This is a genomic window from Streptomyces sp. 3N207 (genome assembly GCF_052246355.1).
Taxonomy (GTDB): Bacteria; Actinomycetota; Actinomycetes; order Streptomycetales; family Streptomycetaceae; genus Streptomyces.
In genome coordinates this window covers 1-57,671 of sequence record NZ_JBQQBV010000025.1, presented here as the reverse complement: position 1 = coordinate 57,671, position 57,671 = coordinate 1, and the positions used below count along the sequence as shown (strand labels likewise).

Sequence of the window (57,671 nt, the reverse complement as noted above, 5' to 3'; positions counted from 1 at the left end):
CCAAGCGGAGCGGGGCACCTTCGCCGGCTGTTGATCGTTTCAGCGGTGACGGCTCCTGCTCGTCCGCTGCTACGGGCCGCCCTCCGGCTCGCGCATCGCCCGCCCGGGCCCGGGTGGTTCCTCGCCACGGTCGGTGTCGACCCGGCTGCGCAGGGCGGCGGCCCTCGACGGGCCGTTGGCCTCTCCCTCACGTATTGGCCGATCCCTCACGTGTTGGCCGACGCTGCGCTGATCCCGCTCAGGGTCGAGTCCGGGGCACGCTCGACCGCCAGGTCGCCCAGCGCCACGACGCCCACCGCCTCCGCGCCGTCCACCACCGGCAGCCGACGCAGGGCGTGGCGGCGCATGAGGTCGGCGGCGTGGCCGGTCTCCTCGTCGGGTGAGACCGTCACCAGACGAGGGCTGCACACTTCGCGCACCGTCGTATGGAGCGGGTCCCGCCCCTCGGCCAGTACCCGGATTGTCAGATCGCGGTCGGTGACCAGGCCGCGTAGCTCGTCGCGCTCCGTCACCAGTACGGCGCCGATGTCCTCGTCGCGCATCCGCTGCGCGACCTCGCAGACGCCGGTGAGGGTGCCGACCGCCACCGGTGCCGGAGTCATGATTTCGCGCACCCGCTGGGTCATCGCCGTCCTCCTTCCGCGCGGGCGGCGGCTTGGGTCGCCGCCGTGGGAAGCGTCGAGTACCCGGCGTCGCGGTGCGTCACACAGGGCACCCACGGGGCGCGCGGCCGGGTACTAGGGTCGCGGGCATGACGCAGGTGTCCCCCTCGCGGCGAGATGAACCGGACGGTTCGGACGGCACGGAGCCCTGGGCGCTGCGGGACTACGCCTTCCTGGGCGACGGTGAACGCGGCGCGCTCGTCTCGCCGCGCGGCGAGCTGGTGTGGCTGTGCGCACCCCGCTGGGACAGCGACGCGGTCTTCTCGCAACTGATCGGCGGCGCCGGGCAGTACGACGTACGGCCTGCCGACAACTGGCAGGTCAGCGGCGGCTTCTACGAGAACGGCACGCTGGTGCGGGTCAGCCGGTGGGTGACGTCGCAGGCGGTCTTCCTCACGCGTGAGGCACTCGCCCTGCCCTCCGACCCCGAACGGCTCGTCCTGCTGCGCCAGGTGAGCGTCGAGTGTGCCCCCTCCTCCGGCGCCGGGGTCCGGCTGGCGCTCGATCCGCGGCCGGGTTTCGGCCATGCCGAGCTGGGCGGCTGGCAGCAGACCGAGGAGCGGATCGGAGCCGGCGACGCCGCACCGGTGTGGACGTCCTCCGGCGGCGGGCTGCGGCTGCGCTGGTCCGGCGCCCCGGAGGCGCGCCAGGACGCGGACGGCGCGCTGCGCGGCGTGTTCACCCTGCGGGAGGGCGAGCGGCGCGACCTCGTGCTGGAGATCAGCACCGAGCGGGCCGTCGGCCGCGGCAGCCTGGAGCCGCACGGGCTGTGGGAGGAGACCCTCCGCCGCTGGCGGCAGCTGGTGCCCGACTGCGACAGCCTGCTCGCCCCGCGGGACGCCCGGAAGGCGTACGCCGTACTGCACGGGCTGACCAGTGGCGCGGGCGGCATGGCGGCGGCGGCCACCACCTCGCTGCCCGAGCACGCCGGTGAGGGCCGCAACTACGACTACCGCTACGCCTGGCTCCGCGACCAGTGCTACGCGGGGATCGCCGTGGCCGCACACGGGCCGCATCCGCTGCTGGACAGCGCCTGCGACTTCGTGACCGCGCGCATCCTGGAGGACGGCGAAGCGCTGTGCCCCGCCTACACCGTCACCGGAGAACCGGTGCCCGCCGAGCGGAGCCTGGGACTGCGCGGCTACCCCGGAGGCAGCGACCGGGTGGGCAACCAGGCGGGCAGGCAGTTCCAGCTCGACACCTTCGGCGAGGTCCTCCAGCTGTACGCGGCGGCAGCCCGCCACGGGCACCTGGAGAACCGGGACGTCCGCCGCGCCGCCGATGTCGCCGTCACCGCCGTCGAGCACAACTGGCGGCGCCCCGAGGCCGGGCTGTGGGAGCTGGAGGAGCGCTGGTGGACGCACTCGCGGCTCAGCGTGGTGACCGGACTGCGCTCCCTGGCGGCGCAGCTGCCCGAGCGCGCGGCCGGACGCCCCCGCGCGCTGGCCGACGCGGTGCTGGCCGAGACCCGCGCCCGCTGTCTGCGCCCCGACGGAGTGTGGGCCCGCGCCGCCGACGACCGGGACGTGGACGCCGCCCTTCTGCTGCCTTTGGCCCGTGGCTGTCTCCCCGGCGACGATCCGAGCACGGCGCGTACGGTCGCCGCCGTACAGCAGGAGCTTTCCGAGGACGGTTACGTCTACCGCTTCCGGCACGACGGCCGTCCCCTCGCCGAGGCCGAGGGCGCCTTCCTGCTGTGCGGCTTCATGATGTCCCTGGTCACCGACCATCTCGGCGACCGCCCCGCCGCCTACCGCTGGTTCGAGCGCAACCGTGCCGCGTACGGTCCGCCGGCGCTGTACGCCGAGGAGTTCGGCGTCGAACAGCGCCAGTTGCGCGGCAATCTGCCCCAGGCGTTCGTGCACGCGCTGCTGCTGGAGAGTGCGGTACGGCTCGCCGAATGACACACCGCCCCACCCGCGAGGGTGTTTCTCGCCACTCGCGAGCCGGACTCGTGGCGCCCGAACGTACCCTCGTGACCAGCCTGTCCCGGCAGGGCATGGGCGGCCGTGCGAATGACGAGGATGATGTCCGTGGATGCCAGCAGCCGTATCGAAGCGGTGTACGCCGACGTTCTGCGCCGTAACCCCGGAGAACCCGAGTTCCACCAGGCCGTACGGGAGGTGCTGCACAGTCTGGAGCCGGTGCTGCGCAAGCGCCCCGAGTACGCCGAGCCGAAGCTGGTGGAGCGGCTGGTGGAGCCCGAACGGCAGGTGCTCTTCCGGGTGCCGTGGACCGACGACGCGGGCGAGGTGCACGTCAACCGCGGCTTCCGGGTGGAGTTCAGCAGCGCGCTGGGCCCGTACAAGGGCGGGCTGCGCTTCGTGCCGCAGCTGTCGCTGGGCACCGTGAAGTTCCTCGCCTTCGAGCAGATCTTCAAGAACGCGCTGACCGGGCTCGGCATCGGCGCGGGCAAGGGCGGCGCCGACTTCGACCCCAAGGGACGCAGCGACGCCGAGGTCATGCGCTTCTGCCAGTCCTTCATGACGGAGCTGCACCGCCACCTCGGGGAGCACACCGATGTGCCCGCGGGCGACATCGGCGTCGGCTCCCGCGAGATCGGCTATCTGTTCGGCCAGTACAAGCGGCTGACGAACCGTTACGAGGCAGGCGTGCTCACCGGCAAGGGCATCGGCTGGGGCGGCTCACACGCGCGTACGGAGGCCACCGGGTACGGCACGGTCCACTTCGTCCGCGAAATGCTCGCCGCCCAGGGCGAGGACCTTGCCGGGCACCGCGTCGTCCTGTCCGGATCCGGCAACGTCTCCCTCTTCGCCGTCGAGAAGGCCCAGGCGCTCGGTGCCCAGGTCATCGCCTGCTCCGACTCCTCCGGCTATCTCGTGGACGAGGCGGGCCTCGACCTGGACCTGCTCAAGGAGATCAAGCTGGAGCGGCGCGGCCGGCTGGACACCTACGCCGAGGCACGCCCCCGCGCCCGGTTCAGCACCCGCGGTTCGGTCTACGACGTGCCGTGCGACATCGCCCTGCCGTGTGCGACACAGAACGAACTCCACGAGGAGCACGCCATCAGCCTCGTCAAGAACGGGGTCAAGGTCGTCGCCGAGGGCGCCAACATGCCCTGCACTCCCGACGCCGTGGGCGTGCTGCGCGAGGCGGGCGTCCGCTACGGCCCGGGCAAGGCCGCCAACGCGGGCGGCGTGGCCACCTCCGCGCTGGAGATGCGGCAGAACGCGGCGCGCGAGTCCTGGACGTTCACCGAGACCGAGTCCCGGCTGGCCACGGTGATGCGGGCGATCCACACCGACTGTGTCACCGCCGCCGAGGAGTTCGGCAGTCCCGACGACTACGTCCTGGGCGCCAACGCCGCCGGCTTCCACCGGGTGGCCGAGGCGATGCGGAGCCAGGGCGTGGTGTGACGCCCGGCTGAGCGGAACGGGCCGCTACGGGATGCGGTGCCGGGCGATGTGGCGTACCGGAAAGGTCGCCGGGTCCTTCCGCAGCCGGTCGAGCGTGTGCTGCGCAAACGTCATGCCCGACTCGACGATCTCGTGCAGCGGGGCCAGAAACTCCACGGCTTCCGGACGTTCGGTGCCCGCGGCGACGCGGGCCCGCAGACCGGATTCGCTCAGCCGCAGCAGCTCGGCCGCCACCTCCCGCACCGGGCGGCCGGCCAGCTCGGCGGCCAGGCCGCGGCAGGAGATGTCGCGGAGCGCGGCCCGGTGCTCGTCCGGACCGATGCCGCGCAGCAGTTCCCAGGCCGCCGCGCGGGACGGCGGATGGTAGCTGAGCCCGGTCCAGAAGGCGGGTACCGCCCAGAGCGCGCCGTAGGGCGGACCGTCCACGGCGCGCAGCTCCAGCGTCTCGCGCAGCCGTACATCGGAGAAGATCTGCGACAGGTGCGCGCGCCAGTCGGCGAGCCCCGGCCTGCTCCCGTCCCCGAAGCCCTGCCGCAGCAGGGTGCCGAACGGCACCCGGGGCGCCGCACACCGGCCGCCGTCCGGTGCCGCACGGTGGATCATCGGAAGGTTCAGCGCCCAGTCGATGAACATCTCCACGTCCACGTCCTCGCGCAGCATCATCGGGACGATGCCGGTGCGCGCCGGATCGGTGCGGCTGAGATAGTCCATCCGGCGGGACAGCTGCCCGCACGGACGGCCGCCCTCCAGCGGCGCGTTGACGAACAGCGCCGCCGCCGGGGTGGAGGCGGCGGCCAGGACCCGCAGCTTCCGCGTCAGGTCCTCGTACGAGGTGAAGTCGAGGGAGACCTGCGTCGAGAGGGCCAGCGACATCACCTGCACCCCAGCTGCGCCCGGTCTGCCCAGGCGCTCGAAGTGCCGCCGCATCAGCGGGGTCCGTGAGTGCGGCACCCACTCCGCCTCCTCCGGCGCGGTGAACGGGTACTGCCCTCCGGGCACCAGCGCGAAGCCGAACCGCCGCGCCGCCGCGGCCAGTCCGCGCAGCGCCCGGTCCGTGACCCCGGCGAGCTCGGCCACGCAGGCGTACGGCGGGGAGGAGTACTCCACGGCGCCGCCGTGCTCCAGCGAGACAGTGCCGCCCTCCGGCAGCCGCACCGCCACCAGTGCCGCGCGGTCGTACTGCGGCACGGCATCCGGCCGCTCGGCGACGAGGTGCTCCAGGAGGGCGCGGACCCCGCGCTGCCCCTCGTACGGCACCGCGGTACCGGTCCCGGGGTCCAGCGCGGCCGTCTCCACCTCGATACCGACCAGCTCGCTGTTGTCGGCGCCCTTCTCGAAGACCCCGCGCAGCTCGGCCCGGGAAAGTGACGGCGTGACGGGGGCGAGAGCCATGGCGCACCTCGGGATTCGGCCGAGCGGTCAACGACGGGAGAAACGGAACCAACAGCCCGGTCCTACCACATACCGGCGGCCGCTGGACCCCGTGACCTGCACGGATGCGCACCTTCAGGTGACCTGACCTGCATAAATGGGGAGGAGTGGGGCAGGGTTTCGTACCTCGCGCCTGCATTCCTGGGGCGGCAGCGTGGCTGCGCCGCAGGGGAGTGCGCACCAGGAAAAGCTCATTTCCAAAGTTGCGGCTCGAACGTCCGAGTCGAGGCCGATCCGTAGGCGTCAGCCACGTCGATGAGAAACCTCTTCTCGCCCTCGAGGTCGCTGCCTGCGAAGGCGCATGCATTGAAGGAGCTCAGCCGCTGAGGTCGGCCGACGGTCTTGGCCCTGCGCGCTTCCCTGATCACACACGCCAACACTGCCGCCTCCTCGCTGCCGGAGTTCGCAGCGCCGTTGATTGAGACATGGCACCTGGCGAGATCCGGCACCTGTGGCTCGACATAGTCGTTGAGTACCAGGATGGCGTCGCGGGTCTCGATGACCTTGCGGTACAGGAGCAGGCTGCGAGGGATCGGTGGCCACAGCAACTCGACAAGTCTCGCCCGCGGCCTGGTCAAAGCCACATGGGGCACAACTTGCACGAGGTCTCGCCACAGCGGCCAAAGGCGCCAGGCGGCGGCGATGTCCGCGGCCGTGCGACGCAGGGTGAACAGCGTCGGCACCAGGATCGCTGCCGCCCTCAACAAGCCGTGCAGATTCATCAGGAGCGGCAGAAGGGGCAGAACCCAGGTGCCGTTGGCGGTGACCAGGAGCAAGTGCCCCAGCCAGAACAGTCCCACCAGCACCGTGCCCAGGCCGAACAGTCGTAGACCGACTGCGAGACCGGGGTTTTCCGTGCGCCGGCTGTAGCGCAAGCAGACAAAGGCACAGACAGTGTTCGCCAGCAGATGAGCCGAGATCAGGGTCACCCAGTAGGCGAGAGAGGGAGGAAAGCCTTCCGCCGCCGGGACGTCGTGTTCCCGATGCGGCAGTGCCAGGGTGTCGAGCACGAGAAGGGCAGCCATGACCAGGCCGGCAGTGACGAAGAATCCGAACTTGCGCCGACGGCTGCTTGTGGATACAGCGACGAAGTAGAGCACGGCGCCGGCAGACACCACACCGATCAGATTCCTCGTCAGAGCGAGGGAATGAGCGATCCCGGAGCCTCTTATGGCGAAATCCGCGACGCGGGGAAGAGCAAGAGTCATCGCCGTGGCTGCGGTCGCGACAGCAAGCCACAGCCCGCGCTGCTTCGGTGAGTGGACCGCCGACGGAAAACGAATGAGTACAGCCACCCAGAGAATGACGACACTTGGGTATGTAAGGAAATTGCCGAGATCGGCTGTCTCAGCCGACATCCGATGCCCTTACACCCAGTGCTGATTCGAGCGTCGCCAGTACTCCGTGCGATTGCTCCTGGTACGGCCGGTCGGCACTCATCCTCATCATGCTTGCGAGCATCTCGGCTTCCTGCTCCTGCCGAGTGGAGTAGTTGGCGCGGCCCAAGAGTTGCTGCACGCGCCCAACATTCAGATCGGGCAGGAGCGCCTCGATGCCACCGCTGATGTCTTCCCCCAGCATATTGTGCTCGAACAGGAGGTGCCCGAGCTCGTGGAGCACGATATGTTCCTGGTGTACTCGGGAAGTTTGTTCAGCGTAGAAGATGTGGTCATCCGCGGGAGTGGCGATCCACAGACCGCAGATGCCGGAGGCCGCAGCTTCTCGTGGTAGCGAGTGCAGATGCAGGCGCTTTCCGCGCTGCTCCTCCACGTTGCGGCACAACTCGTCCATGTGAAACGGGCGTGGTAACCACACGTTGTGCAACACGGCTTGGCAGCGCTTACGCAACTCCAGATATTCTCGCGACATGTGCCCCCGTTTCCCATCCACGTTCAGCGGCGATGGGCGCGTGGGAGCAGGAACAGCACCCCCACCCTACGGGTTGGTCGTGTCAGCAGATACGCCCGAAGTCCACCGCGAGGATATAGGAATTACGCGCAGGCCCCACCTGAATTGGCGACGATGAGTAGTTCACCGGGCAGTGTGGCGCCTATCGGTCCAGTACTTATTCGCCCGCTCCCTCGCTGTCACGTTCTGCATCGCTGACATCCGACAGATTCTGCACCTTCCGTGCCTCGTTGATCATGATCAGAAATGCGTCGAGTGTTGAAGGAGAGAGTCCCTCGGATCTGAGTGCCAGATTCCTGACCCTGGTGTCACGCAGCGCGGAGAGCAGAGACAGTTGAGCGTTGACGCGTTCCGATACTTCTTCGTTCAGGAAGTACTCGGGTGGCACTCCGAAGAACTCTGCCAGAATGTCCAGTTGGTCAAGTGTGACGTTACGCTTCTTCCCCGTCGACAGTTCCCACAAGTATGTGGCGGAGATTGTGCCGCCCGTCGCCTCCCTGATCTCAGCGGCAAGTCGGGCAAAGCCGGGGCGTTTACGTGAGTCAGGGTATATCGCCTGAATCAGTGCATTGAGGCGCTGGTCAAACTTCCGGAGCAGTGGGCGGTTGATCCCTTGGCGTTCTGACTGGCCGCGCATCATGCATGTCCTTCGCTTTCAGAGGCGTTCATGTATGTCGGCCCGAAAAAGGAGACAGCTGCGGCTCCATGGATACAGGACATTCGCTTGAGCGGACAAGGGGAGGTTTTCGGCCACGGCGTGTAAATCAAGCCATCGCCCGCTCAAGCGGTTGCGACGGAGGCCCGCCGTCCGCTCTGCTGCTGACTCAAGGCGAGCGATCGACAACCCCCCACCTCTCTTCAACTTCTCGAAAGCAGCCTTTCAGCAGGAGGTTTCTGTTGAGTGAGCTCCGGCTCGATGCGCCTGCGGTGCGCCGCGTGGGGCCATCGGCGAGACGGCCGTTCGGTCGCACGCTCGACGCGATCAAATGGCGGCGCGCGGCCAGTGACGCCGTGAAGTGCGTTGTTCTCCCTCGGGGATGCGCGTCGGAGCGATCTTGCCAGGCTGAGCGCAAGGGCAGATTTTCCGGCTGCTGACAGCGGTCTCCGCGATGCCGACCAGGCAAATGAAGAATCGTTCCTGCACGCCTTGACCGATAGTCCTTGACCTACAGCTCGACCGATAGCTCGCCAGGTCCGGCCTGGTGGAGCGCTTCCATGCCTGCCGTATCGGGCCCAGCAGGAAGGAGGGTCACGCAGAAGCGAGTGGATGCGACGCCAATTACCGTCTGAAGCCTTCATCCCGTATCTGGTGCGTGCAAGGAGGTCCGTGCCGGCAAGTGTCCTTGAAGCGTTCTGGTTGAGCGATTCGACGCGATTCGACGCGACTCGACCCCGAAGTCGTCGTCGACGGAACGCACCGGGTCACTTGTGACGGCTTCTTTCTCTCCGGTTCGACGCTTCAGCTGCATTGCATTGCTTCAGGCGGTGGCGAGAAAACTCTGAGGGAGGATTACATTGAATCCGATTCCTTTCCGGTTCGATCGCGTATGTACCCCGTCCAGCTCGAACATCCCGTTCCGAGATCGCCGTGAGGCGCTGATCGGCCGGCTCCGCAGCAAGGGAGGATCACCGACCGTCGGTGCACGCGTTGCCCGGGGCAACGCGGAAGCGATCGACGCCCGGTACTCGCAGCGCACCGCAGGCCAGTGGCCCTCCTGGCGGTGCCGCCAAGTCCGCCCCGTTCCCACGGGAGGGGTTCGGCGGATGCTCCGGCCGATGTTCCTCGCGCTTTCGTTACTCGCCGAACCACGGGCAGGCGACCGGTCGGCTGGTCTGCTGGACAGCCTGCCGGCCTCGCCACTTCTTGCGTCCGCCTGGTTCTGCCGTGCTTGAAGCTCTGGGGCTGAGCGCGGACGTCGAGACGGTGTACCGGGTCACCCTTGAGCATCCCCATGCGGAGGTCGAGAAGGTTGCCCGGCTGTCCGGTCTGTCGGAGGGCGAGGTCCGCGAGGCGTTCGATGAACTCGCCGACCTCCAACTCCTGCACCGGAGCACGAAGTTCCCGGATCATGTACAGCCGGTGAGTCCTGAAGTTCGTCTGACCGGTCTGCTCGCTCAGCGCGAGCTCGAACTCAGTTCCCGCCAGCGGAAACTCGAAGCCACGCGCGCTGCGGTGTCGGCGCTGACCGCGCAATACTCGAACAAGTCCGGATATGCTCCGGAAGTTGTGCATCGCCTGGTAGGCCCCGAGGTGGTGCACAAGCGTCTGGAAGAATTGATGGATCAGGCGCGGGAGGAACGTCTTTCTCTTTCTCCCAGTGGCGCGCAGGAGCCGGATATTCTGGAGGCCGGAAAGGCCCTCGAACAGAAGGCACTGGAGCGGGGAGTCTCCATCCGGACCATCTACCAGGACAGTTTCCGGAATGATCCGGCGGTCCTCCGCTACGTGCGCTGGCTGGCGTCCTACGGAGGTCTGACCCGGACAGTCCCGACGTTACCCATGCTCGTGGTGATCGTCGACAACGAGGTGGCCCTGGTGCCCCTCGACCCCGACGACTGCCGGGCAGGGGCACTCGAACTGCGGAGCCAGGGGGCGGTGGCCGCCATGCGGTCCCTCTTCGAGCAGTTCTGGAAAGCGGCCACTCCGTGGCAGGAGGCTTCTCATGTGGACACCAGAGGGCTCTGCCGACGCGACCGGGAGTTGCTGCACTTTCTGGCCATGGGGAACACGGATGAAGTCATCAGCCGACGGCTCGGTGTATCGCTCCGCACCGTGCGGAGGAGAGTCGCGGACCTGATGCGGCGACTCAACGCGCGGAGCCGGTTCGAGGCCGGCGTGCAGGCGGCCCGCTCCGGCTGGCTCTGACGGCTTCCTCGGCCGTGCTCGTTCTCCGCGTCTGCCGGGGCGGCACGGCCGCAGTCGGTCTCCGCCCCGGACCGGCGGACCAGGAGAACCTCGACCGGTTCGCGGCGCAGGAAACGCCTACGGTGGCGCCTGACCGGCAGCCTGACGGGCAGTCCGGTCCTGGCAGCAATCACGCGGCGCTGCGGCGGAAGTGTCACCAACTTGTCAGGCCCGTTGCTGCAATTTCGGCCGGTGGACAGCGGCTGGGGCTTCGTAGAGCATGGACTGCGCGAAGGCAACTGGATACCCGGTGAGCGGAGAATCCTGGGAGCTGAGATGCACGAGTCGCAGAGAAACCTTTCGGACCGCACTTCGTCCGATGAAATCAGAGGTCTTGCCGTCGCTACCTGACGCCCCGGCACAACGATGGTGAACCGTGCATGCCGTGAGCCATTTTTCTGTCGGGTGTGGAGGGCTCGCCGCCCGTTTCGTCATCGCGAATCCCGAAGCGGCTCGCGATGTCAGACGCTTGAAGACGCTTCGAACAGACACTGTGCCCCCCGGAATTCCTCGGTGTCGCGGCAGCGCGGGAGATGCCTTCGCTGTCACCGATTCCGCGCGCCCGGCTTCCGGTCCGTGGCCTCCCCGCTGACACCGTTCAAGTGATCTCGTTCCCGGAAAGGGGCCATTTCCCCGCCCGATATCGTCCGGCTCCCGGTGAGGGGAACGGCGCTACGGCAGGCCATGCCTGAGCACCCGTGCCCGTCGAGCGACCCGTAGCGACAGCCGGGCCCGGCAGCACCGGCCCTGTCTTCGCGCTCGGAGAATTCCAGGTCGACGACCGGAAAGAGGAGAGCCATGCCGAAATCCCTTTACGAGCTCGGAGAGACGCCACCGCTCGGCGAGGTCCCCGAGCGGATGTACGCCTCGGTGATACGCCAGGACCGGTACGGCCCACCGAAACAGGCATTCCGGACCGAGGTCGTCGACGTGCCTGCGGTGGGAGCAGGCGAAGTGCTGGTGTACGTGATGGCAGCCGGGATCAACTACAACAACGTCTGGGCGTCACTGGGCCTGCCCGTCGACGTTATCGGCATGCGACAACGCCAAGGTCTGACGGAGGACTTCCATATCGGCGGCACCGATGGCTCCGGCGTGGTGTGGGCGGTCGGAGAGGGCGTACGGCATGTCCGTGTCGGCGACCGCGTAGTGCTCTCCGGCGGGCAATACGACGAGAAAGACGAAGACATCATGCTGGGCGCGGACGTCGCGACGTCCAGCAGCGGGCGCGCCTGGGGATACGAGACCAACTACGGCTCCTTCGCCCAGTTCTGTCTGGTGAGGGACTATCAGTGCCACCCGATGCCGAAAGAGCTGTCGTGGGAGGAGGCAGCCGGTTTCGTGCTGTGTGCCTCCACGGCCTACCGGCAGCTCTTGGGATGGCAGGGCAATACGGTGCAGCCGGGCGATCCGGTGCTGATCTGGGGTGGCGCAGGCGGCCTGGGCTCGATGGCCATTCAGCTGGTCAAAATGTTCGGCGGCGTGCCGATCGCTGTCGCTTCGGGCGAGGCCCGCGCCCAGTACTGTCGCGATCTCGGCGCGAAAGGCGTCATCAATCGCCTTGAGTTCGACCACTGGGGCAGGCTGCCGGCGATGGAGGACGCCGAGGGCATGGCGAAGTTCCTGCAGGGTGCGCGGGCCATGGGCAAGCAGATCTGGGAGATCGTCGGCGCCAGGAAGTCACCGCGGATCGTCTTCGAACACCCGGGACGGGACACGCTGCCCACTTCTCTCTACCTGTGCGCCAGCGGCGGAATGGTGGTGACCTGCGGCGCGACCACCGGCTACGACGGCAGTATCGATCTCCGGCATCTGTGGATGCGCTCCAAGCGGCTGCAGGGCTCGCACGGGGCCAACGCCCGTCAGTTCCGGGACGTCGTGAGCCTTGTCGACGCGGGGCTGCTCGATCCCTGCCTGTCGACCTGTGAGCGGTTCGAGGACATCGGCTCCCTGCACCAGCTGTTGTTCGACAACGCGCACCCCGTGGGCAACATGGCGGTGCTCGTCAACGCGCGGGACCGGGGGACGAACACCGTCGAGCACTGAGCGGACGTCGGCTGAAAAACGCCCCGTGTGTCCGGATCGAATAGGCCCCGTTCGATTGAACGGAAGGTATGTGGTGAACAGTCATTGGCCGACCGCCGCCGAGTTGCAGGAGCGGCTCGACGGCGAGTCCGATGAACGCCAGACCAGGATTCTGCTGGACCTGATACGCGACCGGATGAGCTCCGCGCTGGGTGGTGAACCAGGGCCGAGGATCGCCGACAACAAGCCCTTCCGGGATGCGGGGATCAAGCAGGCGGCCCGGGAGGCGCTGCGGCACCAGCTCGCGCAGGCGACCGGCGTCGAGCTGCCACCCACAGTGTTCTTCGACCACCCCACCCCGCTCGCGGTCGCCCGTCACCTCAGGGAACGCCTCTGGGGCCGGCACGTGGCAGACCCCTCCGCGCCCGCCCGGACGCCGGCCCGGGCTGACGAGCCGATCGCGATCGTGGGGATGGCGTGCCGGTACGGCGGCGGGGTGGCTTCTCCCGAGGACCTGTGGGAGCTGGTGGCGGCCGGCCGTGACGCGGTGACGGGCTTCCCGACGGACCGCGGGTGGGACCTGGAGAACCTGTACGACCCGGACCCCGCGCGGCTGGGCAGGACCTACACCCGGGCCGGCGCTTTCCTGGCCGACATCGCAGGATTCGACGCCGGGTTCTTCGGCGTGTCCGCACGCGAAGCCGCGGTCATGGACCCCCAGCAACGCCTGCTGCTGGAGACCGCGTGGGAGGCGCTGGAACGGAGCGGGACCGATCCGAGAAGCCTGGAGGGGACGGTCACCGGCACGTTCATCGGCACCAACTACCAGGACTACCGTTTCGCCTTCGACGAGATCCCGGAGGCGGGCGAGGGCTATGTGATCACTGGGAACGCCGCCAGCGTGATGTCCGGGCGGCTGGCGTACATCCTTGGACTGCACGGGCCCGCGGTCACGCTGGACACGGCGTGTTCGTCGTCGCTGGTGGCTCTGCATCAGGCGTGTCAGGCGTTGCGGGCCGGTGAGTGCGATCTCGCCCTCGCCGGCGGCGTGTCCGTGCTCTCGACCCCGGAAGCGTTCATCGAATTCTCCCGCAAGCGCGTGCTGGCCGTGGATGGCCGGTGCAAGGCGTTTGCGGAGTCGGCGGATGGTACGGGGTGGGGTGAGGGTGTTGGTGTGGTGTTGGTGGAGCGGCTTTCGGATGCTGTTCGTGAGGGGCGTTCGGTGCTGGCGGTGGTGCGTGGCAGCGCCGTGAGCCAGAACGGGGCTTCGAATGGTCTGACGGCGCCGAACGGTCCGGCGCAGGAGCGGGTGATCCGGGCGGCGTTGGGGTGTGCGGGGTTGTCGGCTTCGGATGTGGATGCGGTCGAGGCGCATGGGACGGGTACGCGGCTGGGGGATCCGATCGAGGCGGGGGCTTTGCTGGAGACCTATGGGCGGAATCGGCCGCGGGAGCGGCCGGTGTGGTTGGGGTCGGTGAAGTCGAACATCGCTCATACGCAGGCTGCTTCGGGTGTCGCTGGTGTGATCAAGATGGTGGAGGCTCTGCGGCATGGTGTGCTGCCCAGGACGCTGCATGCGGAGGAGCCGTCCTCTCATGTGGACTGGTCCTCGGGCGGGGTGCGGCTGCTGACCGAGTCCCGCTCGTGGCCCGCCGGGGATCGCCCCCGCCGCGCCGCCGTGTCGTCGTTCGGCGTCAGCGGCACCAATGCGCACGTCATTCTGGAGGAGGCCCCGGCCGGTACGGTGCCGGACCACACCGACGAAGACCGTGCGACACCCGCCGTCGTGCCATGGGTGCTGTCCGGCAGGACAGCGGCGGCCCTCCAGGAGCAGGCGGCGCGGCTGCTCGCCAGGGTCGGGCAGAACCCGGAACCGGACGTCGCGGAGCTGGGCGCCGCGCTCGTACGGAACAGGTCCGTCTTCGAGCACCGGGCGGTCGTCGTCGGCGAGGGCCGCGCGGACCTGCTGTCCGGGCTGAAGGCACTCGCCAGTGGGACGTCGGCGCCGCATGTGCTCCGTGGCACGGCCGACCACACCGCCGCCGGCCCCGTTTTCGTCTTCCCCGGACAGGGCTCGCATTGGGTGGGAATGGGCCGGGAGTTGCTCCGCTCGGAACCGGTGTTCGCCGAGTGGATGGAGAAGTGCGCGGCAGCCCTGCGGCCGTGGGTGGACTGGGACCTGGCCGGGGTACTGGACGACGCCGAGGCGCTGGAACGCGTGGACGTCGTCCAGCCGGTGCTGTGGTCGGTGATGGTGGCGCTGGCCCACACGTGGCGTGCCTACGGGGTCGAGCCGGGCGCGGTACTCGGGCATTCCCAGGGTGAAGTCGCCGCGGCATGTGTGGCCGGTGCGCTGTCGCTGGAGGACGGCGCGCGTGTGGTGGCGGCGCGCAGCCGGTCGCTGCTGAGGCTGGCCGGTACGGGCGGGATCGTGTCGGTGATGGCACCTGCCGACCGGGTGCGCGAGGTGATCGCCCCCTGGGGGAACCTCCTGGCGATCGCGGCGGTCAACGGGCCTTCCTCCGTCTCGGTTTCCGGAGAGGACGCGGCGCTGACCGAACTGGAGCATCAGCTGGCCAGGCTCCGCTTGGTGCGCTGGCGGGTGCCGGGTGTGGCGTTCATGGCGCACTCCGGCCACATCGAGGACCTGTCGAAAGAACTGGAAGAGGCGCTCGCGCCGGTGCGGCCGACCGTCGCACGGATCCCGTTCTTCTCCACGGTGGACACAGCGTGGCAGCACGGCCCGGAACTGAACGGTCACTACTGGTACCGCAACCTGCGGGAGACGGTCCGCTTCGGAACGGCGGTCACCGCGCTGGCCGAGCGGGGGCACAACGTCTTCATCGAGGTCGGTCCGCACCCCGTACTGACGAACGCGGTGGAGCAGAACGCCGAAGCGCTGGACAGTGAGGTGCTCGCCGCGGCCACGCTCGAACGCGACAACGGCGGTCCGTACCAGCTGTACCGCGCATTGGCCACGGTCTTCGTCGCCGGCGCATCGGTCGACTGGGCACCGGCGTTCGCGGGTGTCCCCAGCAGCCGGGTGGCGCTGCCGACCTACCCGTTCCAGCGGGAGCGGTTCTGGCCGGAGAAGGTTCGGCATGCTCCGGCCGCTGCGGCCCACGGCTCGCAGGCCGAACAGCGGTTCTGGGAGACGGTCGAGGGCGGTGATCCGGCCGAGCTGGCCTCGCTGCTGGACGTCGCGGGGCAGCGGGAGGCGGCTTCCCTGCGGGAGGCGCTACCGGCTCTGACCGCCTGGAGGCTTCGGGACCGCGCGGATGCCGCGCTGGACCGGCTGCGCTACCGCGTCACCTGGTCACCGGAGGAGTTCGCCGACCGCCGTATCTCGGGGAGCTGGCTTGTCGTCATCCCGGAGAGCCAGGCCGCGGACACCTGGATACGCGAGCTGCTCGACGGGCTGTCCGACAGCGGTGCAGTGGTGCTGCCGCTTGTCACGGCCGCCGCAGAGCGGCGGGACAAGCTGCTCGGCAGGCTTCGCTCCACGCTCGACGGTGCCGGTCTGCGGACCTCGGACATCTCCGGCGTCGTGTCGCTGCTGGCGCTGGACGAGGAGACCGATCCGGAGCACCCGGGGATACCGGCGGGCGTGACGGGGACGCTGGCGTGGGAGCAGGCCCTCGGCGACGCCGGGATGCAGGCGCCACTGTGGCTGCTCACCCGGGGGGCGGTATCCGTTGGCGGCCCGGACCCGCTGGCCCATCCGCTACAGGCGTTGACCTGGGGGCTGGGGCGGGTGGTCGGCCTGGAGCACCCGGAGCGGTGGGGCGGACTGGTCGACCTGCCGGCGACGTTGGACGCCGGGGCGTTCCGACGCCTGTCCGGAGTGCTCGGTGCGGCCACCGACGAAGACCACCTCGCGATCCGCGACACCAGGGTGCTCGTCCGCCGTCTGGTCCGGGCGCCCCGCGACACCTCGCAGCGCTCGCACCCCTGGCGTCCGCGGCCGGACGGCACGGTACTGATCACCGGAGGCACCGGAGTGCAGGCCGGACACGTGGCCCGCTGGCTCGCCCGCAACGGCGCCCCGCACCTGGTGCTGCTCGGGCGACGGGGTGACGCCGCCCCCGGCATGGCGGAACGGGTCGGCGAGCTGGAAGCGCTCGGTGCCCGGGTGACCGTGGCGGCCTGCGACGTACGCGACCGGGAGGCTCTGCGCCGGGTGCTGGCCGCTGTGCCGGCGGACCTGCCGCTGTCGGGGATCTTCCACGCGGCGGGGGTGGGCCGGCTTCAGGAGCTGGGGGAGACGAGCCCCGCGGACCTCGCCGACATCGTGGGGGCCAAGGCCATCGGAGCGCGGCATCTGTACGAGCTGACCCAAGACCTCGACCTGGACGCCTTCGTGTTGTTCTCCGCCGTCACCGCGACGTGGGGCGTCGGGCGCCACGGCAGTTACGGCGCAGCGAACACGTATCTGGAGGCGCTGGCACAGCACCGTCGGACGCACGGCCTGCCCGCGACGGCGATCGCCTGGGGCGGTTGGGCGGGCGACGGCATGGCGGTCCGTGACGCTGCGGCGGAGACCCTGCGCCGCCGCGGGCTGCCTGAGGATGCGTGGGCCGAGGCGGGGCTCACCCCGCAGGAGGCGGCGGACGAGACCCTGCACCGCTGGGGTGTCCATGTGATGCCACCAGAGCAGTTGCTCACGGCGTTGCAGTACAGCCTGGACGCCGACGAAACGCTGGTGACGGTCGCGGACATGGACTGGGAACAGTTCGTCACCGGCTTCGCCCTGACGCGCCGACGTCCGCTGCTGCGGGAACTCCCCGAGGCATGGGAGGCGGTCGAGGCACTGCACGCCGCGGCCGGGGGACAGGACGCCCCCGGCAGGCAGCAGTCGGCATCGCCCGCGGACCAACTGGCCGCAGCCTCACGGCAGGAACAGGACCGGCTGCTCCTCGATGTGGTCCGCACCCAGGTGGCCACAGTGCTCGGGCACGCTACGCCCGAGGCCGTGGACCCGGGACGCACGTTCCTGGACGCCGGACTGGACTCGGTGACGGCGGTGCAGTTGCGCAACCGGCTCGGATCCGCGCTCGGGCTGCGGCTGCCGGCCACGGTCGTGTTCGACCACCCCACCGCCATCGAGCTCGTCGCCTTCCTGCGTACCCGACTGGTCCCCGAGGAGGCCGTGGCGGGGACGGACCAGACCTCGCAGAAGATCGACGAACTCGAACAGTCGCTGGCCGCTGACTCCCACGGGCCGGAGGAACGCCACGCCATCGCAGCGCGGCTCACCAGCCTGGCGCGGAAGGTGGAAGGCGCGCGGCAGTCCGAGGCGGGTGACCGGACAGCGAGCGACCTCGAAGCGGCCGGCGTCAATGAGCTGCTCGACCTCCTCGACGGCGAACTGGGCACGCCCTGAACCGGGACCGGTGCCGGACATCCATGCGGACAGACGGGTGAACTGACGTGGCGGAAGATGCGAGGACCCTTGACTCGCTCAGGCGGGCCACCGCTGCCCTGCGCGATGCCAAACAGCGAGTGCACGAGTTGGAGGAGCGCGCGCGTGAGCCGATCGCGATCGTGGGGATGGCGTGCCGGTACGGCGGCGGGGTGGCTTCTCCGGAGGACCTGTGGGAGCTGGTGGCGGCCGGCCGTGACGCGGTGACGGGCTTCCCGGCGGACCGCGGGTGGGACCTGGAGAACCTGTACGACCCGGACCCCGATCAGGCGGGCACCTCCTATGTGCGTGACGGGGCCTTCCTGGACGATCCCGCCGGGTTCGACCCTGCGTTCTTCGGGATCTCCCCCCGCGAGGCGCTGATGACGGATCCACGGCAGCGGCTGCTCCTGGAGACGGCGTGGGAGGCATTCGAGAAGGCCGGCATCGCGCCGACGTCGGCCCATGGCACGTCGACGGGCGTGTTCGTCGGCGCGTCCGGCGACGACTACCTGAGCCTGCTGGACCGCAGCCCGGAGGCCGATGAGGGCTACTTGCTGGCCGTCAACGGCCAGAGCGTGATGTCCGGGCGGCTGGCGTACACCCTCGGGCTGCACGGGCCCGCGGTCACGCTGGACACGGCGTGTTCGTCGTCGCTGGTGGCCCTGCATCAGGCGTGTCAGGCGCTGCGGGCCCGCGAGTGCGACCTCGCCCTCGCCGGCGGCGCGGCGGTGATCGTCTCCCCGCGGGTCTTCGTCGAGGGCGCACGGCAGCGCAGCCTGTCCGTGGATGGCCGTTGTAAGGCGTTTGCGGAGTCGGCGGATGGTACGGGGTGGGGTGAGGGTGTTGGTGTGGTGTTGGTGGAGCGGCTTTCGGATGCTGTTCGTGAGGGTCGTTCGGTGCTGGCGGTGGTGCGTGGCAGCGCCGTGAGCCAGGACGGCGCTTCGAATGGTCTGACGGCGCCGAACGGTCCGGCGCAGGAGCGGGTGATCCGGGCGGCTTTGGGGTGTGGGGGGTTGTCGGCTTCGGATGTGGATGCGGTCGAGGCGCATGGGACGGGTACGCGGCTGGGGGATCCGATCGAGGCGGGGGCTTTGCTGGAGACCTATGGGCGGGATCGGCCGCGGGAGCGGCCGGTGTGGTTGGGGTCGGTGAAGTCGAACATCGCTCATACGCAGGCTGCCTCAGGTGTGGCTGGTGTGATCAAGATGGTGGAGGCTTTGCGGCATGGTGTGCTGCCCAGGACGCTGCATGCGGAGGAGCCGTCGTCCCATGTGGACTGGTCCTCGGGCGGGGTGCGGCTGCTGACCGAGTCCCGCTCCTGGCCCGTAGGCGAACGGCCCCGCCGCGCCGCCGTGTCGTCGATCGGCGGGGCCGGAACGAATGCGCACGTCATCCTGGAGGAGGCCCCGGCCGGTACGGTGCCGGACCGCACCGGCGAAGACCGTGCGGCACCCGCCGTCGTGCCATGGGTGCTGTCCGGCAAGGGCCACGCCGCGCTGCGGGCACAGGCCGGTAACCTGCGCGCCCGGGTGGAGTCGGACCCGGACCTCGGCATCGCGGATCTGGGCTGGTCACTGGTCCGGTCCCGGTCCGCGCTGTCGCACCGCGCGGTGGTTGTGGGGCGGGATCGCAAGCGGTTGTGCGAGGGGCTGACCGCCGTCGACCGGGCCGAGCCCTCGGCGGACGTCATCAGCGGTGTGGCGCGGCATCACCTGGGCGGGCCGGTCTTCGTCTACCCGGGGCAGGGTGGGCAGTGGGCGGGCATGGGGAGGGAACTGCTCGATTCCTCGCCGTTGTTCGCGACGGCGTTGGAGGAGTGCTCGGACGCGTTCGAACCACTGACGGGCTGGTCGGTCGTCGACGTACTGCGGCAGGCACCGGAAGCACCGTCGCTCGACCGCGGCGAAGTGGTCCAGCCGGTGCTGTTCTCGGTGATGGTGGCGCTCACGCGCCTGTGGCAGTCCTACGGGGTGCGGCCGGCCGCCGTGGTCGGGCACTCCCAGGGGGAGATCGCCGCGGCGCACATCGCCGGAGCCCTCACGCTGGAGGACGCCGCCAGGCTCATCGCCCGCCGCATCGAGGCGCTGATGCCACTGCACGGCAAGGGCGCCATGGCGGCCGTCGCGATGCCACCCGAGCAACTCCACCGGCGGCTGGACGCGTTCGGCGACCGGCTGTCCGTCGCAGCGGAGAACGGTCCGGCCTCACTCACCGTCTCCGGCGACCCGGAGGCCGTCGAGGAGCTGCTGCACGAGCTCGGCAGCGAGGGCGTGCCGACGCGCCTCATCCGCGCCGCCACCGGCGCCGGCCATTCGGTCCAGGTGGAGGCGCTGCGGAAGGACCTGCTGGCCGCGTTCGACGGGATCTCACCGAAGCCGGGGCACATCCCGTTCTTCTCCGTCGTGACCGGCGATCTCCTGAAGACCACCGAGCTGAATGCCGACTACTGGTACCGCAACGCCCGGCAGACCGTCCGTTTCGAGGCGGCCGTGCGTAACCTGATCTCCCGCGGCCACGAGGCGTTCGTCGAAATGAGCCCGCACCCCCTGCTCGTGGAGATGATCGAGGCGACCGCGGAAACCGCCGACGCCGACATCGTGGTGGGCGACACGCTGCACCGCGGGGAGGGCGGCCTCGACCGGTTCCTGCTCGCCGTCGCCGAGATGTACGTCCACGGCGTGGAGGTGCACTGGGAAGCCGCCTTCGCCGACAGCAGCCCCCGACGGGTCGATCTGCCGACATATCCCTTCCAGCGCAAGCGGTACTGGCCGACGTACGTTCCGCTCGGGGCAGGCGGCTCAGGTGCCGTGGACGGCGGGTTCTGGGACCACGTCGAGCACGCAGACCTGCCCGCGCTCGCTGCCGGGATGGGCGTCGGAACGGACGACGTCGCCGTACTCGAACCGGCTCTTCCACTCCTGTCGGCCTGGCACGCCAAGCACCGGAATCCCGGGCCGGCGGCGCGGCGTCGGGAGCGGGAAGATCCGCCCGTCGATGCCCCCGAGCTGGCCGGCGAGCTGTCCGGGCTCCCTGCCCAGGACCAGAAGCAGCTGCTTGTCGACCTGGTCCGGGGCCATATCGCCATCGTCCTCGGCTACGACTCGGCGGAGGACGTGGAGCCCACGCAGCGGTTCACCGAACTGGGCCTCGACTCACTGACCTCGGTCCAACTGCGGAAACGCCTGTCCGCCGTCACCGGCCTCAAGCTGCCCACCAGCCTGGCGTTCACATACCCGTCGCCCGCCCTGCTCGCGGACCACCTCCGGTCCGCGCTGCTCGAACCCGGCGAGAACGGCGCCGGCGAGCGCCCGACCGACACCCTGGTGGAGCTCTACCGCCGAGCCTGCGAGAACGGCACAGCCATGAAGGCGATACCGATGCTGGAGCAGGCCGCGGAACTGCGCCCGCGTTTCCGGAGCGCTGAGGTACAGCGGGTCCGGCCCGCCCCCCTGCACCTGGCGCGGGGTCCCGAGCGGCCCGCGCTGATCTGCTTCCCCCCGTTCGTCACCCCAGCCGGGGCACATCAGTTCGCGCAGCTCGCCGCGCCGTTCCGGGGCAGGCGGGAGATGTGGGTGCTGCCGCATCCGGGCTTCGGGAGTGGTGAAGACCTGCCCGAGACCAGGGAGGCTCTGGTCCGGTCACATGTGGTCACGGCGCTGGAGTGCGCGGGTGACCTGCCGTTCGTCCTGCTCGGCTACTCCTCCGGCGGATGGGTGGCCCAGGAGGTGGCGGCTCACCTGGCGGACATCGGCCGCGCTCCGTCCGGGCTGGTGCTGGTGGACACTTTCCGGCCGGACCTTCGCAACGCCCACCGCCTCTTCGATGAACTGATGGCGCGCAACGCACCCTTGTTGCAGACGCTGGACATCGACAGCGCCGAACTCACCGCCATGGGGCGGTATCTGAGGCTCTTCGAGCAGTGGGAACCAGGGCCGGTCACGGTACCGGCCGTGCTGCTGCGCGGCGAGGTCCAGGTTCCCCTCGACGCCACCGGTGGGGAGAGCCCGGAAGGGCCGGACGGGGTGGCCGAGACCCGCACCGTTCCCGGTGATCACGCGACGATGATGCGCGACCACGCGGTCACGACCGCCGCCGCGCTCACATCCTGGCTGACCCGAGGAGGAGCGTCATGACAGACGTCCCGATCCGCCGGACGGTCATGTCGTCCGGCTTCCGGCCGTGGCTGATCACCGGCCACGCGGAGGTCCGTTCGGTGATGGCCGACCCGCGGTTCGCCAAGGACTCGCAACGGGTCGCCGAGCTGCTGGACCGGCACTCGCTGTCCGGCAGCGACAGCGTGTTCGGGCAGTCGCTGCTGCACCACATGCTCAACACGGATCCGCCGGAACACGGCAGACTGCGCACCCTCGTCAACAAGGCGTTCACCCCGCGGGCCGTGGAGCGGTTGCGACCGCGGATTAGTGAGATCTGCGACGAGCTGCTGGACGCGCTGGAGGGGAAGACCCACGTCGACCTGCTGGCGGCCTACGCCGTTCCGCTGCCGGTCAAGGTGATCTGTGAGCTGCTGGGCATTCCCCAGGCCGACCGGGAGATGTTCCGGGCGTGGTCCAACACGCTTGTATCGGCCCTGCCTCCGGAGGTCGTCAACGAAGCCTCGGCGGCGATGGAGCAGTACCTCCACGGTCTGGTTGCGGCCAAGGCGAAGGAGCCGCGCGAGGACATGCTGTCCGCGCTGGTCCACGCCCAGGTCTCCGGCCACCGGCTCAGTGAGGACGAACTGGTGTCGATGGCCTGTCTGCTGCTGGCGGCCGGCCACGAGACGACGGTGAACCTGATCGGCAACGGCCTTCTCGCCCTGCTGACCCACCCGGACCAGTTCGCCGCGCTGCGCGCGGACCGGACACGGCTGCCCGGGGCGATCGAGGAGTTCCTCCGCTACGACAGCCCGGTCAACCAGGCGACACTGCGGTTCACCACGGAGCCCGTGCGGATCGGCGGAGTGGAGATCCCGGAGGGCGAGTTCGTGATCCTCAGCATCGACTCCGCCAACCATGACACGCGCGTGTACGACGACGCGGATGTGCTGGACATCAGCCGCGAGGCCGGCAGCCATCTCGCCTTCGGCCACGGCATCCACTACTGCCTCGGTGCGCCGCTGGCCCGGCTGGAGGCGCAACTCGCGTTCACCAAGCTGCTGGACAGATACGACCGCATCGACCTCGCGGTGCCGGAGCAGCAACTGGAGTGGCGGTTCAGCGTGGTGATGCGTGGGCTCGAACGGCTTCCCGTACGGCTCGGCCTCGTCCGGTCGGCTCCGTAAGTGTCCGGAACCGGCCAGGACTTTCCCAACCCAGGAGGTATGACGTCATGACGACAGAGCGGTCGGCCACCACCGGTCCGGGGCCCCGCGCAGAGATCGAGCGCGACCTGAGGTCACTCCTCGAAGAGCAGCTGCGGACCCCGGTCGAGCCCGACCTGGACCTGGTCGAGGCGGGACTGATCACGTCGATGTTCGCCATGCAGCTGGTCGTGCGGCTGGAGCAGGCATTCGATGTCTCCATTGTCGGTCCGGATCTGAAGATGAACAACTTCCGCTCTGTCGCCTCCATGGCCGAGCTCGTCCACCGCATCCGGCACGGGACATCCGGCGATGGGTCCTGACCCGCTCGCCGGCGCAGGCGCTCTGGTCGCGGAACTCGTCGGTGAGCAAGCCGACTCCTGGGACGCGGCCGGCCTGCTGCCCGACCAGGTGCTGCGTGAACTCGGCGACAGGGGGCTGCTGTGCCCCCAGGTGCCCGAAGAACACGGGGGCCTCGGCGCCGGCATTCTCAGCAACGGGGAGTTCACCGCCCACGTGGGCAGCCTGTGCGGATCGCTGCGCAGCGTGATGACCTCGCAGGGCATGGCGGCGTGGACGGTCCAGCGCTTCGGTGACGCGGGTCAGCGCGACACCTATCTTCCGCAACTGGCCCGGACCAGTCGGGCTGCCGTCGGTTTCAGCGAACCGGAGGCCGGAAGCGATCTGTCTGCCATGGGCACCGAGATCCGCAAGGAAGGCGGCAGTGTCGTCGTGAGCGGGCGGAAGGTCTGGATGACCGCTGCTCAGTACGCTGATCTGCTGGTGGTCTTCGGCCGTTTCGAGGGCGGCGCCGCTGCCGTCGTGGTGCCCGCCACAGCTCCCGGGGTGCAAGTGGAGCGGATCGCTGCCCCGTTCGGCTGCCGCGCTGCCGGGCACGCGGACGTCCGCTTCGACTCCGTACGGCTGCCGGCGGACCATGTGCTCGGTGGGGTCGGGATGCCGCCGGCCCTGCTGGTCGCGACCGCCCTCGCGTACGGACGGATGTCGGTGGGCTGGGGCTGCGTCGGAATTCTGCGTGCCTGCCGAGCCGCGGCGTGCCGACACGCGGCGAATCGGCGCCAGTTCGGCAAGCCCCTGGCGGAGCACCAGCTCGTCGCCCGCCATCTCGCCGAGCTGCTGGTGGCCGAGCAGGTGGCGACCAGGGCCTGCGAGCATGCCGGCCGCTGCTGGGACGACGGAACACCGGACTCCGCAGTCGCCACAGTTCTCGCCAAGCACGTAAGCGCGAGGCAGGCCGTCGCGGGGGCGGCCTCGGCGATGCAGGTGCTGGCCTCGGCCGGTGCCCGCGACGGAAACGTGGTGGCGCGCGCCTACCGCGACGCGAAATTGATGGAAGTCATCGAGGGCAGCAGCGAGATCTGCCAGCTCATCCTGGCCGAGCACGCGCTGACGACCACGGTGCGATGACCGTCTGGGGGTTCCGATGAACAGCCGACAGCCCGTCGTGAAGTGCCTGGTCTGGGACTTGGACAACACGCTCTGGCGGGGCACCCTGCTGGAGGACGGGGACGCGCATCTGGACGAGGACATCGCCGCCGTCGTCAAGGAGCTCGACTCCCGGGGCATCCTCCAATCGGTGGCCAGCAAGAACGAGCACGAGCCGGTCCGGGCACACCTGACGTCGCTGGGCATCGCCGAGTACTTCGTCGTCCCCCAGATCGGCTGGGGAACGAAGTCGGCGGCCGTTCGCCGTATCGCGGAAACGCTGAACTTCTCCCTGGACACGATCGCCTTCATCGACGATCAGCCGGCCGAGCGCGCGGAGGTCTCCTTCCACCTTCCGGACGTCCGCTGCTACCCGGCCGAGCGAGCACTCACCCTGATGGAACTCCCGGAGTTCAGCCCGCAGACGGTCACGGTCGACTCCAGAAGGCGCCGGAAGATGTACCAGGCCAACATCGAGCGGGAGGCCGAGCGCGAAGCGTTCTCCGGGCCGGATGAGCAGTTCCTCCGTACGCTCGACCTCCGGCTTCGCCTGCGCAGGGCGGATGTCGCCGAACTGTCCCGTGTCGAGGAACTGACCCTGCGTACCAGCCAGATGAACGCGACGGGCGTCCATTACTCCGATGCGGTCCTGCGCGACCTTTGCGCCGACCCCGCTCATGAGGTCCTCGTGGCCACGCTCACCGACCGGTTCGGCCCGCACGGTGCCATCGGCGTGCTGCTGCTGGACACCGACAGCCGCCGCTGGCACGTCAAACTTTTGGCAACTTCGTGCCGGGTGGTCTCCTTCGGCGTCGGCACGGCGATCCTCAACTGGCTCACGACCGAGGCGTTCCGGGCCGGTGTGCACCTGGTCGCCGACTTCCGTCCCACCAGCCGCAACCGGATGATGGACATCGCCTACCGTTTCGCCGGTTTCACCGACGACTCCTGCGAGTGCACCGCGTCCTTGCCCGCGGTGGCGGACATTCAGCGCCTGCACCTCATTCCGGAGCCGCGGAGCCTGCCCTCCACGATGCGCTTCGAGGCGCCGGACCTCGGACACTAATCCATGCTTTTTACTGAAGGGCGCCACTCTCATCGGCCGACAAAGACCGATGCCACTCGGGACAGCAGAACCGGGATGGCAGCTTACGGCCATATTCCTTCACGCACGCGACCGCCGCCCATAGTATTTGATTCGGTGGATCCGGAGGCGCAGAAGACCCGGGAGGCAGCATGAGTTCGCTCACCCAGGAAGACCGCCAGAAAATCAAGGAGATAGTGTGCGACATTCTTGAGATAGACCCGGACGAGCTCTCCGGAACCAGCCGCTTCAAGGAGGATCACGACGCCGACTCACTCCGGGCGATCGAGATACTTGCCGGGCTGGAGAAGGAGTTCGACGTCACGATCGAGCAGTCGGAGCTCGCCGGTATGGTCAACCTCGAAGGCGTGTACAACGTCGTTTCGAAAGCGTCCGAAAAATAGCACCTGCTCATTCTCGGAGGCGGCGCACCATGCTCGATAAATCAGCTGTCCGCGTGGTGGTCACCGGAGTGGGGGTCGTTTCGAGCATCGGTATCGAAGCTGCTGAATTTTTGGACGGGCTTCGTTCCGGACGCAGCTCCGTGGGCCACATCGGCGCTTTCGACACCTCGGGTTTCGACCATGCGATGGGATGCGAAGTCGTCGGATTCTCCCCCGAGCACTGGATACGGACGCCGCCGGAGAGCCTGGGCCGGGCCGGCCAGTTCTCCGCGGCTGCCGCCCGCATGGCGGTCGCACATGCCGCACTGGACCCGGCCGCACTGCGCGAGCGCCCCTGCCTCGTTGCCGTCGGCACCACCGACGGTGAGGCCCGCGACCTCGACCAGCTGGTCGAGACCGAGCTGGAGCACGGTCCTGGGGCCCTGGAACCGGCCGTGGCCGCCCGGGTGCCGGCAGGCCGGCTGTCCGCCGCGGTCGTCCACGAACTGGGCCTGAACTCGGTCGAGGCGGTCACGCTTCCCACGGCCTGCGCTGCGGGCAACTACGCCGTCGGCTACGGCTTCGACGCCATCAGGGCCGGCGATGTCGACCTCGCTCTGTGCGGTGGTGCGGATGCGCTGTGCCGCAAGACGTTCACCGGGTTCTACCGGATCGGGACCATCGCCCCGGAACGCTGCCAGCCGTTCGACAAGAACCGCAGCGGGATCCTCACCGGCGAGGGGGCGGGGGTCCTCGTCCTGGAGAGCCTCGAATCCGCCCTCGCCCGCGGAGCCCATATCTACGCGGAGGTCCTGGGTTTCGGACTCAACTGCGACGCCGACCACCCCGTCGCTCCCAACGAGGACAGCGTGGCCCACTGCATGCAGCTCGCACTCTACAACGCGGGCGTGAAGCCGGCGGACGTCGACTTCATCTCGGCGCACGGCACCGGGACCAGAGCCAACGACGTGACGGAGGCGGCGGCCATCCGCCGGGTCTTCGGCACCGAAACCGCACCACCCACGATCTCCGTCAAGTCGATGCTCGGCCACAGCATGGGTGCCGCCAGCGCCCTGGCCTCCATCGGGTGCGTACTCGCCATCACCGAGGGCTTCATCCCGCCCACCGTCAACCACGTCGAGACCGACCCGGAGTGCGGCCTCGACTGCGTACCCAACCACGCCGTCGAGGCTCGGCCACGAGTGGTCCAGAACAACGGTCTGGCCTTCGGCGGCAACAACGCGGTCCTCATCTACGGCCGTTACGATCAGGAGCTCGCGTGACTCGGCCGAGCGCACCGGACACGCCGTCGGCCGGGTGGCTGCTGACCGGCAGCGGCGCGGTGACCAGCGTCGGCCGCGGCGTGACCGAGGTCTTCGACGCCCTGTGCGCCGGCCGCGACGGACTGGCCCCCCTGCGCGGGTTCCGACCGGACCGCTACCGCGCGGAGAGCGCCTACGAGATCGACGACCGGCCCGCGCCCGGCCAGGACGTCCCCCTGCGTGCCACCCGCTGGCTCGTACAGGCCATCGAGGAGTCCTTGGAGGACGCCGAGCTCGGCGACGACCTCACCGATGTCCCGGTCATCGTGGGCACGGGCCTGCGGGAGCTGCGCTCGGCCGAACTCTCCTGGCGCGACGGCACGCCGTTCGATGTGACGCGGCTGCACTTCGGAACGGCGTTGCGGGAGCGCTTCGGTGCCACCCGGACGTACACGGTCTCCAATGCCTGCTCGGCTTCGCTGTACGCCTTGGCGATGGGCGGCGACATGCTGGGTGCCGGAGTCGCCGACACTGTCGTCGTCGCGGGTGTGGACACGATCACCGAGAGCATGTTCGGCCTCCTCGACCGTGTGCAGCTGACTCCGCCCGAGCGGGTTCGGCCCTTCGACCGGACGCGCCGGGGCACGCTCATGGGCGACGGGGCCACAGCCGTCGTCCTGTGCAGGGAAGGGTCGGCGACCGCCGCGCGGCCCTGCGGCCGGCTGCGCGCCGTGAGCCTCAACTGCGACGCCGGGCACGCGACCGCGCCCGACCTGCGAAGCATCATCGCCGCTGTCCGCCGGGCCCATACGACAGCGCGGGTGCAACCGGAGGACATCGACCTGGCGCTGCTGCACGGCACGGGCACCCCCCTCAACGACGAGGTCGAGATCGCGGCCATGGCCGAGGTGTTCGGGGCTGCCGTCGGGCATCCGCTCATGACCGCTCTGAAGGGCGCCACCGGGCATACGTCCGGAGGTTCGGGACTGCTCAGCCTGATCATCGCCGCCCGGGCGCTGGCCACCGGGCGGGTGCCGCCCGTGCTCGGCCTGGACGACCCGGCACCCGGCTCCGAACACTTCCGCTTCGTCACACACACCACCGGAGTACAACCCGGCCTCCACCTCGCTCAGGTCAACGCCTTCGGCTTCGGCGGGGTCAACGCCGTCGCCCTCCTGGAAGGAACCACCTGATGCCGCGTCCGGGAAACATCACCGTGACCGGGGTGGGGCTCGCCGTACCGGGCGTCACGACCCCTCAGGAGCTGCTGCACCCGCCGCCGCCCTCGGCCGGTCCCGTGGACCCCACCGCCCGCATCGGGCGCCGGGGACTGCGCTACCTGGACCGGGCTTCGCAACTCGCGCTCTGTGCGGCCCATGACGCGCTGCGCGACGCGGCGCTGCCCTCCTCCGACGACGTCGGTGCTTCCGACGATGTCGGTGCTTCGGTCGCGGTCGTGGCCAGCTCGAACCTCGGCAACCTGGACACCGTCTGCACGGTGACCGCGGACATCGCCGAGGAGAGCACGGACCGCATCAGCCCGATGCTGCTGCCCATCGCCTCCAGCAATGTCGTCGCCTCCTCGGTGGCCACACGGTTCGCGCTGCGCGGCCCCAGTCTGATGCTCTGCAACGGCCCGACCTCCGGCCTGGACGCCGTGCACTGGGGCATGTCCCTGCTGTTTGCCGGCCGCTGCTCCCACAGCCTCGTTGTCGGCGTGGAGCCCTCCAACACGGTGGTCGAACGCCTCATCGGCAGCCCCGGGAGCCTCTTCGACGGGGCCGTGGCGCTGCTCCTGGAGGGCGAGGAGACCGCGCGGTCTCGCGGCGCCGAGCCAGTGGCCCGGCTCGGGCCCTACACCCGGGAAGGCAGCCTGGCGGCGTGTGTGAGCCACTTGACCGCCCAGGACGGGGAGGCGTTCCGGGCTGCCGGGCTCTGGCTCACCGACCCCGCACCCGGCACCCGCAGCGGCAACGGGACGGACGCGGCCCCCGCACTGCCCCGCCACGATCTCGCCGCGGCCCATGGTGAGGCGTCCGGGGCGCTCGGTGTCCTGCAGTGCGCCGCAGCTGTCGGCTGGTTCCAGTCGCACGACGCGCGCGGCGCGTTGCTCACCAACGGCGACGACCACGCGGACGCGGTCGCGGCCATGCTGATCAGCCCGGTGAGAGGAGACGGGTGATGACCTCCGACACCACCGAGTCGGCACCCCGCACCACCGACAGCACAGAGGCTGCTGCGGAGCCTGTTCTCGTACGGTTCGCCCGCCCGGCCACAGCACCCGACCCGGTACGCGTGCTGCTGGTCCACGGCCTCTGCAGCAGTTCCGCCGTATGGAGCCCGTTCGTGGCGCGCGCCGACCCGCGCTGCGAAATCTGGGAGGCCGACATGCCCTGGCGCGGTACGGGCGTGCGGGACTGGACGCTCCGGTCGGTCGAGGAGTGGGTCGATCTCGCGGTCTCCCGGGTCCCCGGCGGAGTCGACGTCCTCATGGCCCACTCGTTCGGCACGAGCACCGTGCTCAGCTGGCTCGACCAGCAGATCACCGGGCCGCAGGACGCTCTGGTCGTCAACGGCCGGAAGCTGCGCGGCATCGTGCTCGTCTCCCCGCTCTACCGCGCTGCGCCTGACGACTTCGACTGGGAGTCGATCGCCTACTACCTGAACAACTTCGACCGCATCCTGGCCACCGGGATGCGGGCCCACGGCAGGACACCGGGCATCAGCGAGCACCAAATGGCCGTGGCCATCAAGGTCCGCGACTTCATCGGACCGTACAGCTGGATCCGGTTCTTCGACACCTATCTGCGCATGCCGCAGATCCGCACCCGGCAGCTGCCGATGCCGTTCCTGATCGTCGGCGGAGAGCAGGACTTCGTGGCCTTCCCCACAGATGCGAGAGCGCTGGGCGCATCCCTGCCGGACGCCTCCGTGCACATCCTGCCCCGCAACGAGCACTTCCCCATGGTGGCTTCGGCGGAATCGTTCGCCGGCCTCACCAACACCTTCCTGCGCTCGCTGCCCGCCTGACGACCGACCGCCACAGCCCTCCTCCCACCTGGACCCGGAGTGAAGCCCATGACCACGGAAGCCCTGCCGGTAGCGGCCAAGCATCTGCTGACCGAGAGCACCAGGGTGCAGCTGCGCCCACGTTACGAGGGCTCCAACATCTGCACCTGGATCGGGTTCAAGCACGTCAACTACCTGGTCGAGGAAGCGGTCCTGGAGCACTTCCGCTGTGCCGGACTCCCCGCTCGCGGCCTCTACGAGGAGCACGGCCTCGGTCTCGACCTCGTCGACCTGGACACCCGTATCCTGCACGCCCTCCACATGGACGACTCCGTGGACGCCGAGGTCGTGCCCGCGACGCGGGAGGGCGATTCGACCCTCCGATTCCGCGTCACGCTGACCCTGGAGCGCGACGGCCGGCGCGTCAAGGCGGCCACTTCCACGGTGCGGGTCTCCCTTCGGACAGCAGAAGGTCACGGGGCGGACGCACAGCCGCCCTCCCCCCTCATGCCCTACACCGTCCCGGTCCTGGGCCGGCAGGATTCCGCACCCGGCCCCAGCCGTCACGCTGCCCAGTCCGCCGGGACCGCGCCCGTCACCGGTCAGGACCCGTATGCGGGCGACGGGCTGCTGGAGCGGCTCACCGCGGGGGAGAACGCCTTCGGCTGGAAGTGGCGCATCCCCTATCCGTACTGCCACTTCAGCGAGCGGCTCCAGATGTCCGGGTATCTGCGCCTGATGGAGGAGGTCGTCGACCTCTTCCTCGCGGACCGGGGCATCTCCATCCGACAACTCCTCGAAGACCGGCAGTGGATTCCCGTCGTGCCGCACTCGCGGATCCAGATCCTCGACGAAGTGCTGATGGAAGAGGACCTCTACACGGTCTACACCGTTGAGGAGGTCTTCAAGAATCTGACCTACACCGCCCGCATGGAGTGCTACGCCGTCCGCGAAGGACACCTGGTGCGAACCGCGGCGGGCCGGATCACGCACGGCTACGCCGTCATCGACAGCCCCCGGGACTGGAGCCTCGTGGAGTTCGACGACCGTGTCGTGCATGCCCTCAGCGGCCCCGTACGGGCGGACGGGCTCCGCTCATGAACGAGTTCCTGCTGATCGAGAGCAGCGGACCGCAGTTCGGGTCCGGTGCCGAACGGTTCGTGGGCGATGCGTGCCGCCTGCTGCGCGAAGGGGCCGACGTCACCCTGCTGCTCATCGAGGACGGAGTGGTCGGCTCGGTTCCCGCGCTGACGCCTGGAGTCGAGGACTGTCTCCGGCTCGGAGGCGAGCTGTGGGCGGACGCCTTCAGCCTGCACCAGCGCGGCGTGGCCCCCGAGGACGTGGTCAGCGGCGCGCGGGTCGTCGAGATGGAGGACGTGGCGGAACGACTGCTGCGAGCGGGCGTGCAGGCGGTGTGGCACTGAGATGGTATGGCGGGTTCCACGGACAGACGTGCTGATCAAACTGCTCGGCGCACCGCACCAGACCGAGCTGGTCACCAGCGCACTGCGGCTCACCCAGGCACTCCTCGACCGGGGCGCCAAGGTCCAGGTCTGGACCTGCGGCGATGCCACCACGCTGACCAGCACTGCGCTCGGCGACAGCAAGCCGCTCGACCTCACGGACCCGGAGGCCGACCACCCCTCGACCGCCCTGCTCGTCCGCGAACTGCTGGCCGCCCATCCGGACGCCCTGTACTGGTACGCCTGCCGCTTCTGCTGCGCGGACCGCGGAGCCGGGGAACAGATATCCGAGGTGCGTGAGCGGCCCCCGGCCCGGTTCTGGGCGCATGTGGAGGCTTCGGAGAAGGTCCTGGCCATGGGGGTGTGCTGAACGGTGGACAGCACGGGCAACACCCTCCTCGTCGTCGAGCGGGCCCACCGGGGCGCGGTGGAGTCACAGTTCGCGAACCCGCTCTACTTCGCACGGGAACTGCACCGGCAGAGCGGCGGCGTCGACATCCTGCTCCGCGGTCTCGCCGCGAGCCTCGCCGTATGCACCGGATTCCGGCCCGCCCTGCGGATCGCGGCCCGGACGCTCGACACCCTGCCCAGCCCACAGCGCTCGCTGCACAGGCTGATCGAGGACGGCGCCGCAGTGTGGGTCGAGGAACCGGACATCGCCGCACTCGGCCCCGGCGCCCGCGAGCGGCTCCTGCCCGGTGTGCGCACCGTCGCCCGGCACGCCGTCACGGCCCGCTGGCCGGCGTATCGACGGATCTGGTTCTTCTGAATGCCCGGTACAGCGAAGCGAAGGAGGAGCGCAGCGGTATGACCCCCGCAACCATTCCCGGCAGCCCCGTGATCTCCGCCTGGTCGGCCGTATCCCCTTGGGGCCTGCACCGCGACGCGTTCACTGCCGGACTGACCTCCGGCCGTCGCGCCGTGGTCCCCTTGGACCCCGAAGAGTGGGACGTGCCCTTCCACGGGGCCGGTCTTGTCCCGGACTTCGACGTGCGGGCCGTGCTCGGCCGCAAGGGGACGCGCTCGATGGACAGGATCACCGGCATGGCCGTCTCCGCGGTCGGGCAGCTCCTGACCGATGACGCGGAAGAGCGCCTGGGCGGAGTGGGGGAGCGCACCGGCCTCGCTCTGGGCACCAGCATGGGAAGTGCGCAGAGCATGATGGACTTCACCAGGGACTCGCTCACCAGCTCCCGCCCCTATCTGGTGGACCCGGCACGGTTCCCCAACACGGTGATGAACTGTGCAGCCGGCCGGTCGGCCATCTGGCACCGGCTCAGAGGCCCCAACGCGACCGTCGCCGGAGGCAGGGCCACCGGCCTGCTCTCCCTGCGTTACGCACTGCGGCTGTGCAAGGCCGGCCGGGCCCCGGCCATGCTGTGCGGCGCGGTCGAGGAGTTCTCCCGCGCCCGTGCCTGGCTGGAATGGCACGCCCGCCGGGACACCGCACGCCGGGACACCGCACGCCGGGGCACCGCCGACACCGGGGCTGCGGTCGGCGCACCCGAAGACCGGGTGCTCGGTGAGGGCGCGGCGATGTGGCTGCTCGAGCATCCCGAGGACGCCGCAGCCCACGGCCGGCGAACCCTTGCCACCCCTCTTGGCCTGGAGTTCGGCTTCGCCCGCGACGAGTGGGAGATCCGGCCGGCCCTCGTCTCATGTGTCCGACGGCTTCTCGAGGGCACCGGGGTGGACGCGGACGCGGTCACAGCGGTGGCCGGGTCACAGCCTCGCGGTGGGGAGGGGGACGCGGAACGCGCCGCCCTCGCGGAGGTCTTCGGGGACCACCGTCCCCAGGACATCGGCTGCGCCGAGGCCATCGGTGACACCTGCGCCGCCTCCGCGGCCTTTCAGATCACCTCCGTGCTGGCGCTGGCCGGGGCGAGGACGGTGGAGGGTCCCGTTCTGGTCACCTCCGCCGAGCCGGACGGGGTCGTCGGTGCGGCGCTGCTTCGCCTGCCAGGAGACGGCCAGGGCGCACATTGATCCGCCGGGCTGCCCGGTTCCCCATTCCCACCAGGCCAATTCCCACCAGGCGAAAGGCGTTCCACAATGCGCGAGAAGCAGACGAAGGTCCCGGACCGCGAAGAAGTGCGGCGCATCGTGGCCGACGTACTCGACATCGATCCGTCGGATGTGACGGACGACGCCCGGTTCACCGCGGACCTGGGCGGTGACTCCTTGCTGGCCCTGGAAGTCATCGTGATGCTCGAGAAGCAGTACGGGGTGAAGTTCGAGGAGTCCGAGCTCCGGATGCTCCGCACACTCTCCGAGACACACGATCTGCTGACCGCGAAGCTGGCAGGTGCCTGATGCCCCGGCTGCCGGGACACCCCGTCGCGGGCACCGTGGAGGTCGGCACCGCCTCCGGCGGCACGCGGCACGTTCATCTGACGGTCTCCCCCGAGGAGCCGGTGTTCGCGGGCCACTACCCGGGCTTCCCTGTCTTTCCCGGCGTGTGTCTCCTCGACTTCGTGTATCGCGGTGGGTTGGCCGTCGTCCCGGAACCGGAGCGCACGTGGCGGCTCGACGCCGTCGAGAAGGCGCGGTTCTTCAAGCCTGTCCTGCCAGGAGACCGGCTCACCGCCGATCTCAGCTGGCAACGGTGCCAGGAGGGATGGCGGTGCGCCGCCGAGGTCTCGACCGCCAGTGGAACCGTCGCCCGGATCAGGATCCGCCTGCGCGAGGGGAGGAGCACGTGAGGAGCCCTCAGATCGGACCGGTCGGGATCAAGCAACTGCTGCCGCACCGCCATCCGGTCCTGCTCATCGACCGCATCCTGGACATGGCACCGGGGGAGTGGCTGACCGCACTGAAGGCGGTCACCTGCGACGAGCCCTGGTACGGCGGGCTCCCCGACGATGCCGACGACGCCGCCTACAGCTACCCCGCGGCGCTGCTCCTCGAGTCGTGGTGCCAGTCGGCGGCCGCCCTCATGGCCGTCGGGGAGTCGCATCGGGAAACCCCGGCCGCCGGTGTCCTGCTGTTCGCCGGGATGTCGCGGGTGCGCTTCACCGGCACCGTCCGGCCCGGCGATGCCGTGGTCCACCAGGCGCGGGTGACCCGAGCGTTCGAGGACACCGTCGCCTTCGAAGGGGAGAGCAGGGTGAACGGGGCCACGGTCCTGGAGGTGGGCCAGGTACTGATCGCCCGCCGTCCGGCAGCGGATCCGGCGGGGGCGGTCGCCTCGGCCGGGGAGAGGAGCCGAGCATGACCGCATCGTCCCCGCGTCCGGTCGCCCTGGTGACAGGCGGCACGCGCGGCATCGGCCGGGCCGTTGTCCGTCGGCTTGCGGCCGACGGCCATGACGTGGCGTTCTGTTACGCCTCGGACCAGGAAGGCGCGAACACGCTCACCAAGGAAGTCGCCGAGTCGGGAGGGCGCGCCCTCGCCTGCCGCGCCGATGTCTCGCGGGCGGACGAAGCAGGTTCCTTCGTGATGCGTGCGCAGGCGGAGCTCGGCCCGGTCGACCTCGTGGTCACCTCCGCCGGAATCGTCCGCGACGGTCCGCTGCTGACGATGAGCGACGAGGACTGGCGGACGGTCCTGGCGACCAACCTCGACGGCACCTATCACATCTGCCGTTCGGCGGTCTTCGAGATGATGAAGCGCAGGCGGGGCTGCGTCGTGAACATCTCTTCCGTCGCCGGAGTGCACGGGAACGCCACGCAGACCAACTACTGCGCCTCCAAGGCCGGGATCATCGGCTTCACGAAGGCGCTCGCCAAGGAAGTCGGGCCGTACGGCATACGCGCCAACGTGATCGCCCCCGGCTTCATCGAGACCGACATGGTCGCCACCCTGCCCGTCCGTGCCCGGGAGGACGCGGTGGGGAGCATCCCGCTGGGCCGCTTCGGTGCGCCGGAGGAGGTGGCCGACATGGTCGCCTACGTGTCCACCGCCGCGTATGTGACCGGCAGCGTGCTCCACATCGACGGCGGCATCGTGCTCTGAGAGAAGGTGTGTTCCATGGCCTCCTCACAGCAGGCCGCCCCGCGCTTCTACTTCTCCCTGCGCAGCCCTTACTCCTGGCTGGCGTACCGGCGTCTGACGGAACAGCATCCCGAAGTTGCGGCGTCCGTGGAGTGGCGGCCCTTCTTCGAGCCCGATGCGCACAGCGCCGCCCTGCTCCGCGAGGCCGGAGGCCGCTTCCCGTACACCGACATGTCCCGGGCCAAGCACCTCTACATCCTTCAGGACGTCCGGCGCTGCGCCCGGAACGCCGGGCTCACCCCGGTGTGGCCGGTGGACCGCGAACCGGTGTGGGAGGTGCCGCACCTCGCATACCTCGCCGCGCTGGACGAGGGCCGCGGGCCGGAGTTCATCCGGCGGTTCTACGAGCTGCGCTGGGAGGAGGGCCGCGATATTTGTGACCGTGCCGTCGTCGCTGAGGCGGCTGCCGGGCTCGGCCTGCCCGCCGGTCGGCTGGCGGCGGCGGCCGACGATTCCGGTCTGCGCGCACGCGGGGTCGAAGCGCTGCTCGCGGTCGACCGGGACGGGGTGTTCGGCGTCCCCTTCTTCGTTCACGGACGCGACAAATACTGGGGCCTGGACCGACTGGACGCCTTTGCGACGGCCGTGCTCGGCGCCCGGCCGCATGATCCGGCCCCGCAACCGGAGGTGGCCCTCGGCGCCGACGGCGACCAGGGCCACGCCGGTGGCTGCGGCTGACCGCCGCCTTCCGCCCTACCGCCGCCTTCCGCCCTACCGCCGCCTTCCGCCCTACCGCCGTAGCGACCCAGACAGGTGGACCGACTGATGCATCAGATCAACCTCAGCCCCGCCGTGGCCGTGGACCGATGGGCTCGGATATCCGGGGACACCACGGCCGTGTGGTACGAGGACATACCGGTCAACTACGGCCGGTTCGCCGCCGATGTGCGCTCCCTGGCCGACGTGTTGGCACACGGAGGCGTCCGCGCCGGCGACCGTGTGGCCTGGCTCGGCCGTAACAGTGAGCTGTTGCTGCGCACCGCGCTGGCGGCAGCACATCTGGGGGCGATCTTCGTGCCGTTGAACTTCCGGCTCACTCCGCCGGAGTTGGCGGCACTGCTCAGGGACTCCGGCACTCACACCCTCCTTGCAGAGGCCGAGTACACGGCTGCCCTCGCCGCCGTGCTCCCCTCCCTGCCCGTGCGCCGGCACCTCCTCGTCGACACGGACCTGCGGGCCCCCTCGCCCGCGAAAGCTCCCGCCCCGTGGCAGCACCTGTCCACCGCCGCAGTACCCGAGCAGGGGCGCCCGCCCGCGACCGTGCGCCCCGACGACGCGGCGCTGATCATCTACACCTCCGGTACCACGGGACGCCCCAAGGGAGTGGTCCTGACCTACGGAAACCTGTGGTGGCACGATGTCGCCACCACAGCCGTCATCGAGTCAAGGCTGCGCGACACCGCGCTGGTACTCGCTCCCATGTTCCACGTCGCAGGGCTGACCGGATTCACCCTGGGCACCCTCGTCCACGGCGGTACGGTCGTGGTCCGGCGGGCCTTCGACGCCCAGCAGGCCCTCACCGACCTGGCAGCGCACCGGGCGGTGAACGTCATCGCTGTGCCGGCCATGTTCTCCGCCATCGCCCGTTCCCCGGGCTTCGCGGAGGCCGACCTGTGCAGCCTGCGCACCGCCCTCGTCGGCGGAGCACCCGTGCCGTCCCAGCTCGTGCGCGACTACGCGGCCCGCGGCCTCACCCTCCAGCAGGCGTGGGGGCTCACCGAGACTGCTCCGCTGGCCGCCTGCCTGCCCGCCGAACTGGTCGACACCCACCCCGACTCGGTCGGATATCCGCTGCCGTACACAGAGATCAAACTCGTCGACCCGGCCACGGGCCGGGAGGTCACCGAGCCCGCGGTGCCCGCCGAACTCCTGGTGCGTGGCCCGAACGTGTTCCGTGAGTACTGGAACGATCCGGAGGCCACCCGGCTCGCGAAGGACGAGGCGGGCTGGTTCCGCTCCGGCGACATCGGGCAGCGCGACGAGGGCGGACTGCTGTACATAGTGGACCGCCGGAAGGACGTCATCATCAGCGGTGGCGAGAACGTCTATCCCGCCGAGATCGAGCGGGTTCTGGCCGAGTACCCGGGAGTTCGGGAGGTCGCCGTGCTCGGCGCGCCACACCCCGTGTGGGAGGAGACACCGGTCGTGGTGCTGTGCCAGGACGGTCCCGGCAAGGCGACTCTGCAGGAGCTGCGGGGCTTCGCCGGCGACCGGCTGGCGCGCTACAAACTCCCTACGGCTGTTCACCACTTGCCGAAGCTCCCGCGGGGCGGCAGCGGAAAAGTGGACAAGTCCGCGCTGCGGGACTGGCTGCGTACCGCGATGCAGGGCGCAAAGACGGCAGCTGACGGTGATGCGGGATGACCGTCACCCCTTCAGCCGGTGATGCAGTTCACCGAGGTGCTGCCGGGCGACACCGCGGAGTATTCCGTAACTGCGCTCCTCCTGATCCGGGCTGATGCCGAGCAGCCTGTTGTGCTGCATATGCAGCAGCCCGCGCAGCGCGATGCCGGTGATCCGCTCCTGTGGCGATCCGAGCAGCGCGCTTCCGTACCGGCGGACAGCGTCGGCCTCCGTCCAGACGGGCCGCATGCCGGGAACCGCCCAGGTGTCCAGGAATGCCCCCAGAACGTTGCCGGGACGGATCAGCCGGATGGCCTCCGCGGCGTTCTGCCGGTAGAACGACCTGGATTTCTCGTTCTTCGGGTACGACTGTGCCACCCAGTCCCACCAGGGCCAAGCGCCCAGCGCCTCAAGGAGGACGCCGTAGCTGGCCGCCGCGAGCATCTCGGGGGAGCAGTCGATGCCGCCCCGTCTGCGGGACCTGAGCTGGCAGATCGCCGACCAGCTGTCCTGCGCGAAGACCTCCTCGGCCAGCGGCATCAGCTCCGCTCCGCCGTATCGGTGCACTTCCGGGGCATAGCCGGCGAGCACGAAGTCGCGTATCAAGCGCGCACGGCGAAGGTGCCGCATCGCGTCGTGCAGGGCGCCGAGGACGGGGCCGCGCAACTCCGCTTCCGGCCCGTGCATCCGCAGGCGGAGATGGGGATCCGGGTCGCGATAGCGGATGAAGAACCACCGGTCGACGGAGTCGGCGACCTCGGTGATGAGTCCGGGCAGCGCTTCGGCGATCAGCTCGTCATGGGCCCGTTCCGGGGCGTAGATCTTCGCGTGCAGCCACTCGCCGCCCGGCAGGGCCTCCGGGCGGGCGGACGCCGGGACACGGCTGATCAGGGCCGGGGCCGGGCGCTGGACCGTCGCACGCCGCGCGAGGCCGACGACGACTTCATGAGCATGCCGATCCGTCCAGCCGAACACCGACGGATCGGCGGTCAGGCTCTCGCTGATGCGGACCCGGCGGCCCTGGAGTTCACGCCGCAGCACCGCCTGGTGAAGCGAGTTGTCCAGGTCGAGCGAGCAGTATTCGTCCCGGAGCGAGATGTCGATGCGGCGCGGGACATCCCACTCGGCCAGCCAGCGGCGCAGCTCCCCACGCCATGTCTCCCAGGTGAGCTTCGGGTCCAGCAGCCTCTCCGACGGCCTCCACTGCGCCGGCTTCACGAGCACCTTGCCGTAACGCACCCTTGGCAGATACGGCATGCTCTCCAAGCCGCCCCAGCTCCAGGTCGACCACGCGGGAAATCCGCCGGCCGACACATCGACGAGGAAACGGACGACGCTCGGCGCGCTGCGCTCGAGGTCGAGGACGTGTGGGGCGACGGGCACCACCTCGCGGCCACTCTCCCCGTGGATGAGCCGCAGGGCGTTCCCGTCCGACACGACTGCCAGCGTGCGCCAGTCGAGCGTGGCCGAACCGTCGGCGTCCCCGAGCACACCGATGGGCATCTGCTGCGGGAGAAGCCGGGGAACCTGAGCGACGTTGAGCGCACCCGGAGTGCTGGGCTCGAAGTCCACCTGGACGTACAGCGGCCCGTCGTCCCTGTGGGTGCCCATCAGCTGATGCAGCTCGTCCGCGATACCCAACGCGTCGGCGAACCGGCCCGCTGTCGCGCCGGCCGTCCGCGACCCCGTGTAGCGTGAGAAGAGTAGTTCGAAGTCGCCGCGGTCCAGATCCTCCGTACTGTGCGAGAGGATCTGGACGCAGAGCTCCAACGAGGCCGGCGGGGCGGAAGCGGGAGCCTCGCGGAGGGACTCGAAGCGGCTCACGAGTTCCTCCGTGACCGACACTTCCCGGCTACCGGATCTGACGGCCTGGACGTACAGCTCGTTCAACAAGGCGTCACGGCCGGCACCGGACGGCGTCCGCTCAGGTGTCCCGCCGTCCTCGTACGCAGCCGGGTACCCCAGACCGCGGACGGGATCGATCAGCTCCACGACGGACACCGGGACCTGTATCCCGTAGCGTTCGGTGAACTCGCGGGCGTAGTCGGCCATATGGCGCGCACCGTTCTCCTGGGGACCCATGCGCCACATGGCTTCCGCAAACTCCTCCAGGCACGTCCCTACCGTCCGCGGAACCTGGATGTCCGCGTCCAGCAGCAGATCGGCCTGCACGGCCTGACGGGGGTGCCGGTGCACGTCCTGCAGGAGCCCGGAGACCATGGTGAGCTGCGGAAGCCCCTGGCCGACCGGTGTGGCAGCGTATTCCGCCAGCGCCGCGTGGGTCCGGAGGGCGACATCCTCGGCGGAGCCTGCCAGGACCGTCCGGAGAGCCTGCCCGGCCATGTTCCTCGGCACCATCGTCGTGATCAGGAAGCCGTTCCGGATGAGGGTCCGTACCAGCTCCTCCACAGCGGACGGCGATGCGGGCGGCTCCATCGAACCGGCGACGCAGCGGACCACCTCGGACACCTCCCGAGCCGTCCTGGTGAGCGCGCAGATACGGTCGACCGCGTCGCTCCGCACGATCGATACCTGGTTCACCCGCCCCTTGCCGCCGCTGGTGGTTCTGGCCCACGGACAGAGCAGTTCATTGCCATGCTCCGTGCACAGATCGTTGAGGGCCACAGCGAATCCGCTCAGCCTTCTCCCGGACAGCATCAGGGCCTCGGCAGCTCCGGTCAGCCAGCCCGCGTCCGGCCGTACCCGCTTCTGGTGACCCGTCCCCAACTTGGCGTATGTGCCTTCTCCGACCCTGGCCTTGGCCACCCCCGCAAAGATCCCGAACGGAGTCGGCCGCCCCGAGATCCTCATCGCGTACTTGGTGACCGAGAGCGCCGTCCGCATGAGCCGCTTCCTGTTCGGCAGTTCACCGCGGCGAATCCGGTCCAGGGAGCCGGAAAGCCCCTCACTGGAGAGTGCGATGCCCTCTGCCAGTACCGGATCACGGGCGATCCTGTTGATGTACTCCGCTATATCGCTGTCGGCGGCTTCATCGATGTCACGCCCCTGCCAGGACGTGTAGAGGTAATCCTGGTCATCGCGTGCCGCTACGGTGGCCATCCGGAACAGTGCCGTTTCCAACGCGGAAAATGCAGGCATGATAAGTCTTTCCTCCTGGCGTTTCCGGCGGACACTGCCATGCCTCCCCGGCAACTTCTGGCCTTGCCGCGGCGATAAGAGGGACCCAGATGCCTGGCAATCAGATGTCATCCGTCCAGACCGCCCTTCGGAAAGCGTCTCCAGGAGAGGGGGCCGGTCGCAAGAGGAGGCCGTGACCGCAAGATGCCATACGGAGAACGGAGGTGAATCAGGTAACTTTCCCCGGCCGTCGGAACTGACACCTTGCTGCCATCCGCTGTCCTGCGTCCGAACCGTAGGTTACGTTTCCCAGAGTGCCCGTTTTACTGGCCGCCCCCTGTGCACGTCCTCGCTGAACCGGAGCTGAACCGGACCGAATACAGGAGAAAGCATGCTGATACCTGAAGGTCTCTTCGCCGAGTCCGAAGACCGTACGGAAGACGACTTCCGGATCGAGGTGAAGGTCATCGAGTCGGTCGAGACGTTCGACGGCCCTCTGTCCCCGACCGGCACGTCCGGCGGCCCCAGTTGGTGCAACTGCTTCTGAGGGACCGACCCTGTTTGTTCATCGGCCCCCCGCTGAGGACGGAACGATGGAATCCGAGCAGTACGCACATCAACTGGCCGTCCTCGGTGCCGGGGTGATGGGCACGAGCATCGCGGCCACCGCCATCGGACACGGCATCCCCGTATGTCTCGTCGACCTCGATGACGCCACGCTGGACCGGGCGCGCACCCGGGTCGCCCAGGACCTACGCCACGCGCAGCTGCTGGAGGCCCTGCCGGCCGGACGTCGCCCAGGCACCCTCACCACCACGACGTCCTTCGACGAGGCCGAGGACGCGACAGCCGTCATCGAAGCGGTCACCGAAGTGCTCGAAGTGAAGCGGAAAGTCCTGACGCGAGCATCGGATCTGGTCCGGCCGGGTACACCGCTGATCTCGAACACCTCGGGGTTCCCCATCGGTGAACTCGCCGATGGCATACCGCGCGCCGAGGACCTGGTCGGCACGCACTTCATGAACCCCAGCTACCTCATCACCATGGTGGAGTTCATCCCCGGGCCGCACACGTCCGAGCGCACCCTGACGGTCGCTCACCGTCTCCTGGAGGCTCTGGGCCGCCGGCCGGTCGCTGTGGGAGACAGCCCCGGCTTCGTCACCAGCCGTCTCCTCCACCCCATGATCAACACTGCTGTGCGGCTCGTTGCCGAGGGGACAGCCACCGCGCACACCGCAGACCTCCTGATGCAAGGATGCCTGGGCCACCCCACCGGTCCCCTTCGCACCGCCGATCTCATCGGCCTGGACAACCTGGTGGACTCACTCAACACCCTTTACGAGCGCACGGGTGACCCCTCCTGCCTGCCCAGCGAACTGTTGGTCGCGAAGGTCGCCGCAGGAGAACTGGGCCGAAAGTCGGGCCGCGGTTTCTATCTGTACGACGAGAACGGCATCGAGCTGCCCCAGCAGGCCGCCCAGCAATTCACTTCAGCTGGTCCATGACGGGAAGTCCCGGCTGCTCGGTGGTGCCTGGCCGTTCAACGGCTGCCGGCGGTTTCGGTTCACGCGTGCGCCCGGAACGGCATCCGCGTCGTCGATGCGACACCGTGAGCTGCTCGTGAAAAGAAAGCAGGCGCAAATCTCCACCGTCGCTCGGCCGGGTTCCATCGGTGTGCTCGAATTCAGCCGTTGCACCTTTAGGACAGGCCACTAATGCTCTCCTGGAAAGGGTGACGCGATGTGCATCGTGGGGCAGCATATTGCGTGACGCTGGCTTCCCTTAATCGCTGATCGAGCATGTCCGGCGACTGCGCCAATGGTCATCATCGCAAGGTATCGACGCATCACTACCTGGAGCGAGAATGAGCAGTGAAGCAACGACAGACGTACTGGTAATCGGCGCCGGACCCGCGGGTTTGACACTCGCCAACTACCTGTCCCTCCAAGGCGTATCGGTGCGCCTTCTGGAGCGGGCTCCTGGGCCGCCTGAGCGGCTGTCGAGTTCGGTACACGGCCCGGGGTCCGAAGTCATGCAGCGCATGGGTTCGCTGGGGAATCTGCCCAACGAGACGCCCATGCTCACCAACGCCACCGCTCACTTGGGGCGGCAGCCGATCAGGTTGCGCTACACCACACCGGGGAAGGTCAACCTGGCTCCGCCGATGCTCATCAACCAGGGCAAGATCGAGGCAGCCCTGCGGGAGTACTGGGCCGACCGCGACGGAGCCGTGGAGTGGAGCAGTGTCCTGGTCGACATCGAACAGGATGCGGACAGCGTGACCGCTGTGCTGAGCAGCGGTGACCGGGTTCGCGCGAGCTGGCTGGTCGGCTGTGACGGGCCCGACAGCATGGTCCGGAAGGCGGCCGGCATCAGCTCCATCGGCCGCAGCAGCCGCTACCTGATGGTCGACGCGCACGTCAACTGGGATCTCGACCGGAACGGACTGACAGGCTGGCTCCACCCGGACGGAAAGGTCGGGGTCATGCCCATGGTCGACCCCGACGGGGCCAACAACCTGTGGCGCATCCTGGCGCTCGACCCGGAGCAGGGAACGGAGAAGCCCGACGAAGACGAGATCGTCTCCCGGGTGCGCACCGTGCTGGCGGAACGCTCCCCCTATGGCGGAGTGGAGTTCCTCGACACCACGACCAAGCTCACCTTCACCGGGCAGGGCCGGATCGTGGAGAACTACCGCGAAGGCCGAGTGCTGGTGGCCGGTGACGCGGCCCACCCGCACGTCCCCTTCGGCGGACCTGCCATTCACACGGGAATGGGCGACTCGGAGAACCTCGCCTGGAAGCTCGCACTCATCATCCGCGGTATGGCCGGCGAGGCACTGCTGGAGACCTACCAGGACGAGCGGCGTCCTATCGCGGAGGAAATCGTCCTCGGCAAGTCGGCACCCAGTCAGATCGAGAAGATGCGCAATCCGCTGGTGCGCGTCCTGCGCGACCACGTCGTGGCACCGATCGTCAAGACCCCCGGGTTCGATCAGCTGACCACGTTCTCGCATGCGAAGCTGTGGGAGACCTATCGGAGCGGACCACTGGGCGGTGGCTCCCGGTTCGGCGCGAAACCGCAGCCCGGCGACACCGTGGGCGACCTCGAATGCGTGCGGTCGTCGGACCGCAGCCGTACCCGGTTGTACGAGCAGTTCCACGGCCGGTGGGTGCTGCTCGTGCCGAAGGGCGGAGCCGATCCCTGCGTCGACGTGGTGCGGCAGCACCTGGGCGATGACCGGCTCGTGGTCCTGGAACGCAAGGCGGCCCAGTCGTCGAGCAAGAAGGACCGCGCCGTGGCCGGTGAGGTGTGGCTGATACGTCCGGACGGCCACCTGGCATGGCGCGGTGAACCCGAGTCGCCGGGCCTCGACCAGTGGCTGGAAGGCATGCTGAGGTACGGCCGGACCAACAGGTAAGGCAGCGCGCAGGCAGTCCTCCCGAGTGAGGCGGCGCGCAGGCAGTCCCGCCGAGCTTCGTTGAGGACGCCGCAGACCCGGGAGGTCTCCGCGGGCCCCGGCCCCGCGGAGACCTCCCGCCTACCGGACCGTCACCCGCGCGGAGGTCACCCGCGACGCCACCCGCGACGACACCATGGTGCCCGCCCGCGTTTTCGCGATTGTTCGCAACGGGAGAAGCGTTGATGACAAACACCCGGGAAATTCCTACGGTTGACGGCTCCCGGCTGACTGGCTCCATGAACGCGCTTCGCCGCGATCCCCTGGCCACCTACCTGCGGGCTCGGCGTGACCATGGCGACGTCGTACGGTTCAGCGTCGGGCCGCCCGGTCTGCGGCAGGAGATTTTCGCGGTCTTCTCGGCAGCGGGAGCCCAGCAACTCCTGGCCCGCTCCGTGGGCTTCCGTAAAGAGGACTCCTTCTACGACGAGATCCGCAACCTCTTCGGGAACGGCCTCTTGACCAGCCAGGACGATGACTACGTTCGCCAGCGTCGGCTCATTCAGCCGCTGTTCACCCGACGCAAAGTCAACCTCTACGCCGACACGATGTGCGAGGAGGTGCTGCACATGCTGGGCCGATGGAAGGACCCGGACCACAGCACCATCGACATCGCCCACGAAATGACGCGGCTGACGCAACGCATCACGATGCGCGTGCTGTTCGGTGGCGCGAGCAAGGAGGCCGGCGAGGTCGTCGACCGCTGCTTTCCGATACTGGGCGCCTACATGCTCAGACGGGCCTTCGCGCCGCTGTCCATCCCGCGGAACTGGCCCACACCGGCCAACCGCAGAGCAATGGCCGCGCGCCGAGAGCTGTATGACGTGTGCGACAGGATCATCCATGAGCGTGCCACGCTGGGCAGCGACAACGACCTCCTGGGTCTCCTGCTGGAAGCGGACGACAGCACCGGCGATCGGCTCTCCAGCGAGGAGGTCCGGGACCAGGTGCTGGTCTTCTTCCTCGCCGGACATGAGACCACCGCGACAGCGACGAAGTTCGCGCTGCATCTGCTCGCCCGCACCCCGGACGTACAAGCGCGTGCCCGGGACGAGATCGACCGGGTTCTGGGGTCACGCACGCCCGGCGTCGAGGACTTCGACCGGCTCGAGTACGTCCAGATGGTGCTCAAGGAGGCCATGCGGCTGTATCCCTCGGCTCCAGGCATCACGAGGCGGTCAACGGCGGACATCGAGATCGCCGGCTATCTGATTCCCGCCGGGGCGACCGTTTTCCTCAGCCCATGGGTGACTCATCGGCACCCGGCCTACTGGAAGGACCCCGAGGTCTTCGCGCCCGAGCGGTTCGCGCCCGGGGAGGAAGCCGACAGGCCGCGCTACGCGTGGTTCCCCTTCGGAGGCGGCCCCCGTGCCTGCATCGGCCAGTACTTCGGAATGCTGGAGAGCGTTCTCGCCGTCTCCGCGATCCTTCAGAAGTTCGAACTCGAAGCAGTGGACACCGAAGTTCGGCTCGTCCAGAAGATGCTCCTCCAAACCGAGGGACCGATCAGGTGCCGGGTCGTTCCACGATGACCGGGAGCTGCGGATCGAGGCGCGGCCACCGGTGATCGGGGCCCTGCTGCCGGAAGGCGTTGCCACCGTGAGCGCGTTCGGTGACCTCACACCCGAGGACGACGACCTCGGCGGGCTCTTTCCCGAGGAGTCCGCAGCGATCGCGGGCGCCACCGCAGTCCGCAGAGCGGAGTTCACCACCGTACGACTCTGCGCGCGGCGCGCCCTGCACCAGTTGGGGGTGCCGCCTGCCGTCCTCGTGGCGGGGGAGCGGGGCCTGATCACCTGGCCCGACGGAGTGGTCGGCAGCATGACCCACTGCGCCGGCTTTCGCGCAGCCGCTGTGGCCCGTACGGAGGTTGCCGTGTCACTGGGTATCGACGCGGAACCCAACCTGCCGGTGTCCGCAGGCGTGTTGGAGTTCGTCTCGCGTCCGCATGAGAGGTCCGGCTCTGCCAACTGTCCCAGCGCCGCCCGGACGCGCACTGGGACCGCATGCTGTTCAGCGCCAAGGAGGCGGTCTTCAAAGCCTGGTATCCGCTGCAGCGGCGCGAGCTCGGCTTCAATGAGGCAGAACTCGAATTCGACCCCGAAGCACACACCTTCTCGGCGCGGCTGCTGGTGTCCGGGCCCCACGTGGGCGGACGGCGTCATGACACCTTCTCCGGGCGCTGGACGGTGGAGCAGGGCTTCGTGCTGACGGCAGTTGCGCTGACAGGACCGCATTGAGCATGCGTTCCGCGTCCCACAGAGCCTTGACGTACGCCCGGCAAGTCCACACGGTCGGCAATGGCAGGGCGTACGTTGGTGGCGGCGGACAGCTGCCGGGGACACGCGGGCGTTCCCCGTACTCGCTCGGGAGCCGCGGAGCGGATACGGTCCGCCGGGGCGGGGCGCGGATTGCCGGTGAAACGAGGGGATGTTCATGACCGACGCCGTCGTCGTGGGCGCGGGCCCCAATGGGCTGGCCGCGGCTGTGACCCTCGCTCGGCGCGGGGTGAAGGTGACCGTTCTGGAGGCCGAGCGCGAGATCGGCGGCGGGACCCGCAGTGGGGCGCTGACCCTGCCCGGGCTGCTGCACGACCACTGTGCCGCCGTCCACCCCACCGGCGCCGGCTCCCCGTTCTTCCGCTCGCTCGCGATGGAGCGACACGGTCTGGAGTGGGCATGGCCGGATGTTGATCTGGCCCATCCGCTGGACTGCGGCGATGCGGGGGTGATGTGGCGTGCTCTCGCCCGGACAGCCGAGAAGCTCGGGCGGGACGGCCCCGCCTGGCGCGCGCTGTTCGGTCCCTTGGCCGGATCCTTCGACACTTTGGCGCGCGACGTGATGGGACCCGTCATCCACGTGCCCGCACGTCCGCTCTCCTACGCACGGTTCGGATGGTTCGCTGCGCAGCCGGCGGCCCTGCTGGCGCGCCGCTGGCGGACGGAGAAGGCCCGTGCCCTGTTCGCCGGCGCGGCGGCCCACCTGCTGACGCGACTGGACCGACCGATGAGTTCGTCGGTGGGGCTGTTCCACATCGTGGCGGGGCACCGCGTGGGATGGCCGGTGGCCCGGGGCGGCAGCCGGTCGGTCACGGACGCGCTGGCCGCCATCCTCCGCAGTCTCGGGGGCACCGTCGAAACGGACGCACGCATCACGTCTCCGGCCCAGTTGCCGCGAAGTGACGTCGTCATGCTCGACCTCGCTCCGCGTGCGGTCGCCGCGCTGTTCGGCGACCGACTGCCCCCCAGGGTGCGGTTCGGCTATACGCGATGGCGACATGGGCCGGCGGCTTTTGCGGTGCATCTGGCAGTGGAGGGCGGTGTTCCGTGGACCGCGGAGGCATGCCGGAGCGCGGGAACCGTGCATCTGGGGGGCACGCTGGAGGAGATCCGGCATTCCGAGGCACAGATCGCGCGTGGGAGGATGCCTGAGCGTCCGTTCGTGCTGCTTGCCCAGCAGTACCTCGCCGACGCCGGCCGTTCCCACGGCAACGTCCATCCGGTGGACGCCTACGCCCATGTGCCCCATGAATACCGCGGTGACGCGACCGAATCGGTGATGAGGCAGATCGAAAGGTTTGCGCCGGGGGTACGGGAGCGGGTCCTCGCGACGAGCGTTCGCTCCCCGGCCGAACTTGCGCGTGACAACGCCAACTTCGTCGGCGGTGACATCCTGACGGGCGCGAACAACTCCCTCCAGGTAGCACTGCGCCCACGTCCAGCACTCGATCCTTACAGCACCGGCGTGCCGGGGGTCTATCTCTGTTCGGCCGCCACTCCACCCGGCGCCGGGGTGCACGGAATGTGCGGCCACCATGCGGCACGCTCCGCCCTGCGCTTCCTCGAAGCCGACGGAGAGAAATTCTCCTTCCGCTGACGTCGATTGACGTGGCGCCGAGCTTCGCCGCGCGGCCGTGCATCCCGACGCGGACAGCACTCTGTCCTTTCACCGGCCAAGCGTGTCGAGACCGGTAAATGGCCTGTTGCGGTCCGCGTCCGCCTCTTGCAGATGGCCGGTGGCAGCTTGTGGCCGTGAACCTTGTGCGGCGAGTCGGACGATGCGTAGCGTCGACATCCGTCGAGCCCGGGAATCGCATTTCCGCCGACGGTGTTCTTCGCTCGCCCTGTCCGACCCGGAAGAGCCGCAGAAGTTGGCGGGGCGGTGGTCGTGGTGGGGCGGCGGGTCTGTCCGGCGGTCGAGGCCGAACCTGAAGGGCCTTGAGATGCGCCGCGCCGTTGTCCGGGTTCCGGGGCGTCTCGGTTCCCTCCGGTCCCTCACGATTCGCTGAAGGAGTCCGCATTGTCCGACACGACGGCAGTTCCCACCGGCATCCCGACCACCCGCGATCGGATCTTCGAACTGCCCCCGGAACTGGAGCAGTTGCGCGAACGGCGGCCGATCGGTCGGATGGTCTACGGGGACGGCCATCTGGGCTGGCTCGTGACCAGCTACTCGTTGGCTCGCGCGGTACTCGCCGACAGCCGCTTCAGCAGCCGGGCCGACCTCGCGCGCATTCCCGTCCGAATGTCCGCCGAGGCCGAACAAGCCCGCAAAGACATTCCGCCAGGCGTGTTCCACCGCATGGACCCACCGGAGCACACGAGGTACCGCCGGCTGCTGGCCAAACATTTCACGGTGCGCAGGACGGACGCGATGGTGCAGGACATCGAGCGGTTCGTCGAAGACCGCCTGACCGCCGTCGAGCAGGCAGGACCGCCGGCGGACCTGGTGCGGGACTTCGCGAAAGTCGTGCCGCTCCACGTGGTCTCGGACGTCCTGGGCGTTCCCGAGGACGAGCGTGACCGCTTCGTGCGCCATGTCTCGGTCCTCTTCGACCAGGACTCCGCAGCCGAAGACGTAGCGGCGGCGACCCAGGCAATCCACACCCTGTTCCAGGAATTCGTCGACTCCAAGAAGCGGGCGGGCACCGGGGACGACGTCCTCGGTCACCTCACGGTGTCCGGTGAACTTCCCGACGAGGAGATCGCCACCGTCGGAATGGTGCTGCTGACGGCGGGATACGAGTCGACGGCGAACATGCTCGCGCTCGGCCTGCTGGCCCTGCTGGAGCACCCGGAACAACGGGCGAAGGCGCTTTCCGACCCTGCCCGGCTCGAGGCGGCCGTCGACGAATTGCTGCGCTACCTCAGCGTCACCCACATCGGACCGATCCGCACCGCGTTGCAGGACATCGAACTCGGCGGTGAGGCGATCAAGGCAGGCGATTCGATTTCCATCGCCCTGCCGGCGGCCAATCGGGATCCCGAGCAGTTCGCCTGTCCGGCCGCGCTGGACCTCGACAATGCGTCCTCCGGCCACCTCGCGTTCGGTTACGGCGTGCACCAGTGCCTCGGCCAGCACCTCGCGCGGCACATTCTTCGCACGAGTTACGCGGCGGTGTTCCGGAAGTTCCCTTCGCTGAGGCCGGCCGTGGCCGCGGACGAACTTGAGATATGCGTCGGCAAGCCCGTACTCGGAGTCTCGCGGTTGCCTGTCACGTGGTGATTCGGGCACCGCGTTCGCCCTGTCCCAGGAGAAAGCACGCGTCGAGTCGATGGGTGGAATCATGGAACGACCGGCGGAAGGCTCGGCATTCCCGTTGTCGGACGCCCAGCGGGGGATCTGGCTGGCGCACCGGTTCAACCCCGAAAGCGTGCATTTTCGCGTGGGCCAGTACGTCGCCCTCGACGGCGCGATCGACGTCGCGGAGTTCGAGGCCGCGGTACGCGACACCGTCGCCGAGGCGGACACACTGCACTGCCGGATTCGCGAAGTGGACGGTGTCGCCAACCAGACGGTGGTGCCGAACTCCGACTGGGACTTTCCGGTGCTCGACTTCAGCACCGAAGCCGATCCGCACACGGCGGCGGAGCGGTGGATGTACGAGGACCTCGCCGTCCCGATGGACCTGACCCGGGACCGCCTCTTCTCGTACGCGCTGCTCAGGCTGGCCCCGAACCGCTTCTACTGGTACCAGGGCTGGCACCACCTGGTCGTCGACGCTGCGGGCGGTCTGCTCCTCGCGCAACGCACTGCGCACCGCTACAGGTCGGCCATGGAGGGCCTGCCCGCGGGACCTTCGCCGTTCTCGTCGCTGCGGGAACTCCTCGACCAGGACGTCGAGTACCGCAGCTCCGGCGAGTTCGAAAAGGACCGCAAGTACTGGCTCGGGAAGTTCGCCGACCGACCTGGTGTCGCCCGGCTCTCCGAGATGACCGACGACCTGCCGAAGAGTTTCCTGCGGCGTACCAGCCATATCCCGGCTGAGGTCGTGCAGCGTGTCAAAGAAGCCGCCCGGAGTGTCCGCACCCACTGGTCCGTGGTGCTGATCGCGTCGACTGCCGCGTACCTCCACCGGTTGACGGGGGAGGAAGACATGGCGGTCGGCTTCGCGGTCGCGGCCCGAAAGGGCACGGCGGCGCGCCAGTATCCGGGCACGCTGGCCAACGTGGTGCCGCTGCGGGTGCGGGTCGGCCATGGGACCACCTCGGTGCGGGAACTGCTGCGCAGCGTCTCCCAGGAGGTCCGCGGGGCGTTGGCCCACCAGCGCTACCGCGCGGAAGACCTGGCTCGTGACCTCGGCTTGACGACGGGCATCCGGCACCTCATGGGCCCGGAGGTCAATGTGATGCCCGTCGACGTCGACCTGGATTTCGGACGGTGCGCAGCGCGGCTGCACAACCTGTCCAACGGGCTGACCGACGATCTGTCGATCATGGCCTACGAGCAGGGCGACGGCACCGTCCGGCTCGACTTCAACGGCAACGCGGACCGCTACAGCGACGAGGACCTGCGTACCCACCAGGAGCGCTTCCTCGACCTGCTGGACGCGCTGGCCGCCGATCTCGACCTCACGCCCGGCGAGGTGGACGTACTGGGGGCCACCGAGCGCGACAGGTTGCTGGAGGAGGGGAAGGGCGCAGCAGCCGAGCTGACGTCCTCCGTGCTGCCCGAGGTGCTGGGAGCCCAGGCGGCTCGGAGCCCGGAGCGGGTTGCCATGGTGTGCGGGGAGACCAGCCTCACCTATGCGGAACTGCACGGGCGGGCGAATCGGCTGGCACGCCATCTGATGCGGTTGGGGGTCGGCCCCGAACGGGTGGTGGGTCTGGTGCTGCCCCGCACCGCAGACATGGTCGTCGCGGTGCTGGCGGTGCTGAAGGCCGGCGGTGCGTACCTGCCGATCGACCCGGGCTATCCCGCTCACCGCATCGCGTTCCTGCTCGCCGACGCGGACCCGGTCCTCTTGCTGGCCACCGCCGACACTGCCGGGTGCGTCGAGGACAGCGCAGTCGACGTCGTGGTGCTGGACAGCGACGACGTGCGCCGCGCCCTCGCCGAACAACCGGGCTCGGAGCTCGGCGAAGGAGAATGCCGGCCGCTGCACGGGTCGCATCCCGCCTATATGACCTACACCTCGGGCTCGACCGGCACCCCGAAGGGCGTGGTGGTGCCCCATGTGAACGCCGTGAACCTGGTCTCCTGGGCAGTCCGCACCGTGGGCGAACGAGGGCTCGGCAGAGTGCTCGTATCCACGTCCTTGAGCTTCGACGTATCGGTGTTCGAACTGCTCGCGCCGCTGGCCTGCGGCGGGTGCGCCGAGGTGGTGCGGGACGGATTGGCCTTGGCGGAGCGGTTGTCCACCGGACCGGCGCCGAGTGCCATCAGCGGCGTTCCCTCGGTGCTGGCGCAGGTGGCCGCAACGGTGCGGGCTGCCCAGTCCCCTGGCATCGTCGTGTGTGCGGGTGAAGCACTGCCGACCCGGGTGGTGGCCGCACTGGAGTCGGCGTTCCCGGGGTGCCGGGTGATGAACGCGTACGGACCGACCGAAGCGACCGTGTACGCGACGGCGGGCTGGTGCGGTGCGGCGAACGCGGACGGCGGCGGCGCATCGATCGGCGGTCCGGTCGACAACGCCCAGGTGTACGTGCTCGACGATCGCCTGCGCCCGGTGTCGCAGGGGGCGATCGGCGAGTTGTACATCGGCGGGCTCGGGGTGGCGCGGGGCTACTGGCGACGGGCGGGGCTGACCGCGGAACGGTTCGTGGCCGACCCCTTCGGCAAGGCCGGGCACACAGGCGGACGGTTGTACCGCACCGGAGACCTCGTCCGGTGGACCGGCCACGGCAGCCTGGAGTACGTCGGCAGGGTCGACGACCAGCTCAAGATCCGCGGCTTCCGGATCGAACCGGGCGAGGTCGAAAGCGTTCTGACCGGCCTTCCGGGTCTCGCGGGCGCCGCGGTCGCTCCGTACGAGGACGAGTGCGGGGACAAGCTCCTGGTCGGGTACCTGGTGCCCGAAGCGGGCCGGGCACTCGACGTCGGCGAGGTACGGGAGGCCCTGCGCGGCCGGCTGCCGGACCACCTGGTGCCGGCGGCGTTCGTTCCCATGGACGCGCTGCCGCTCACCGCCAGCGGCAAACTGGACCGCCGGGCCCTGCCCGCGCCGCGGTTCTCACGCACCGCCTCGTCCCGCCCGCCGCGAACCCGGGTCGAGGAAACACTGTGCAAGCTGTTCGGCGAGCTCCTCGGCGTACCGGACGTGGGCATCGACGACAGCTTCTTCGACCTGGGCGGGGACAGCATCACCACCATTCAACTGGTCAGTCGGGCTCAGGCCGCCGGTATCACGTTGACCCCGCAGGACGTGCTGACACATCGAGCCGTCGCGGGGCTCGCCTCGGCCGCCGTCGAGCACGGCGGGACCGAACCGGTCGAAGACGACGGTGTCGGTGCGCTGGGCCCGACACCGATCGTCGAGTGGTTCCGAGGCACGGGCCGAGCGTTCGACGGACTGTGCCAGGCCATGCTCCTGGCGCTGCCGACAAACCTCGACCGGCCGAGCCTGATCGCCACCTTGGAAGTCCTGGTGGAGCGGCACGACGCGCTGCGCCTGGGCCGCAGCGTGGACGGTGCCGCTCTGTGGGTGGCGCCCGCCGGGCAGCACGACGTCCCGGAGCGTGTGACCCGCGTGGACGTGGGCGGCCTTTCCGACGAGAAGCTGCGCGTGACGGCGGAGGAGCAGTTCGAGGCCGCACGGCAGCGCCTGGACCCGGGGTCCGCGAAAACCTGGCAGACCGTGTTCCTCGACGCCGGGCCCGGACGAGCGGGACGGCTGCTGCTGGTGATCCACCACCTGGCCGTCGACGGGGTGTCCTGGCGGATCCTGCTGGCGGACCTGGCCACCGCGTGGCAGGCCGTCACGGCCGGTCGCACTGCGGAACTGCCGCCGCGGGGCACGTCGCTGCGCCGCTGGACCCAGGTCCTCGCCACCGAAGCCAGAAGCCCGGACAGGATCGCCGAGCTCGACCACTGGAAGAACACCCTGGCGGACGCCGACCCTGAGTACGCGGAACCGACCGAGGCGTCGCAACGCTGTTTCGACGAGCTGACCCTGGAGCTCCCTGTGACGGACACCGAGCCGCTGCTGCGGCGGGTGTCCGCCGCCTACCACGCCGACACCCACGAGGTGCTGCTGGCCGCGCTGGGCACCGCCATCGAACAGTGGCGGCAGGACAGGGGCCGGTCGGGCCGACCGGTGCTGGTCGAGGTCGAAGGTCACGGGAGGCATCACGAGATCGCCGCCGGGGTCGACCTGTCCGGCACGGTCGGCTGGTTGACCACCATGTACCCGGTGCGGCTCACCCCGGGGCCGGTCGACCCCGGCGAGGTCCGGGGCGGCGGCCCGGAACTGCGACGCACCGTTCAGCACCTGAAGGACGAGATCCGGGCCGTCCCCGGACGGGGCCTCGGCTACGGGCTGCTGCGTCACCTCAACCCGGACACCGCAGAGGAACTCTCCGACCTGCCTGCCCCGGAGTTCGGCTTCAACTACCTGGGGCGGCTGCCCGTCGCCGATGACGCCGACGACGGCTCCCCGTGGACACCGCTCGCGGACCGTGCGGGGCAGACGTTACGGGTCGCCACCTCGGCCGGGCCGGGGATGCCGCCGATCCACGTGGTCGACCTCAACGCGGCCGTACTCGCCACAGCCGCAGGGCCGAGGCTGGTCGCCACCTGGTCCTGGCGGACACCACTCGACCGGGAGGCGGTCACCGCGCTGGCGGAGACCTGGTTCGACGTGCTCCGCGGCATCACGGCATCGATCGACCAACCCGGCGCAGGCGGTCACACGCCGTCCGATTTCAGCCTGGTGCCGCTCACCCAAGAACAAGTCGACAGGCTCGAGGCGAAGTGGAGGAGGCCGTGACGAAGCAGTCCGGCATCGCCGACGTGTTGCCGCTGACCCCGCTCCAGGAGGGCCTGCTCTTCCATGCCCTCCACGAGAAGAGCAGCGCGGATGAGTACGTCGCCCAGGTCGTGCTGGAATTCGAGGGACCGGTGCGCGCCGCAGACCTGCGGGCCGCCGCCGAAGCGCTGCTGCGCCGCCACCCGAACCTGGCCGCCGCCTTCCTGACCGACGACGTGGACATCCCCGTCCAGGTCATCCCCCGCTCGGTGCGGCCGGTGTGGCTGGAAGTCGACCTCCACGGCCGCACCGCTGCTGAACAGCACGCCGAGCGTGAGCGACTGCTGGCCGAAGAGCGGGAGTCCGGGTTCGACCTGGCCGACCCACCGCTGCTTCGCTTCGCCCTGGTGCGGCTCGCGCCACGGCGGCACCTGCTGGTACTGACCAACCACCACATCGTGGTGGACGGCTGGTCCTACGCCATCCTCTTCCGCGAGCTTTTCCAGCTCTACCAAGACAGTGGTGCGGACGGCGGGCTGCCGCACGTAACGCCGTACCGGGAACATCTGGCCTGGCTCTCCGCGCAGGATCGGCAGGCAGCGGAGCACGCATGGCAGCGTGCTCTGGCGGGACTGGCCGAGCCGACACTGCTCGCACCAGCGGTGGGACCGGCCGGACCGAAACGCCGTGACCAGGTGAGCCTGGACCTCTCGGCTGAACACACCGCAGAGTTGACAACCTTCGCCCGCCGCCGGGATCTGACCACCGGCACCGTACTGCAGGCTGCTTGGGCGACCCTGCTCCGGTCGCTGACCCGCCGCTCCGACGTCGTGTTCGGCATCACCGTGGCCGGGCGCCCACCGCATCTGCCCGGGGCGGAATCGATGGTGGGGCTGTTCATCAACACAGTGCCCGTGCGCTTCCAGCTGGATCCGCACGAAGCGGTGGCCGATATGCTGCGCCGCTTCCGCGATGAACAGGCCGCGCTGGTCGACCATCAGCATCTCGGCCTCGTGGATCTGCACCGGTTGAGCGGGCACGGAAAGCTCTTCGATTCCCTGGTCGTCGTCGAGAACTACCCTCTGGACACGGCGAAGATCACGCCGGCCGGAAGCGAGCTGCGGGTCACCGACATCTCAGGCCGTGACAGTTCGCACTACCCGCTGGGCCTCGTCGTGTTCCCCGGAGAGCGGATCCGGCTCCGGCTGGACTACGACCCGGACGTGTTCGACCAGTCCCTGGCGGAGTCGCTGCTCGGTCGGTTGGGGCGCCTTCTGGCGGAGATGTGTGCGCACCCGGATCGTCCTGTGGGCAGCATCGACCTGGCCGGCGACATCGAGCGGGCCCGACTGCTGGGGCGGAACGCGCCCGTGGTGGCGACGCCGTCGGCGACCGTGCCCGAGCTGTTCGGGCAGCAGGTGACTCGTCGGCCCGAGGCGGTTGCGGTGGTCTCCGGGAACGAGGAGCTGACGTACGCCGACCTCGATGCCCGGTCGAACCGGCTCGCCCGCCTGCTGGTGGCGGCCGGCATCGGCCCGGAACGCGTGGTCGGCCTGGCGCTGCCCCGCTCGGTGGACGTGCTGGTCGCGATCCTGGCTGTGGTGAAAGCCGGCGGCGCGTACGTGCCGATCGACCCGGGCAACCCCGCCGAACGGGTCCGGTCGGTACTGCACGACGCGAAAGCCGCGTTGGTGCTGACCGCGGAAGCCACCCGGCACATCGCCGAGGACGGCGACACGCCGACCATCAGGCTCGACTCACCGGAGGTACGGCAACAGCTTGCCGCACAGCCCGCGGCGGATCTCACCGACGAGGAGCGCGGGTGCGGACTACATGCTGAGCAAGCCGCGTATGTCATCTACACCTCAGGTTCCTCGGGAACACCGAAAGGCGTTGCGATTACGCACGAAGATGTCGTCGAGCTCACCAGGGACCCCGCATTCGACGACTACAACGATGCACGAATGCTGGTGCACTCGCCGATCGCCTTCGACGCCTCGGCCTACGAGATGTGGGTTCCGCTGCTCCACGGTGGGCGACTGGTGCTGGCCCCGGCGGACGAGCTCGACTTCGAGGCGTTGAGGTCCACCATCGCGCGCGAGCGGGTGACACACGCCTTCTTTACCACGGCCCTGTTCAACCACCTCGTCGACGAGCGCATCGAACTGTTTTCCGCCCTGCGTGAGGTGTGGAGCGGCGGCGAAGTGGCGTCGACACAAGCGTTCCAGCGCGCCGTCGAGTCCTCTCCGGCCACCACGTTCATGCACGCCTACGGACCGGCCGAAGCGACCACGTACTGCACTTACCACCACGCCGTAGCCGCAGCCTCGATCGGGAAAACCGTCCCGATCGGCCGGGCCACACACAACATGAACGTCTATGTGCTGGACAGTTCTTTGGGTGTGGTTCCTCCGGGTGTGGTGGGGGAGTTGTATGTGGCGGGTGTGGGTTTGGCTCGGGGGTATTGGGGTCGTGCTGGGTTGAGTGCGGAGCGGTTCGTGGCGGATCCGTTCGGTGTGGCGGGTTCGCGGATGTATCGGACCGGGGATTTGGTGCGGTGGAATCGGGACGGCGTGCTGGAGTTTGTGGGGCGTGCTGATGATCAGGTGAAGGTGCGAGGTTTCCGCATCGAGCCTGGAGAGGTCGAGAGCGTAGTGCTGGCCTGCCCTGGAGTGGCGCAGGCAGCGGTGGTGGTGCGCGATGACCTTCCTGGTGGGCGGGGTTTGGTGGCGTATGTGGTTTGTTCGGGTGTGGGGGAAGGTGAGGTTCGGGAGTTCGTACGTTCGCGGTTGCCGGGGTTTATGGTGCCGTCGGCCGTGGTGGAGCTGGACCGGCTTCCGGTGACGGTGAATGGGAAGTTGGATCGGGGGTTGTTGCCTGTTCCGGTGGTTTCGGGTGGTGGGGTTTCTGGGGGGCGGGCGCCGGGGTCGTATGTGGAGGTGGTGTTGTGTGG

Annotated in this window: 40 protein-coding genes and 2 pseudogenes; 36 read left to right on the top strand and 6 right to left on the bottom strand. The window is 69.2% G+C overall.

Features of this window, described 5'->3' with window-relative positions:
- Window positions 1-206: 206 nt before the first annotated feature.
- Window positions 207-626, bottom strand: coding sequence for a CBS domain-containing protein (locus tag ACTWP9_RS29980; protein ID WP_443249449.1), 420 nt, complete (start codon window positions 624-626; stop codon window positions 207-209).
- A gap of 125 nt (window positions 627-751) precedes the next feature.
- Between ACTWP9_RS29980 and ACTWP9_RS29975 the strand changes: the two genes are divergently transcribed.
- Entirely contained in the window at window positions 752-2,566 is a 1,815-nt protein-coding gene (locus ACTWP9_RS29975; protein WP_443249448.1) for a glycoside hydrolase family 15 protein, read from the top strand.
- Window positions 2,567-2,686: 120 nt separating this feature from the next.
- A complete protein-coding gene (gene gdhA / locus ACTWP9_RS29970) occupies window positions 2,687-4,039 on the top strand; it encodes an NADP-specific glutamate dehydrogenase (protein WP_443249499.1) in 1,353 nt (450 codons plus the stop codon).
- 24 nt (window positions 4,040-4,063) lie between these two features.
- On the opposite strand, the gene ACTWP9_RS29965 is transcribed toward gdhA, so the two are convergent.
- From ACTWP9_RS29965 to ACTWP9_RS29950, 4 genes are all read right to left on the bottom strand, one after another.
- A complete protein-coding gene (locus ACTWP9_RS29965; protein ID WP_443249447.1) occupies window positions 4,064-5,431 on the bottom strand; it encodes a glutamate-cysteine ligase family protein in 1,368 nt (455 codons plus the stop codon).
- Window positions 5,432-5,661: 230 nt separating this feature from the next.
- Window positions 5,662-6,828 (bottom strand): MAB_1171c family putative transporter, encoded by a 1,167-nt coding sequence (locus ACTWP9_RS29960; RefSeq protein WP_443249446.1) that lies wholly within the window; start codon window positions 6,826-6,828, stop codon window positions 5,662-5,664.
- Window positions 6,818-7,339 (bottom strand): hypothetical protein, encoded by a 522-nt coding sequence (locus tag ACTWP9_RS29955; RefSeq protein WP_443249445.1) that lies wholly within the window; start codon window positions 7,337-7,339, stop codon window positions 6,818-6,820. Before ACTWP9_RS29955 ends, ACTWP9_RS29960 begins: the two co-directional genes overlap by 11 nt.
- 196 nt (window positions 7,340-7,535) lie before the next feature.
- Complete coding sequence (locus tag ACTWP9_RS29950) at window positions 7,536-8,018, bottom strand: hypothetical protein (RefSeq protein WP_443249444.1); 483 nt, start codon at window positions 8,016-8,018, stop codon at window positions 7,536-7,538.
- A 1,245-nt stretch (window positions 8,019-9,263) separates the two neighbouring features.
- Between ACTWP9_RS29950 and ACTWP9_RS29945 the strand changes: the two genes are divergently transcribed.
- The 24 genes and pseudogenes from ACTWP9_RS29945 to ACTWP9_RS29830 all read left to right on the top strand — a co-directional run bounded on the left by ACTWP9_RS29945 (window position 9,264) and on the right by ACTWP9_RS29830 (window position 38,015).
- Window positions 9,264-10,244 carry a LuxR C-terminal-related transcriptional regulator gene (locus ACTWP9_RS29945; RefSeq protein WP_443249443.1) on the top strand — a complete coding sequence of 327 codons (981 nt, stop codon included), beginning with the start codon at window positions 9,264-9,266 and terminating at the stop codon, window positions 10,242-10,244.
- Between the two features lie 837 nt (window positions 10,245-11,081).
- The gene (gene ccrA, locus ACTWP9_RS29940) at window positions 11,082-12,329 is read left to right on the top strand and encodes a crotonyl-CoA carboxylase/reductase (protein ID WP_443249442.1); all 1,248 of its coding nucleotides are present in this window, start codon (window positions 11,082-11,084) and stop codon (window positions 12,327-12,329) included.
- Between the two features lie 130 nt (window positions 12,330-12,459).
- Window positions 12,460-17,691: pseudogene (locus ACTWP9_RS29935) on the top strand (type I polyketide synthase); the annotation flags it as partial.
- A 47-nt stretch (window positions 17,692-17,738) separates the two neighbouring features.
- Window positions 17,739-21,845, top strand: a complete 4,107-nt coding sequence (locus tag ACTWP9_RS29930; protein WP_443249441.1) for a type I polyketide synthase — start codon at window positions 17,739-17,741, stop codon at window positions 21,843-21,845.
- Complete coding sequence (locus ACTWP9_RS29925) at window positions 21,842-22,993, top strand: cytochrome P450 family protein (RefSeq protein WP_443249440.1); 1,152 nt, start codon at window positions 21,842-21,844, stop codon at window positions 22,991-22,993. Before ACTWP9_RS29930 ends, ACTWP9_RS29925 begins: the two co-directional genes overlap by 4 nt.
- A gap of 47 nt (window positions 22,994-23,040) precedes the next feature.
- Complete coding sequence (locus ACTWP9_RS29920) at window positions 23,041-23,334, top strand: acyl carrier protein (protein ID WP_443249439.1); 294 nt, start codon at window positions 23,041-23,043, stop codon at window positions 23,332-23,334.
- Window positions 23,324-24,439: an acyl-CoA dehydrogenase family protein gene (locus tag ACTWP9_RS29915; RefSeq protein ID WP_443249438.1), complete on the top strand. Its 1,116-nt coding sequence runs from the start codon at window positions 23,324-23,326 to the stop codon at window positions 24,437-24,439. The genes ACTWP9_RS29920 and ACTWP9_RS29915 overlap by 11 nt, the downstream gene beginning before the upstream one ends.
- A gap of 16 nt (window positions 24,440-24,455) precedes the next feature.
- The gene (locus tag ACTWP9_RS29910; RefSeq protein ID WP_443249437.1) at window positions 24,456-25,523 is read left to right on the top strand and encodes an HAD-IIIC family phosphatase; all 1,068 of its coding nucleotides are present in this window, start codon (window positions 24,456-24,458) and stop codon (window positions 25,521-25,523) included.
- A 170-nt stretch (window positions 25,524-25,693) separates the two neighbouring features.
- Window positions 25,694-25,945: an acyl carrier protein gene (locus ACTWP9_RS29905; protein WP_443249436.1), complete on the top strand. Its 252-nt coding sequence runs from the start codon at window positions 25,694-25,696 to the stop codon at window positions 25,943-25,945.
- 29 nt (window positions 25,946-25,974) lie between these two features.
- Window positions 25,975-27,207: a beta-ketoacyl-[acyl-carrier-protein] synthase family protein gene (locus tag ACTWP9_RS29900; RefSeq protein ID WP_443249435.1), complete on the top strand. Its 1,233-nt coding sequence runs from the start codon at window positions 25,975-25,977 to the stop codon at window positions 27,205-27,207.
- On the top strand, window positions 27,204-28,379 hold the full coding sequence (locus ACTWP9_RS29895) for a beta-ketoacyl synthase N-terminal-like domain-containing protein (RefSeq protein WP_443249434.1): 1,176 nt from the start codon (window positions 27,204-27,206) through the stop codon (window positions 28,377-28,379). The genes ACTWP9_RS29900 and ACTWP9_RS29895 overlap by 4 nt, the downstream gene beginning before the upstream one ends.
- Window positions 28,379-29,368 carry a beta-ketoacyl synthase N-terminal-like domain-containing protein gene (locus tag ACTWP9_RS29890; protein ID WP_443249433.1) on the top strand — a complete coding sequence of 330 codons (990 nt, stop codon included), beginning with the start codon at window positions 28,379-28,381 and terminating at the stop codon, window positions 29,366-29,368. The genes ACTWP9_RS29895 and ACTWP9_RS29890 overlap by 1 nt, the downstream gene beginning before the upstream one ends.
- Window positions 29,368-30,216, top strand: a complete 849-nt coding sequence (locus tag ACTWP9_RS29885) for an alpha/beta fold hydrolase (RefSeq protein ID WP_443249432.1) — start codon at window positions 29,368-29,370, stop codon at window positions 30,214-30,216. The genes ACTWP9_RS29890 and ACTWP9_RS29885 overlap by 1 nt, the downstream gene beginning before the upstream one ends.
- Before the next feature lie 48 nt (window positions 30,217-30,264).
- Window positions 30,265-31,296 (top strand): acyl-CoA thioesterase, encoded by a 1,032-nt coding sequence (locus ACTWP9_RS29880; RefSeq protein ID WP_443249431.1) that lies wholly within the window; start codon window positions 30,265-30,267, stop codon window positions 31,294-31,296.
- The gene (locus tag ACTWP9_RS29875) at window positions 31,293-31,619 is read left to right on the top strand and encodes a hypothetical protein (protein WP_443249430.1); all 327 of its coding nucleotides are present in this window, start codon (window positions 31,293-31,295) and stop codon (window positions 31,617-31,619) included. The genes ACTWP9_RS29880 and ACTWP9_RS29875 overlap by 4 nt, the downstream gene beginning before the upstream one ends.
- 28 nt (window positions 31,620-31,647) lie before the next feature.
- Entirely contained in the window at window positions 31,648-32,028 is a 381-nt protein-coding gene (locus ACTWP9_RS29870) for a hypothetical protein (RefSeq protein ID WP_443249429.1), read from the top strand.
- Between the two features lie 3 nt (window positions 32,029-32,031).
- Window positions 32,032-32,427, top strand: coding sequence for a hypothetical protein (locus tag ACTWP9_RS29865; RefSeq protein WP_443249428.1), 396 nt, complete (start codon window positions 32,032-32,034; stop codon window positions 32,425-32,427).
- A gap of 38 nt (window positions 32,428-32,465) precedes the next feature.
- The gene (locus ACTWP9_RS29860; protein WP_443249427.1) at window positions 32,466-33,644 is read left to right on the top strand and encodes a beta-ketoacyl synthase N-terminal-like domain-containing protein; all 1,179 of its coding nucleotides are present in this window, start codon (window positions 32,466-32,468) and stop codon (window positions 33,642-33,644) included.
- A 66-nt stretch (window positions 33,645-33,710) separates the two neighbouring features.
- A complete protein-coding gene (locus tag ACTWP9_RS29855; RefSeq protein ID WP_443249426.1) occupies window positions 33,711-33,971 on the top strand; it encodes an acyl carrier protein in 261 nt (86 codons plus the stop codon).
- Window positions 33,971-34,360 (top strand): 3-hydroxyacyl-ACP dehydratase FabZ family protein, encoded by a 390-nt coding sequence (locus ACTWP9_RS29850; RefSeq protein WP_443249425.1) that lies wholly within the window; start codon window positions 33,971-33,973, stop codon window positions 34,358-34,360. Before ACTWP9_RS29855 ends, ACTWP9_RS29850 begins: the two co-directional genes overlap by 1 nt.
- Window positions 34,357-34,872: a 3-hydroxyacyl-ACP dehydratase FabZ family protein gene (locus ACTWP9_RS29845; protein WP_443249424.1), complete on the top strand. Its 516-nt coding sequence runs from the start codon at window positions 34,357-34,359 to the stop codon at window positions 34,870-34,872. Before ACTWP9_RS29850 ends, ACTWP9_RS29845 begins: the two co-directional genes overlap by 4 nt.
- On the top strand, window positions 34,869-35,612 hold the full coding sequence (fabG, locus tag ACTWP9_RS29840) for a 3-oxoacyl-ACP reductase FabG (RefSeq protein WP_443249423.1): 744 nt from the start codon (window positions 34,869-34,871) through the stop codon (window positions 35,610-35,612). The genes ACTWP9_RS29845 and fabG overlap by 4 nt, the downstream gene beginning before the upstream one ends.
- Before the next feature lie 15 nt (window positions 35,613-35,627).
- Window positions 35,628-36,329, top strand: coding sequence for a 2-hydroxychromene-2-carboxylate isomerase (locus ACTWP9_RS29835; RefSeq protein ID WP_443249422.1), 702 nt, complete (start codon window positions 35,628-35,630; stop codon window positions 36,327-36,329).
- 87 nt (window positions 36,330-36,416) lie between these two features.
- A complete protein-coding gene (locus ACTWP9_RS29830; protein ID WP_443249421.1) occupies window positions 36,417-38,015 on the top strand; it encodes an AMP-binding protein in 1,599 nt (532 codons plus the stop codon).
- Window positions 38,016-38,018: 3 nt separating this feature from the next.
- On the opposite strand, the gene ACTWP9_RS29825 is transcribed toward ACTWP9_RS29830, so the two are convergent.
- Complete coding sequence (locus ACTWP9_RS29825) at window positions 38,019-41,093, bottom strand: lantibiotic dehydratase (protein ID WP_443249420.1); 3,075 nt, start codon at window positions 41,091-41,093, stop codon at window positions 38,019-38,021.
- A 370-nt stretch (window positions 41,094-41,463) separates the two neighbouring features.
- Between ACTWP9_RS29825 and ACTWP9_RS29820 the strand changes: the two genes are divergently transcribed.
- The 10 genes and pseudogenes from ACTWP9_RS29820 to ACTWP9_RS29775 form a co-directional block, all read left to right on the top strand.
- The gene (locus tag ACTWP9_RS29820; RefSeq protein ID WP_443249419.1) at window positions 41,464-41,619 is read left to right on the top strand and encodes a hypothetical protein; all 156 of its coding nucleotides are present in this window, start codon (window positions 41,464-41,466) and stop codon (window positions 41,617-41,619) included.
- Between the two features lie 46 nt (window positions 41,620-41,665).
- Window positions 41,666-42,577 (top strand): 3-hydroxyacyl-CoA dehydrogenase family protein, encoded by a 912-nt coding sequence (locus ACTWP9_RS29815; protein WP_443249418.1) that lies wholly within the window; start codon window positions 41,666-41,668, stop codon window positions 42,575-42,577.
- Window positions 42,578-42,936: 359 nt separating this feature from the next.
- The gene (locus ACTWP9_RS29810; protein ID WP_443249417.1) at window positions 42,937-44,493 is read left to right on the top strand and encodes an FAD-dependent monooxygenase; all 1,557 of its coding nucleotides are present in this window, start codon (window positions 42,937-42,939) and stop codon (window positions 44,491-44,493) included.
- Between the two features lie 278 nt (window positions 44,494-44,771).
- Window positions 44,772-46,064: a cytochrome P450 gene (locus ACTWP9_RS29805; protein ID WP_443249416.1), complete on the top strand. Its 1,293-nt coding sequence runs from the start codon at window positions 44,772-44,774 to the stop codon at window positions 46,062-46,064.
- A 31-nt stretch (window positions 46,065-46,095) separates the two neighbouring features.
- Window positions 46,096-46,332, top strand: a pseudogene (locus tag ACTWP9_RS29800) (4'-phosphopantetheinyl transferase); the annotation flags it as partial.
- A gap of 206 nt (window positions 46,333-46,538) precedes the next feature.
- Entirely contained in the window at window positions 46,539-46,772 is a 234-nt protein-coding gene (locus ACTWP9_RS29795; protein ID WP_443249415.1) for a 4'-phosphopantetheinyl transferase superfamily protein, read from the top strand.
- A gap of 196 nt (window positions 46,773-46,968) precedes the next feature.
- Window positions 46,969-48,408, top strand: a complete 1,440-nt coding sequence (locus ACTWP9_RS29790; protein ID WP_443249414.1) for a phytoene desaturase family protein — start codon at window positions 46,969-46,971, stop codon at window positions 48,406-48,408.
- Window positions 48,409-48,831: 423 nt separating this feature from the next.
- Window positions 48,832-50,037, top strand: a complete 1,206-nt coding sequence (locus tag ACTWP9_RS29785; protein WP_443249413.1) for a cytochrome P450 — start codon at window positions 48,832-48,834, stop codon at window positions 50,035-50,037.
- A 61-nt stretch (window positions 50,038-50,098) separates the two neighbouring features.
- The gene (locus tag ACTWP9_RS29780) at window positions 50,099-54,739 is read left to right on the top strand and encodes an amino acid adenylation domain-containing protein (protein WP_443249412.1); all 4,641 of its coding nucleotides are present in this window, start codon (window positions 50,099-50,101) and stop codon (window positions 54,737-54,739) included.
- Window positions 54,724-57,671 (top strand): non-ribosomal peptide synthetase (locus ACTWP9_RS29775; RefSeq protein ID WP_443249411.1); only part of this gene is annotated, 2,948 nt, incomplete at its 3' end. The genes ACTWP9_RS29780 and ACTWP9_RS29775, both read left to right, overlap by 16 nt.

Coding starts and splice junctions, on each gene's coding strand:
- ACTWP9_RS29980 (WP_443249449.1), bottom strand. CDS start 626: ATGACCCAGCGGGTGCGCGAAATCATGACTCCGGCACCGGTGGCGGTC.
- ACTWP9_RS29975 (WP_443249448.1), top strand. CDS start 752: ATGACGCAGGTGTCCCCCTCGCGGCGAGATGAACCGGACGGTTCGGAC.
- gdhA (WP_443249499.1), top strand. CDS start 2,687: ATGATGTCCGTGGATGCCAGCAGCCGTATCGAAGCGGTGTACGCCGAC.
- ACTWP9_RS29965 (WP_443249447.1), bottom strand. CDS start 5,431: ATGGCTCTCGCCCCCGTCACGCCGTCACTTTCCCGGGCCGAGCTGCGC.
- ACTWP9_RS29960 (WP_443249446.1), bottom strand. CDS start 6,828: ATGTCGGCTGAGACAGCCGATCTCGGCAATTTCCTTACATACCCAAGT.
- ACTWP9_RS29955 (WP_443249445.1), bottom strand. CDS start 7,339: ATGTCGCGAGAATATCTGGAGTTGCGTAAGCGCTGCCAAGCCGTGTTG.
- ACTWP9_RS29950 (WP_443249444.1), bottom strand. CDS start 8,018: ATGATGCGCGGCCAGTCAGAACGCCAAGGGATCAACCGCCCACTGCTC.
- ccrA (WP_443249442.1), top strand. CDS start 11,082: ATGCCGAAATCCCTTTACGAGCTCGGAGAGACGCCACCGCTCGGCGAG.
- ACTWP9_RS29925 (WP_443249440.1), top strand. CDS start 21,842: ATGACAGACGTCCCGATCCGCCGGACGGTCATGTCGTCCGGCTTCCGG.
- ACTWP9_RS29920 (WP_443249439.1), top strand. CDS start 23,041: ATGACGACAGAGCGGTCGGCCACCACCGGTCCGGGGCCCCGCGCAGAG.
- ACTWP9_RS29915 (WP_443249438.1), top strand. CDS start 23,324: ATGGGTCCTGACCCGCTCGCCGGCGCAGGCGCTCTGGTCGCGGAACTC.
- ACTWP9_RS29910 (WP_443249437.1), top strand. CDS start 24,456: ATGAACAGCCGACAGCCCGTCGTGAAGTGCCTGGTCTGGGACTTGGAC.
- ACTWP9_RS29905 (WP_443249436.1), top strand. CDS start 25,694: ATGAGTTCGCTCACCCAGGAAGACCGCCAGAAAATCAAGGAGATAGTG.
- ACTWP9_RS29900 (WP_443249435.1), top strand. CDS start 25,975: ATGCTCGATAAATCAGCTGTCCGCGTGGTGGTCACCGGAGTGGGGGTC.
- ACTWP9_RS29890 (WP_443249433.1), top strand. CDS start 28,379: ATGCCGCGTCCGGGAAACATCACCGTGACCGGGGTGGGGCTCGCCGTA.
- ACTWP9_RS29885 (WP_443249432.1), top strand. CDS start 29,368: ATGACCTCCGACACCACCGAGTCGGCACCCCGCACCACCGACAGCACA.
- ACTWP9_RS29880 (WP_443249431.1), top strand. CDS start 30,265: ATGACCACGGAAGCCCTGCCGGTAGCGGCCAAGCATCTGCTGACCGAG.
- ACTWP9_RS29875 (WP_443249430.1), top strand. CDS start 31,293: ATGAACGAGTTCCTGCTGATCGAGAGCAGCGGACCGCAGTTCGGGTCC.
- ACTWP9_RS29860 (WP_443249427.1), top strand. CDS start 32,466: ATGACCCCCGCAACCATTCCCGGCAGCCCCGTGATCTCCGCCTGGTCG.
- ACTWP9_RS29855 (WP_443249426.1), top strand. CDS start 33,711: ATGCGCGAGAAGCAGACGAAGGTCCCGGACCGCGAAGAAGTGCGGCGC.
- ACTWP9_RS29850 (WP_443249425.1), top strand. CDS start 33,971: ATGCCCCGGCTGCCGGGACACCCCGTCGCGGGCACCGTGGAGGTCGGC.
- fabG (WP_443249423.1), top strand. CDS start 34,869: ATGACCGCATCGTCCCCGCGTCCGGTCGCCCTGGTGACAGGCGGCACG.
- ACTWP9_RS29835 (WP_443249422.1), top strand. CDS start 35,628: ATGGCCTCCTCACAGCAGGCCGCCCCGCGCTTCTACTTCTCCCTGCGC.
- ACTWP9_RS29830 (WP_443249421.1), top strand. CDS start 36,417: ATGCATCAGATCAACCTCAGCCCCGCCGTGGCCGTGGACCGATGGGCT.
- ACTWP9_RS29825 (WP_443249420.1), bottom strand. CDS start 41,093: ATGCCTGCATTTTCCGCGTTGGAAACGGCACTGTTCCGGATGGCCACC.
- ACTWP9_RS29820 (WP_443249419.1), top strand. CDS start 41,464: ATGCTGATACCTGAAGGTCTCTTCGCCGAGTCCGAAGACCGTACGGAA.
- ACTWP9_RS29815 (WP_443249418.1), top strand. CDS start 41,666: ATGGAATCCGAGCAGTACGCACATCAACTGGCCGTCCTCGGTGCCGGG.
- ACTWP9_RS29810 (WP_443249417.1), top strand. CDS start 42,937: ATGAGCAGTGAAGCAACGACAGACGTACTGGTAATCGGCGCCGGACCC.
- ACTWP9_RS29805 (WP_443249416.1), top strand. CDS start 44,772: ATGAACGCGCTTCGCCGCGATCCCCTGGCCACCTACCTGCGGGCTCGG.
- ACTWP9_RS29795 (WP_443249415.1), top strand. CDS start 46,539: ATGCTGTTCAGCGCCAAGGAGGCGGTCTTCAAAGCCTGGTATCCGCTG.
- ACTWP9_RS29790 (WP_443249414.1), top strand. CDS start 46,969: ATGACCGACGCCGTCGTCGTGGGCGCGGGCCCCAATGGGCTGGCCGCG.
- ACTWP9_RS29780 (WP_443249412.1), top strand. CDS start 50,099: ATGGAACGACCGGCGGAAGGCTCGGCATTCCCGTTGTCGGACGCCCAG.